Source organism: Agromyces subbeticus DSM 16689 (genome assembly GCF_000421565.1).
GTDB classification, from domain to species: domain Bacteria; phylum Actinomycetota; class Actinomycetes; order Actinomycetales; family Microbacteriaceae; genus Agromyces; species Agromyces subbeticus.
In genome coordinates, this window is the sequence record NZ_ATXG01000007.1 from 57,672 (window position 1) to 114,037 (window position 56,366).

The following is a 56,366-nucleotide window of genomic DNA, read 5'->3' on the forward strand; positions in this document are numbered from 1 at the left end:
AGCGACCACACCTCGCTGGCGACGCTGCCCGAGACCTCGTCGTGCAGCACCTCGGGCGCCGACCACGGTATCGAGAGCCCGACGGCTTCGCTGGCCTCAGCCTCACCGAGGGTGGCCGCGATGCCGAAGTCGGAGAGCACGGGGTGTCCGTATGCCGTCGTCAAGATGTTCGACGGCTTGATGTCGCGATGCAGCACGCCCTGGCGGTGCGCCGTCTCGACCGCGCTCGCGATGCGCACCCCCACGGCGAGCACTTCGGCGATCGGCAGCTGCACGGCACGGTACCGCTGCCCGAGCGAGGCCGAGCAGTACTCCATCACGAGGTACGGCCGGCCGTCGGCGGCCACGCTCGCCTGGTAGACCGTGAGGATCGAGGGATGCGAGGAGAGCTGGGCCATCAGGTTCGCCTCGGCCTGGAACATCTGACGCAGCTCGTCGTTGACGACCTCGGCGAGCAGCACCTTGATGGCCACGAGACGTCTCGGCATGTTCTGCTCGTAGAGGAACACGTCGGCGAAGCCGCCGGAGCCGAGCACCCGGATGAAGGCGAACCCGGGCAGGTTCGGCGGGTTGGACGGCAGTCGACGAGACAACGGTCCTCCTGCCTGCACGGGTCGATGGAACGCCGCCCGGTTGCCGGCGGCGCCCGGTGAGGCCATTGTATCCGCGACCCGGATGCCGCGACGGGCAGTCTCCACAGGCGACCGGCCGCCCGTGGCATCGGTCAGGCGTACTCGAGCTCTCCGTCGTCGGAGCGCGGCGCACCAGCCGGCCGAACGACCTTCAGCACGTCGACGACCACCGCAGTGACATTGTCGCGCCCGCCGTTGCCGAGGGCGGCTTCGAGCAGCTGCCTGGCCGCCTTCTCGGGCTTCTGGTTGGCGACCAGGAAGTGCCGGATGCCATAGGAGGTCAGCTCTTTGGTGAGCCCGTCGGAGCAGACCAGCAGTCGCATGCCGGGTTCGACCGCGATCGCCCGATAGTCGGGGATGGGCGCCTCGTGGAAGCCGACCGCCCTCGTGATGACGTTGGAGTGCGGGTGGGTGTCGGCTTCTTCACGGGTGATCTGCCCGGCGTCGACGAGCTCCTGCACGATCGAGTGGTCGACCGTGAGCTGTTCGAGCACCCCGCCCACGAGGCGATAGACGCGCGAGTCGCCGATGTTGAACACGATCCACGCGGGTTCGTCGGCGATCGCGCCGAGTGCCGCACCGGTCACGGTGGTGCCGCTGCCTTCGTCGGTGACGCCGGCGCCGCGCCCCATGTCTTGCACCGCGAGCCGGAGCGCCTGGTCGATCTCGGGCGTGCCGACGAGGGCCTTTCCACCGTGCTCGGCGAGTCGGGTGACCACCGCGGCGCTCGCGAAGTCGCCGGCTGCATGCCCGCCCATGCCGTCGGCGACGGCGAAGATCGGCGCCTGGGCGATGAAGCTGTCTTCGTTGACCTCGCGGCGCAGTCCGGTGTCGGTGACGGCGGCCCATGCGAGGGTGATCTCCGTGCCGTCGGGCAACGTCACCCGATGGCGGGCGTTGCCATTGCCGATCTGCGTCACCTGTGAAGCCTGCTGTCTGGTCGGGTCATGCGCTGGGGGAACCCTGGGCGGAGAGGATCTCGACGATCGTATCGTCTCCGAGCTCGAGCGTACTGCCGGGCATCACCACGATCGATTCGCCCGCCCTGAGGCGGCGCGCACCCGTCGCCGTGCGCAGCATCGTGCCGTTCGTCGATCGCAGGTCGGTGGCCACGAGTCGGGTGCCGACGACGCGAAGCTCGAGATGCGTGCCCGACACGATCTCGCCTGGCGAGGCGACCGTGATGAGCTGCGGCGACGGCCCGGCGACCGTGATGCGGGGCGGGAGCGGGCGGCGGCCGATGAGCACCGGTACCGTCACCGTCACGGGCGCTCCTCTGCCGATGCGGAACCTGGGCGCGCCCGAGGTTGCGGCACCGACGACGGGCACCGATGAGCCCGGCGCGTCAGGCGGTCGCGGTGCCCCAACCGGCTCGGGCGTCGACGGGTCGGAGTCCGCAACCGCGGGGGGCAGGGCCGTCGTCATCGGCGACGTCGGCCGTGGCGGCGGCGTCGAGACCGCGTACCTCGACGGTCGCGGGGTGACGATCGTGTCGGCGACCGCCTCATGCAGTTCCGAGTGATGCAAGCGCGGTGCCAGCACCGTGTCGGCATCGAGCCATTCCTCCGCCGCGGGCTCGGTGGCGGGCCGCTCGGCCCGTTGCGGCGGTGCTCCCGCGGCCCATTCGACCGCCGAAGCCCTGAGGCTCGCCCTGGGGTGCGCGAGCTGTTCACCGTTGAGCTCGACGCGATCGAGCGCCGCCGCGGCATCCGTGAGGCGCACCGCGACGACGTCGTCGAAGTCCGCGAGATGCCACGGCCGGATACCGCGCGCGTCGAAGCGCCGGCTGCCGCCCGGCGAGTCCAGGTCGACTACGGCGTCTCCGCGCACGACCGCGGTCACGCTCGACGTGCTCTCGGCCGACCACCAGACGACGCCGAACGAGTCGATCGGGTCGATGCGTCCGGACGGGATCAGCCCGACGAGCGCCTCGAGGGCGAGCGTCGTGTCGGTCGCCGCCTCGGCCAGCGCACTCAGCACTCGCTGCGGAGCGGGCGCCGAGAGCGCGACGATGAAGCGATCACCCACGATCACGTCCCACGCGGGCGCGCCGGCCTCTGCCGAACTCGAGACGACGCCTGCGACCATGCCGAACAGTCTGACACCGGGTGGTGTGCAGCGGGAGCGGTTTCCGACCCATTCGGCCGAGTCGGCCGGTTCAGCGGCCGATGTAGCTCATCACGTGCTTGAGGCGCGTGTAGTCCTCGAAGCCGTAGTTCGAGAGGTCCTTGCCGTATCCCGAGTGCTTGAACCCGCCGTGCGGCATCTCGGCGACGATCGGAATGTGCGTGTTGATCCAGACGCAGCCGAAGTCGAGGTGCTTCGCGAAGCGCATCGCTCGAGCGTGATCGGTCGTCCACACCGAGGAGGCGAGGCCGAACTGCACGTCGTTCGCGAAGCGCAGCGCTTCGTCTTCATCGCGGAATCGCTGCACGGTGATGACCGGCCCGAATATCTCGCGCTGGATGATCTCGTCGTCTTGCGCGAGCCCCGAGACGACGGTCGGCGTCCAGAAGTAGCCGCGCTCGCCCTGCCGGCCCCCGCCGGTCTCGACGACCGCATGATCGGGCAGCCGGTCGATGAAGCCCGACACCTGTGCGAGTTGGTTCGCGTTGTTCACCGGCCCGAAGAAGACGCCCTCGTCATGCGGCGCACCCGTGCGCAGCGTTGCCGCGTGCGCGGCGAGCGCGGCCGTGAACTCGTCGGCGATGCGCTCGTGCACGAGCACTCGGGTGGCGGCCGTGCAGTCCTGGCCGGCGTTGAAGTACCCGGCTGCGGCGATGCCCTCGACCGCGGCCTCGATGTCGGCATCGTCGAAGACGATCACGGGCGCCTTTCCGCCGAGTTCGAGGTGCACGCGCTTCAGGTCGGATGCCGCGGCCTTCGCGACCTCCATGCCGGCGCGCACCGAGCCGGTGATCGCGACCATCTGCGGTGTCGGATGCTCGATCATCGCCGCGCCCGTGCTGCGGTCGCCGGTCACGACGTTCATCACGCCGGCCGGGAGGAACTCGGCAGCGACCTCGGCGAGGAGCAGCGTGGCGAGCGGGGTCGTGTCGGAGGGCTTCAGCACGATCGAGTTGCCCGCCGCGATCGCGGGCGCGAACTTCCACACCGCCATGTTGAGGGGATAGTTCCACGGCGTCACCTGCCCGATGACCCCGATCGGCTCGCGACGGATGAACGAGGTGTGATCGGCCAGGTACTCCCCCGCCGACCGGCCCTCGAGGTTGCGGGCGGCTCCGGCGAAGAAGCGGATCTGGTCGACGGAGAGGAGGATCTCGTCGTCGACGAGGCTTGCACGCGGCTTGCCGGTGTCCTGAGATTCCGCGTCGGCGAACTCCTCGGCGCGGGCCTCCATCGCGTCGGCGATGCGGAAGAGCGCGAGTTGGCGCGCAGCGGGCGTCGTCTCGCCCCAGACCTCGAACGCAGCGGATGCCGCCTGGTAGGCCGCGTCGACGTCGGCCGCCGTCGAGACCGGCGCCTTCGCGTAGACCTCCTCGGTGGCCGGGTCGATGAGGTCGAGACTCACGCCTCCGCGACCGTCGACGTACTCGCCGTCGATGAAGTTCCGAAGTGTCGTCGTCATGCTGGCGTCCTCGCTGCTCGTGGGGCCCGCACTCGCCTGGGCGCGGCTGTTCCGGCGCCCTCGTGGGCCGTCGCGGCCATGGTACCCGCGATCCGTCGCCGAATGCGAGCAACAACGGCGAAATCAGTTGTGCAAAGGCAGAATATCGACGGAATCGCTTGCCCGCGGCATCCGTCACTGTCACAATCGACGAATGACGAACGGAGCTCGTTCCACGCCCCCTCGCTCGGTGCAGTCCGACGACGCGGCCAAGGGCCGCGGCCCGTCGCGACCGGTGCAGCTCGATGAGGTCTCCAAGGCCATCATCGAGCAGCTGCAGGCCGATGGCCGACGCTCCTACGCCGACATCGGCAAGGCAGTGGGCCTGTCGGAGGCAGCAGTGCGCCAGCGCGTGCAGCGCCTCACGGAGTCGGGCGTGATGCAGATCGTCGCGGTGACCGACCCGATGCAGCTCGGCTTCACGACGCAGGCGATGATCGGCATCCGCACCTCCGGCGACACCCGGGTGCTCGCCGCGCGCCTCGCCGAGATCGCCGAAATCGACTACGTGGTGCTCACCGCCGGCAGTTTCGATGTCATGGCCGAGGTGGTCTGCGAGAACGACGACGAGCTGCTCGACCTCTTGAACACACGCATCCGCGTGATCGAGGGTGTGCAGTCGACCGAGACCTTCGTCTACCTGAAGCTTCAGAAGCAGTTCTACAACTGGGGCACCCGCTGAGGCGGGAGCCCATCGAGAAAGGGATGGCCAATGACCGACACGGTCTACGACAACGACGCGCTGCAGCAGAAGGCGAAAGATCATCTGTGGATGCACTTCGCCCGCCAATCGACGATGGCGACGTCGGGGGTGCCGATCATCACCCGGGGCCAGGGCCACCACGTGTACGACATCGAGGGCCGGGAGTACTTCGACGGCCTCGCCGGCCTCTTCGTCGTGAACGCCGGGCACGGGCGAAAGCGCCTCGCCGAGGTGGCGGCCAAGCAGGCCGAGCAGCTGGCCTTCTTCCCGATCTGGTCGTACGCCCACCCTTCGGCGATCGAGCTCGCCGACCGGCTCGCGGGCTACGCGCCCGGCGAGCTGAACCGGGTCTTCTTCTCCACCGGTGGCGGCGAGGCCGTCGAGACCGCGTTCAAGCTCGCGAAGTACTACTGGAAGTTGCAGGGGCGCCCGACCAAGCACAAGGTGATCTCGCGCTCCGTCGCCTATCACGGCACGCCGCAGGGCGCACTCGCCATCACGGGCATCCCGGGCATGAAGGAGATGTTCGAGCCCGTGACCCCCGGCGGGTTCCGCGTGCCGAACACGAACTTCTACCGTGCCGCCGAGATGGGCGCGCCGGCCGACGACCTCGAGGCCTTCGGCCTCTGGGCTGCCAACCGCATCGAGGAGATGATCCTCTTCGAGGGCCCCGAGACGGTCGCCGCCGTCTTCCTCGAGCCGGTGCAGAACTCCGGCGGCTGCTTCCCGCCGCCCCCCGGCTACTTCAAGCGGGTGCGCGAGATCTGCGACCAGTACGACGTGCTGCTCGTCTCCGATGAGGTCATCTGCGCCTTCGGGCGACTCGGCCACATGTTCGCGTGCGACGCCTACGGCTACGAGCCCGACATGATCACGTGCGCGAAGGCCATGACCTCGGGGTACTCGCCCATCGGCGCCACGATCGTGTCGGAGAAGATCTACGCACCGTTCGCCGAGGGGAACACGTCGTTCTACCACGGCTACACCTTCGGCGGGCACCCGGTGTCGGCCGCCGTGGCGCTCGAGAACCTCGACATCTTCGAGGAGGAGGGGCTGAACGAGCGCGTGCGCGAGAACTCGCCGCTCTTCCGCGCCGAGCTCGAGAAGCTGCTCGACCTGCCGATCGTCGGTGACGTTCGCGGTGACGGGTACTTCTTCGGCATCGAGCTCGTGAAAGACAAGGAGACGCGTGAGACCTTCGACGACGAGGAGTCCGAGAAGCTGCTGCGCGGCTTCCTGTCGAAGGCGCTCTTCGACTCGGGACTCTACTGCCGTGCCGACGACCGCGGCGACCCCGTGATCCAGCTCGCACCGCCGCTGACGATCGGGCCCGCGGAGTTCGCCGAGATCGAGCAGAAGCTCCGCGGAGTGCTCACCGAAGCCTCGAACCGCCTCTGATGGCCGGCGCTCACCCGACGGTGACGGATGGCTCACCCGATACCTCCCGTCGGGTGAGCTTCTGGCTCGACGACCTGGTCGTGCGCGGGCTCGACGACCTTCGCCCGCGTGCAGCGCTCACCTCGAACGCCCGGTTCGACGTGTGCCTCATCGGTGGTGGGCTGACCGCGCTCTGGACCGCCTACTCGCTCGCGAAGCGCGACCCGACGCTGCGGATCGCCGTGCTCGAACGCGAATTCGCCGGCTTCGGCGCATCGGGGCGCAACGGAGGCTGGTGCTCGGCGCTGTTCCCGCAGTCGGCGACGTCGATCGAACGCGAGCACGGGTTCGACCAGGCGCAGGCGATGCGACGCGCCATGATCGACACGGTCGACGAAGTGGGCCGGGTGACCGCGCTCGAGCAGATCGACTGCGACTACGTGAAGGGCGGCACCGTGTTGTTCGCGCGCAATCGCCCGCAGCGCGAACTCGCCGCCGCCGAGGTCGACGAGGCGCGCCGATTCGGCGTGGACGCCCTCGAGTACTGGGAGGAGCGTGCCGTCGGCTCGAGATTCGGCGCTACGGGGCTCGACGGCACGGCCCCCGCAGCCGTGTACGACCCCGACTGCGCACGCGTGCAGCCGGCGAAGCTCGTGCGCGGTCTCGCTCGGGTGGTCGAGTCGCTCGGCGTCTCGGTGTTCGAGCGCACCGAGGTGGTCGGCTGGTCGGCGGGGCGCGTGCAGTTCCGCGCGCTCGACGGCAGCGGCGCCGAGGGCACGGTCTCGTCGAGCCACGTGATCGTGGCGACGGAGGGGTACGGAGCGAAGCTCCCACGCGTGCGTCGGCGCATCCTGCCGCTGTATTCGCTGATGATCGCGACCGAGCCGCTGCCCGACGAAGTCTGGAGCGAGATCGGCATCGAGCACGGCCAGACGTTCAGCGACTACCGCCACCTGCTCGTCTACGGCCAGCGCACCGCCGACAACCGGTTCGCCTTCGGCGGGCGCGGGGCGAGCTACCACTGGGGCAGCGCGATGAACCCGGCCTACGAACGGGTCGATTCGGTCTTCACCCACTTGCACACCGCGTTGCGCGACCTCTTTCCCGCGGTCGGCGACGCTCGGGTGACGCATCGCTGGGGCGGCCCTTTGGGCGTCGCTCGCGACTGGAACGCCACGGCCAGCTACAACCCCAAGACCGGGGTCGGATTCGCAGGCGCCTACGTCGGCGACGGCCTCTCGACGACGAACCTCGCAGGACGAACGATGGCCGACCTCGTGCAGGGCGTCGAGAGCGACCTCACCGGCCTTCCGTGGGTGAACCACCGCTCGCCGCTCTGGGAACCGGAGCCGTTGCGTTTTCTGGGGGCGAATCTCGGCGTGCTCGGCATGCAGTTCGCCGATGCCGAGGAGCGCGCGACCGGGCGACCGTCGCTGGTGGCGCGGGCGATCGGACGACTCACCGGCCACTGAACGCCCACTCGGGCAACGCGCCGCCGCCGATGTACACCGCGAGCAGGCCCGCCATCGAATGCTTGGGATCGATGGCGAGCGCCTGATCGATGAACGCACCGGCGGCGGAGCCCCGACCGAGCGACCACGCGAGCCAAGCGGCCATGCAGAGCGGCCCCACGCGGTGGGTCTCGGGCGCATCGGCGACGAGCGGGCGGAGCATCGCGAGGGCTCGCTCCACCCGACGCGGATCGGGCCGCAGACTGGAGTGCCCGAGCAGGAGCCGGGAAAGCATCTCACTGACGTCGCCGGTCGCGCCCTCGGCCATCTCGTGCACCACGAGTCCTTCGACGCTCAGCTCGGCTTCGGCGGCTCGGTCGGCTGTCGCGATTGCGTCGTCGTGCGCCGCCTCGCCCACCACGACGCCGAAGGCGCACTGCAACATCATCGCGTCGCGCATCGCCGGCAGCGACGCCAGATGCAGGAACCATGCGAGGCGAAGCGGTGGATTCACTGCGTCGCGGCCGAGCAGGGACTCGACGAGCGTGACGGGATCGCTGTTGCCGCCGAGTCTCGTCAGCGCTGCGCCTCGAGACGCGCCGGTGAGTTCGGCGAGGGCAGCGGCCAGCGCGCCGGCGGCTGCGGGGTCGGGCGGCGGAAGCTCGCCCGCCTCGGCCGGCGAGCCGAGGATCGTCAGCTCGGGCGGCGCGAGTCGCATGACGGGACTCTCGTCGATCATGGCGAGCGGATGCCCCGCTGCCGGCGTTTCCGAATCGTCGAGGGCTCCCCAGCCGTCGGCGGCGCGGCACAGTGCGTCGCGCACGAGGAAGCCGGCCTGCTCGGCTCGCTTGACGAGCATCGAGAGAAGCGCACGCTCGGGAAGCCCCCGGCCCGTATCGAACCGTGCGTCGGTGTAGGCGATCGGCACGATCGCATCGACCTGGCGCATGCGGCAGAGGGTGCCCACGATCGCCGCGACGAGCGATGCCCGGTCTCGAGCACGACGCGGCAGGTCGAAACGCAGCACACCGGCCGTACGGTTGCCCGTGAATGCAACGCACACGAGCGAGCGCTCGGGCCGGAAGCCCGCGAGGGTGGGAACCAGGGCCAGGAACTCGTGCGCCGCCTCGGCGCGAATGATGGTGGTCATGCCGAGATCGTGCCGTCACCGCTCGGTGCGGACGCGGCCCGAGGCCGTGATTCGTGGACGCAACTCGCAACCGTCGGCCTGTCGAGGGGAAGTCGACCCGTCCTCCACAACCGCGGTCGGCGGCCCGCTTCCCGCGATGTCCGAATTCCGCGAGCGAGTGTCGGACGCCGTGGTTACGCTCGAAGCATGACGAACGTGTACCTCATCCGCCTCAACAGCCCGATCGGTCGCCTCGAACTCGTCGCCGACGACGAGGCGATCACGAGCCTCTCCATCGAGCGCGACGGCATCCTGCCGCACGACGCCGAGGCAGAGCGCCCCAATGCCGTGCTCGAAGCCGCACGGGTTCAGCTCATCGAGTACTTCGCCGGCCAGCGGCTCGAGTTCGACGTTCCGGTACGACTCACCGGCACCCCGTTCCAGCTCGCCGTCTGGGCCGAACTCGAACGCCTGCACTGGGGCGAGGCCACCTCATACGGCTCACTGGCTGCAGCCGTCGGCCGTCCTGGGGCCTCGCGCGCCATCGGCGGGGCGGTCGGCGCCAACCCGGTACCGATCATCGTGGGTTGCCACCGCGTGCTCGCGACCGACGGCCGCATCACCGGGTACTCCGGTGGTGAGGGCGTGCCGACCAAGCTGTGGTTGCTCGGGCACGAACAGATCGGCTTCGCCGCGTGAGCGTCATCCCTCACGCCGAGATCATCATCGGAGACGACGGGCTCGCCCGCTGCGGGTGGGGGGCTGCAGACCCCGAATACCGGCGCTACCACGACGAGGAGTGGGGCACCGCGCAGCACGATCCGGTGCGTCTCTTCGAGAAGGTCTGCCTCGAGGGGTTTCAGGCCGGCCTCTCCTGGATCACCATCCTGCGGCGGCGACCGGCGTTCCGCGAGGTGTTCCACGGTTTCGACGTCGAGCGAGTGGCGGCGATGGGTGCTGACGACATCGAGCGCCTGCTCGGCGACGAACGCATCATCAGGCACCGGGGCAAGATCGAAGCGACCATCCAGAATGCCCGCTCGACCCTCGAGCTCCAGATTCCGATCGACGAGCTGCTCTGGAGCTTCGCACCGCCGACCCGCCGCACCGCTCCGGCATCGTTCGCCGACGTGCCTGCGACGACCGCCGAATCCACGGCGATGAGCAAAGAGCTGCGTCGCCGAGGTTTCCGCTTCGTGGGTCCCACCACCATGTACGCGCTCATGCAGGCAGCCGGCATGGTCGACGACCATCTCGCCGGGTGTCATCGATCGGCGGCCTCGTCGGCGGCATGACACGCGAGGGGATCGTCAGGCGACGAGTTCGAGTTCCCGCATGCCGGCCGCACGAGCAGGCGCGAGCATGAGCGAGAATCCGGCGTCGCGTGCCCACTCCATGAGTTCGGCGATCGACGTGAGCTGCGGGCGCTGTAGCAGCAGAGCGCGAGTGAAGAGTCCCTTCGCGCGCTTGTTGAAGTGATTCAACGCGCGGCTTCGTCCGCCCTCGTCGACGGAGACGACCCTGACGAACGCCGATTCTGGGTGCACCGGCGCAGGGCCGAGTTCCGTGTAGGCCTCCGACCGGAGGTCGATGACGATTCCCGTCTGCGCCTCGCGCGCGAGCAGCGTCGAGATCGGGTCCCGCCAGAGTTGCTTCAGCCGCACGCCCGGAATCCGTGAGTCGTGCGAGAGCCGATACGCCGGAATCTCGTCCGTCGCACCGAGCAATCCGAACAGTGCGGAGTGCACCGCCACGTGTGCCCCGGCGAATTCCCGGGCGCTCTCGTCGAGAGTCTCAGCGTCGAGCGCGTCGTAGAGCACGCCGGTGTAGCGATCGAGCGCCGGCATGGTCGCTGACTCTCGAAGGGTTCGGTTGCGATCGACTTCGTGCGCGAGTCGAGGACCGAGCTTGAGCGCGCGCATCGCGGCATTGTGATCATGCGCGAGCGAAACGACGCCGGCGGTCAGCTCGGCCCGCAGAGGCGAGAGTTCGTCGAAGGAGAGCCGGCCGAGATCGAGCGGAACGTCGACTCCGCCGTCGCGCTTCGTCTCGGACGGCGGGAGGAGCAGCCGCATCTACGACCCGATGAAGGCGAGGGCCGCTTCGACGTTCGATCCGAGTGATTCGATGCTGTCGATCGTCACCCGCGGCAATGCCGACGAGGGCCCGGTCCACGCCGCATAGCCCTCGAGGCTCTGCTCGACCGCGCGCCACGTGGTCTCTTCGAGATGCGGCAGCTTGCGCTCGCGCTTCTCAAGTCGAGCACGGTGCAGTGCTTCGTCGGAGCAGACGACCTCGATGACCCGCAGGCGAACCTCGGCTCGCTCAGCGAGGTCACGCCACTGCAGTCGTGCGGCTTCGCCCGCGTTGACCGCGTCGACGATGACCGTACGCCCGGAGTCGAGCTCCTTCTCGGCGATCTCTTCGGCCACGAGATACGCGGCGAGACCTGTCGGCTGATCGGCGTCGATGCCCGCCCGCAGGATCGCCGACTCGATCGGGTCGACCGAGACGACCGTGGCACCGAGGCGGGCGCCGATGATCTCGCCGATCGTCGACTTTCCCGCACCCGGCAACCCGGCCATGACGATCAGCTGCGTGACACTCAGATCACCGAACTGACGATCGATCGGCTGCTCCCCCTGCATCCGTGACTCCCTTAGACGAGCTCTGCCCGCGAAGCGACGACCTGCACCGCGTTCGCCTGCACCGAGAGGAAGCCGTCGTCGGCGTTGGCGGTGATCTTCTCACCGCCCGGCAGGGTGACACGCACCTCGCCGCCGGCGAGGATCGCGAGCATCGGCTCGTGACCGGGCAGGATGCCGATCTCGCCCTCGACGGTGCGGGCCACCACCATGGACGCCTCGCCCGACCAGACCTGCTGGTCGGCCGAGACGACACTCACGTTGAGGCTGGCCATGCTCAGCCGTTCTCCTTCTGGATCTGAGCCCACTTCTCTTCGACATCACCGATGCCGCCGACGTTGAAGAAGGCCTGCTCGGCCACGTGGTCGAACTCGCCCTTGGCGATCGCGTCGAACGACTCGATCGTGTCTTTGAGCGGCACGGTCGAGCCCTCGACACCGGTGAACTTCTTCGCCATGTAGGTGTTCTGCGAGAGGAACTGCTCGATGCGGCGCGCGCGCGACACGGTGATCTTGTCTTCTTCGGAGAGCTCGTCGACACCGAGGATCGCGATGATCTCCTGCAGTTCCTTGTTCTTCTGCAGGATCTGCTTGACCGTCGTGGCCACGCGGTAGTGGTCTTCACCCAGGTAACGGGGGTCGAGGATGCGCGACGTCGAGGTCAACGGGTCGACGGCCGGGTAGAGGCCCTTCGACGCGATCGCACGAGAGAGCTCGGTCGTTGCGTCGAGGTGCGCGAAGGTCGTCGCCGGAGCCGGGTCGGTGTAGTCGTCGGCCGGCACGTAGATCGCCTGCAGCGAGGTGATCGAGTGACCGCGCGTCGAGGTGATGCGCTCCTGGAGGATGCCCATCTCGTCGGCGAGGTTCGGCTGGTAACCCACCGCGGACGGCATGCGGCCGAGCAGCGTCGAGACCTCGGAACCGGCCTGCGTGAAGCGGAAGATGTTGTCGACGAAGAGCAGCACGTCTTGCTTCTGCACGTCGCGGAAGTACTCGGCCATGGTCAGGGCCGACAGGGCGACGCGAAGACGGGTTCCCGGCGGCTCGTCCATCTGGCCGAACACGAGGGCGGTCTTGTCGAAGACGCCCGCCTCCTCCATCTCGTGGATGAGGTCGTTGCCCTCACGGGTGCGCTCGCCGACACCGGCGAACACCGACACACCACCGTGGTCTTGCGCGACGCGCTGGATCATCTCCTGGATGAGCACCGTCTTGCCGACACCCGCACCACCGAAGAGGCCGATCTTGCCGCCGAGCACGTAGGGCGTGAGCAGGTCGATGACCTTGATGCCGGTCTCGAAGAGCTGGGTCTTCGACTCGAGCTGGTCGAAGGGCGGGGGCTTGCGGTGGATCGGCCACCGCTCGGTGATCTCGATCGTCTCACCGGGCTCGCCGTTGAGCACCTCGCCGATGACGTTGAAGACCTTGCCCTTGGTGACGTCACCGACGGGCACCGAGATCGGAGCACCGGTGTCGGTCACCTCCTGGCCGCGCACGAGGCCATCGGTCGGCTTCAGCGCGATCGCGCGCACGACGTCGTCACCGAGGTGCTGTGCGACCTCGAGCGTGATGGTGGTCGTGACATCGCCGATGGTGATGTCGGTCTTCAGCGCGTTGTAGATCTCGGGGATCGAGTCGTGCGGGAACTCGATGTCGACGACGGGGCCCGTGACCCGGGCGACGCGGCCGACGGCGCCGGCCACAGGCTCGGCCGCGGCCGGGGCGGTAGCGGTGTCAGTCATGTGTTCTCTCTCTTCGTAAGGGGCTACTTGGCGGACGACAGTGCGTCAGCGCCGCCCACGATCTCGGAAATCTGCTGGGTGATCTCGGACTGGCGCGCGTTGTTGGCAAGGCGCGTGTAGTCGGTGATGAGCTTGTCGGCGTTGTCGGAGGCCGATTTCATCGCCTTCTGCGTCGCAGCGTGCTTCGCCGCAGAGGACTGCAGCATCGCGTTGTAGATGCGGCTCTCGATGTAGACCGGGAGCAAGCCGTCGAGCACCGTCTCGGCGTCGGGCTCGAACTCGTACAGCGGGAAGACCTCGTGCTTGGCATCGGGCTCCTCTTCACTCTCGACGACCTCCAGAGGAAGCAGTCGCGTGACGATCGGAACCTGGCTGATGCGGCTCACGAAGCGGTTGTAGACGATGTGGATCTCGTCGACGCCGCCGTCGGAGGAGTCCCGCAGGAACGCCTCGAGCACGGCATCGCCGATCTCTCTCGCCGTGTCGAAGTCGGGGCTGTCCGTGCCCCCGACCCAGCTGCGCTCGAACGAGCGGCGGCGGAACTTGAAGTATCCGACCGACTTGCGTCCGACGAGGAAGTACTCCACCTCTTTGCCCTGGCTCTTCAGCAGCTCCGTGAGTTCTTCAGCCTCACGCAGCACCTGCGAGTTGAACGCGCCGGCGAGTCCGCGGTCGGACGTGAAGATCACGATCGCGGCGCGGTCGATGCGCTCGGGCTCGGTCGTCAGCACGTGCGCCACGTTCGAGTAGCTCGCGACCGCCGACACCGCGCGGGTGATCGCCGACGAGTACGGCTCGGACGCCGCGACGCGCGCCTGGGCCTTCTGGATCCGCGAGGCGGAGATCAGCTCCATCGCTCGCGTGATCTTCTTGGTCGTCTGGGCAGATTTGATCTTCTGCCGGTAGACCCGAAGCTGCGCTCCCATGTTTCTCCTGTGTCCTGTCGTTCTGGTGCTGAGGCTCTCGATTCGACCCCGTGAGGTCAGTTCCCTTCGAGAGCCTCAGGGAACCTGGAATGACTAGCGGCGACCCTTGACGATCTTCTCCTGCACGACCTCTTCTTGAGCGATCGCCTCGAACTGCTCGGAACCGACCGAGGCGAGCGGCTTGCCCTCACCCGTCTGGAACTCGAGCTTGAACGCGTCGACGGCCGAGTCGAGTTCGGCAGCGGTCTCGTCGGAGAGCACGTTGGTCTCGCGGAGCGAGTTCAACACCTCGGTGTTGCGGGCGAGGTAGTCGTGCAGCTCGCTCTCGAAACGGAGGATGTCTTCGACCGGAACCTCGTCGAGCTTGCCCTTGGTGCCGGCCCAGATCGAGACGACCTGCTTCTCGACCGACATCGGCGAGTACTGCGGCTGCTTCAGCAGCTCGGTCAGGCGAGCGCCACGAGCGAGCTGACGACGGCTGGTCGCATCGAGGTCGGACGCGAACATCGCGAAGGCCTCGAGCGAGCGGTACTGCGCGAGCTCGAGCTTCAGCGTGCCCGAGACCTTCTTGATCGACTTGACCTGGGCATCACCGCCGACTCGCGACACCGAGATGCCCACGTCGACCGCCGGACGCTGGTTCGAGTTGAACAGGTCGGACTGGAGGAAGATCTGGCCGTCGGTGATCGAGATCACGTTGGTCGGGATGTATGCCGAGACGTCGTTGGCCTTGGTCTCGATGATCGGCAGGCCGGTCATCGAGCCGGCGCCGAGCTCGTCGGAGAGCTTCGCGCAACGCTCGAGCAGACGCGAGTGCAGGTAGAAGACGTCGCCGGGGTACGCCTCGCGTCCCGGCGGGCGACGCAGGAGCAGCGACACGGCACGGTAGGCCTCGGCCTGCTTCGACAGGTCATCGAAGATGATCAGCACGTGCTTGGAGTCGTACATCCAGTGCTGGCCGATGGCCGAGCCGGTATACGGGGCGAGGTACTTGAATCCGGCGGGGTCGGAGGCGGGAGCGGCGACGATCGTCGTGTACTCCATGGCGCCGGCGTCTTCCAGCGCGCCCTTCACACCGGCGATCGTCGAGCCCTTCTGGCCGATCGCGACGTAGATGCAGCGCACCTGCTTCGACGGGTCGCCCGACTCCCAGTTGGCCTTCTGGTTGATGATCGTGTCGATCGCGATGGCCGTCTTGCCGGTCTGGCGGTCGCCGATGATCAGCTGACGCTGACCGCGGCCGACGGGGATCATCGCGTCGATGGCCTTGATGCCGGTCTGGAGCGGCTCGTGCACCGACTTGCGCTGCATGACGCCGGGCGCCTGCAGCTCGAGGGCGCGACGGCCCTCGATGCCGGTGATCTCGCCGAGACCGTCGATCGGGTTTCCGAGCGGGTCGACGACACGGCCGAGGTAGCCCTCACCGACGGGCACCGAGAGGACCTCGCCCGTGCGGGTCACCTCCATGCCCTCTTCGATGCCGGTGAACTCGCCGAGCACGACGACGCCGATCTCGTCTTCGTCGAGGTTCTGCGCGAGGCCGAGCGTGCCGTCCGCAAAACGGATCAGCTCGTTCGCCATGACCGAGGGAAGGCCCTCGACGTGCGCGATGCCGTCGCCGGCATCGGTGACGTATCCGACCTCGGTCTTCTCCGCCTGGCCCGGCTCGTACGACGAGACGAACTCCGAGAGAGCCGAACGGATCTCGTCGGGGCTGATGGTGAGTTCTGCCATTGTCTTTTCCCTTTTCTGTACCGGTTGTACAGCTACTGGTGTGTCGCGGCGCGGACGCCGGTCGTTTCAACCGGCGTCAGCCGGCAAGCTTCTGCCGCAGCGAACTGAGGCGCGAGGCGACGCTGCCGTCGATGACGTCGTCGCCGATCTGCACACGGATCCCACCGAGGACGGCGGGATCGACGATGGTGTCGAAGCGGACCCGACGGCCCGCCTGGGCAGCGAGCCCCTGCTCGAGCCGGCCCAGCTGGGCGGCGCTGAGGGGAACCGCGCTCGTGACCGTCGCGATATCGAAACCGCGCTGGTCGGCGACGACGGATGCCCCGTGGCGGAGCAGTTCGCCGATGCGGCGGCCTCGCGGCTGCTGCACGAGGTGGTTCACGATCACGACCGTCTGCGGAGCCGCCTTGCCCGCGAGCAGCCGGTCGACGATCTTCGTCTTCGCTGCCGGGTCGCCGAGCTTCGACCCGAGCGCGAGCTCGAGTTCGGCGTCGCCGGCCACGGCGCGCTCGAAGGCGAACAGCTCGGCGTCGATGTCGACGCCCTCTGCCGCCGACTCCGCAGCGACGCGGATGCCGATCTCTTCGATGCCGGCGAGGAAGTCGTCACCCGACGACCACCGGCGAGACGCCAGGCTCACGAGGAGCGAAGCGGCCTCGGCCGGGATACGGGCGCCGAAGACGGCCTCGACGAGCGCACGCTTCTGCGCGAGATCGGCCTCGGTGTCGATGAGTGCCGTGCGCAGGTGGCCGGACTCGCCGATCACCCGGCCGACGGCGAGGAGTGCCTCGGCGACCGGAAGCTCGGCGCGGCCGAGCTCGGCCAGCGCGGCCTTCGAGCCGGCGAGGGCCCCTCTCGTAGCGCTACCCATGGACTACTTCTTCCCTCCGGCGGTGGCCTCTGAGGCCTCCAGCTCGGCGAGGAAGCGGTCGACGACCGCGGTCGCCTTGGCGTCGTCGGAGAGCGACTCGCCGATGACCCCTGACGCGAGATCGATGGCGAGGGTGCCCACCTCGGAGCGGAGCGAGACGAGTGCCGACTGGCGCTCCGCCTCGATCTGCGCCTGCGCGCTCGCGGTGACGCGTGCGGCCTCGACGGTCGCGGCATCCTTCGCCTCTGCGACGATCTTCTTGCCGTCATCGCGAGCCGTCTCGCGGATGCGGCCGGCCTCGGTGCGAGCGTCGGCGAGCTGGGCGGTGTACTCCTCGAGAGCCGCCTCGGCCTTGCGCTGGGCCTCGTCGGCCTTCGCGATGTTGCCCTCGATCGCCTCGCCGCGCTCGTCGAGCAGCTTCTGCACGCGCGGAAGCACGTACTTCCAGAAGAAGACGAGGATGATGATGAAGCAGACCGACGACCAGATGATGTCGTACCACTCCGGAATCACCGGGCTGTGGGTCTCGCCACCCTCGGTTGCAGCGCTCAATACTGCATGAAGCACGTTGGCCTCCTCAGTTGCGGCGGTTGGATCAGACGAAGATGAAGTAGGTGGCGATGCCGATGAAGGCGAGCGCCTCGGTGAAGGCGATACCGATCCACATCAGCACCTGGAGGCGGCCGGCCAGCTCGGGCTGGCGAGCGACGCCCTCGATCGTCTTGCCGACGACGATGCCGACGCCGATGGCCGGGCCGATCGCCGCGAGGCCGTAGCCGACCGTCGCGATGTTGCCGTTGATCTCAGCGAGAACGGTGGTTGCGTCCACGTTGGGTTTCCTTTCCTAGGGAATGTTCTGGGCGGATGCCCGGGGTTCAGTGCTCTTCAGCGACCGCGAGCTGGATGTAGACCGCGGTGAGAAGAGCGAAGACGTATGCCTGCAGCACGGCGACGAGCACCTCGAACAGGGTGAAGACGAAGCCGAAGGCCAGGGTTCCGACACCGAGGAGGGTCCACCAGCCGCTCATCTGCACGACGAAGAACTGCGTCGCGGCGAAGAAGAGCACGAGCAGGAGGTGCCCGACGATCATGTTCATCATGAGTCGCAGGGTGAGGGTGACCGGGCGGATCACGAACGTCGAGATGAGCTCGATCGGCGTGACGATGATGTACACGGGCCACGGAACGCCCGAGGGGAAGAGCGAATTCTTGAAGAAGTTCTTCGGGCTCTTCTTCACACCCGCGTAGATGAAGGTGATGTAGGCGACGATCGCGAGCACGAGCGGCACGCCGATCACCGAGGTGCCGGCGATGTTCAGGAACGGGATCACACCCGTGATGTTCATGAACAGCACCATGAAGAAGATGGTGGTCAGGATCGGCAGGAACCGCTTGCCGTCTTTCTTGCCGAGCAGGTCGTCGGCGATGTTGACGCGAACCAGGTCGAGACCCATCTCGACGAGGCTCTGGAAGCGACCGGGCACGACGCGCATCTTTCGCGTGCCGAGCCAGAACACCAGGATCAGTGCGGCGACCGCGACGAAGCGGACGAGCATGATGCGGTTGATCTCGAAGGGCGTGTCTTCGAAGAACAGCGCTCCGGGGAAGAATTCGTCGATCGACGGCCCGTGGAAGCCACCATCATCGGTTGACATCGGAACCAGCAGGTTCAGAGCGTTAGCTAGCAGCGCTTTCTCCTGTTTCGGGGCGTGGAGCTCGGCTCTCGCAGCGACGAACATGGACCGCGGTCGACCCGTGCGTGAGCAGGGCAGAACCGTGGGGGGATCTCCATTACTCTAGCAATACTTCGGGCCGCCGACGAATCGCCGAGAGCGGCTCAGTCTTCGCTCGGCGCCTTCGGAAGCTCGACATCGCTCACGTAGGGCAGCCGCGACTTCGCGACTACGAGCACGTCCACCACGAGAGATGCGAGCACGCCCGCGACGAGGCTCAGGAAGAGCACGGTCGGGTTCAGCCACTCGGCATCGCGCAGCACCACGACGAGCACGATGAAGACGATGAACTTCAGGATCCAGCCGCCGAGCACGATGCCGAAGAAGGCGCCCACGAAGAGATCGCTCGATGCGAAGCGATTGGCGGCGAGGATGCTCGCCGCGGTGATGCCCATGAAGACCACGGCCATGAGCGTGCCGATGAGCCCGCCGAGCAGGCCCGGCACCCCGGCGAACACGAAGCCGAGCACGGCGCTGACCACGAGGATCACCCCGGCGAGCACTGCGCCCCATGCGAGCGCCCTGCGCAGCACGGGATTCGAGGTGGGCGTGCGGTCGGCTTCAGCTCGTGCGTCGTTCATCGTGCTCCAGTTCGGGGTCGCCCGATTCTATCGGGGCGTCCTGAACGGGCTCCGAGTCGCCGCTCGGCGCGACGCCGTCGAGTTCGTCGAGGCCCGCGGCATCCGTGCCTGCGATGCTCGAGTCGACCTCGGCGTCCGCCTCGGCCGCGACCGTCAGGCGCTTGCGCCGCCCGAGCGGCGCGAGCGTCAGCACGGTGCACGCGATGAACCCGACGCCGAGCAGCACGAACGCGACCCACGACGGAACCCCGAAGTACACGGGCAGCACGTAGGCCAGCAGACAGCCGATCGAGGCGACCGCCGTCCATGCGTAGAAGATCAGCACGGCGTGCAGGTGGGAGTGCCCCATGTCGAGCAGACGGTGGTGCAGGTGCTTGCGGTCGGCCGCGAACGGCGACTTGCCTGCGCGGAGCCGGCGGAGGACCGCGAGGCCGAAGTCGAGCAGCGGGATCACGAGCACCGCGAACGGCAGGATGATCGGGATGAAGGCGGGGAACAGCTGCGCCCGCCCGAGCGAGCCGGGGTCGATCTGCCCCGTGACGGCGATCGCCGACGTCGCCATGAGCAGTCCGATCAGGAGCGCGCCGGCGTCGCCCATGAACAGCTTCGCCGGATGCCAGTTCAACGGGAGGAACCCGATGCACGCGCCGACGACGACGACCGCGAGCAGCGAAGCCAGGTTGAAGTAGTTGAGCGGCGAGGTCTGCTGCACGAGCAGGTAGCTGTAGAGGAAGAAGGTGCCGTTGGCGATGAGCGCGACGCCGGCGACGAGGCCGTCGAGCCCGTCGATGAAGTTGATCGCGTTCATCACGAGCACGATCGCGAACACGGTGATCGTCGCACTCATCCACGACGATCCGACGGTGATGCCGCCGATCGGCAGCGAGGCGATCGAGACGCCCTGCCAGGCGATGAGTCCTGCGGCGATGAACTGGCCGGCCAGCTTCGTCGTCCAGTCGAGGTCCCAGATGTCGTCGGCGACGCCGATCAGCACGATGAGGAGGGCTGCACCGAGGATCGCGAGCATCTGACCGGGGCTCTGGAAGATGATGGCGACGTTCGCGAAGCGCGAGGAGCCGAGCGTGGAGACGAACGCGGCCGCCCCGATCGCCACCAGGATGCCGACGAACATCGCGACCCCGCCGAGCCGCGGCGTCGGCCGCGTGTGCACGTCGCGCTCTCGGATCTTCGGGTAGAGCCGGTACTTGAGGCTCAGCTTCCAGACGAGGATCGACCCTCCGAAGGTGACGAGCGCCGTCAGCAGTGCCAGTGCGAGGAAGAGGGTCATGAGGCGGCGGCGTCCGCGTCGCCGGCAGAGGTCGCGGGCTCGACGTCGGCGGTGCCGTCGGTGCCGGCCGCGGCCGCGGCTTCGCTCTCGGCCACGATGGGTTCGAGCAGTTCCTCCCCCACGACCGCGGCGATGCGTTCGCGGGTGATCACGCCGGCGCGGACGATGCGCAGGCGCCCGCCCTCGTGCGTGAGCGCCGTCGCGTCGATGATGGTCGATGAGGTGTCGCCGGCACGTTCGCCGACGGCCTCGTACGACTCCCCGGCTGCTCCGCCGTCGAGGTAGACCGTGACGGCGTCGCCGAGCATCTCTGCGGCATCGGCGGCCGTGGTAGCCGATGGGTGCCCCGAGAGGTTCGCCGAGGAGACCGCGAGCGGGCCCGTCTCGGCGAGCAGTTCGAGCGCGACGGGATTCGCGGGCATGCGCAGCGCCACGGTGCCGCGGGTCTCGCCGAGATCCCACTGCAGCGACGGCTGCGCGTGCAGGATGACCGTGAGCCCGCCGGGCCAGAACTCGCCGACCAGCAGGCGAACCGCCGAAGGCACCTCGCTCGCGAGCGCATCGAGCGTGGGGATGCCTGGGATCAGCACGGGCGGGGGCGAGGTGCGCTCGCGGCCCTTCGCCTCGAGCAGCCGCGCGACGGCCTTCGCGTCGAACGCGTCGGCGGCGAGGCCGTAGACCGTGTCGGTGGGGATGACGACGAGCTCCCCCCGCCCGATGGCGGCTCGGGCGAGGCGCATGCCGGTGAGGAGCTCTGAGTCGACCGAACAGTCGTAGATGGCAGTCATGACCTGCCGATTCTAGACCAGCGGCCGCCGTGGATCGTCGGGGAACGACGGATGCCGCGATGCACGGTGGCATCGCGGCATCCGCTGTGCTCGTCGCGGTCTAGCGACGACCCGCCTTGCGGCGGAACAACCAGCTGCCCCAGAGGATCGAGATGAGCAGGATGCCGAGGCACCAGCCGAGCGCCCACCACACGGTGTCGCCGACCGGCGTGTCCATCAGGAACCCGCGGATCGTCTCGATGATCGGCGTGATCGGCTGGTACTCGGCGATCCACTGCAGCCACTCGGGCATCGTCTCGACCGGCACGAACGCGCTCGAGAGATACGGCAGGAACAGCAGGATGAAGCCGAACCCGCTCGCCGCCTCGGGGCTCGACGCCGCGAGCCCGATCGCCGCGAACAGGTAGGTGATCGCGAGGATGTAGAGCGCCACCAGCCCGAATGCGGCGAGCCATTCGAGCGGCGTGGCAACGGGGCGGAAGCCGACGAGCAGCGCGACGACGATCACGACGCCCGTCGCGACGAGGTTGCGCACGAGGCTCGCGACCACGTGACCGGTGAGCACGGCGCCACTGCGCAGCGGCATCGTGCGGAACCGGTCGATGATGCCCGTCGTCATGTCTCTCGAGACCGAGATCGCGGTCGACGACGCACCGAAGCCGGCGCACAACAGGATGATGCCCGGCACCACGTAGTCGACGTAGCCGCCCGACGGGTCGATGGCGTTGCCGAAGATGAAGGTGAACATCAGCATCAGCATCGTCGGCAGCATGATGGCCATGAGCATGGCCTCGACGTCGCGCACCGAATGCCGGAAGCTGCGGCCGATGAACGTCGATTCAGCGGTGAACGCACCGAGTCGTCCGCGAGCCGGAGCTGCGGCCGGGGCTGGGACTGCAGGGCGGTGCGGGGCGGTGATGGTGGTCATGGCGCTCACTTCGATTCGATGAGTTCGGGGGCGGATGCCGCGGTGCCTGCAGTGATCGCGAGGAACACGTCGTCGAGGCTGGGGCGGCGGATGGAGACCTGGGCGCCGGTGATCGCGGCGGCCGGTGAGCGGTCGACTTCGTCCATGGCGGAGCGGAGTCCGTGGATGCTGCCGTCGGTCGGCAGTTCGAGGAGCAGGGCGCCATCGGCGTCGCGGAGCTCGACGACATCGCCGCCGATGCGCGCCTTCAGCTCGTCGGACGTGCCTTCGGCGGCGATGCGGCCCCGATCGAGCACGGCGATGCGGTCGGCGAGCTGGTCGGCCTCTTCGAGGTACTGGGTCGTGAGGAACACCGTGGTGCCGGCGTCGCGGAGGGAGCGGATGACGTTCCAGAGCTCCTGACGGCTGCGGGTGTCGAGTCCTGTCGTCGGCTCGTCGAGGAACAGGATCGGCACGTCGACGACGAGGCTGAGGGCCAGATCGAGGCGGCGGCGCATGCCGCCCGAGTAGGTGGCGACCCGTCGGCGCGCGGCATCCGTCAGTTCGAACCGTTCGAGCAGTTCGGCGGCGCGATCTCGAGCGGCCGATCGACCGAGCCCCGAGAGCCGCCCCATCATCACGAGGTTCTCGGTTCCGGTGAGCACCTGGTCGACGGCGGCGGACTGGCCGGTGAGGGCGATGCGCTGCTTCACTTCAGTCGGCGCCGTCGCGACGTCGAAGCCGGCGACCCTGACGGTGCCCGACTCGGGACGCACGAGGGTCGTGAGGATGTTGATGGTGGTCGTCTTGCCCGCCCCGTTGGGGCCGAGCAGGGCGAACACGGTGCCGGTGGGCACCGCGAGGTCGAGCCCTGCAAGCACGTCGGTCGAACCGAAGCGCTTGCGGAGCCCGTGCGTCTCGATGGCGAGTGGCATGATCTCTTCCGTTCTCTCTCGCTTGCCTCGATGCTTCTGAGTACGACGCAAACTGTTTATATGGTGCACTGTTGTTTAAGTAATACACAGTTCTAGACTGATCGTCAACACCTCTCGAGAACGGAAGCCCTGTGACCCCTGAGCGACACGATCCCGAGCTCCCCCGCGCGGTCGCGCTGGCGTGGGGCGTCGCCGTCAATCCGCAGCGCGGCCCGAAGCGAGAACTCTCGATCGAGCGCATCGTCGACGCCGCCATCGAGATCGCCGACGCCGAGGGTCTGACCGCGGTCTCGATGAGCCGGGTCGCGGCGTCCCTCGGCTTCACGACGATGTCGCTCTATCGCTATGTCACGAGCAAAGACGACCTGATCCTGCTCATGCAGGAGGGCGCCGTCGTTCCGCCGGTGCCCGACGAGACGCTCGAACGCGGGTGGCGCGACGGCATCACCGCCTGGGTCTTCGCGATGCGCGCCGCCTTCCAGGAACACCCATGGCTCGTCGACATCCCGATCTCCGGCGCGCCGATCACCCCGAACAGCCTGCTCATCGTCGACTGGTTCCTGCGTGAAGTGCGTTCACTCCCCCTCAGCGACGCCGAGAAGATGTCGACACTGCTGCTGCTGACGAGCTACGCACGGGCCACCGGCGCACAGGAGCGCGACCTCGGCGCCGCCGCCGCGGCTGCGGCCGACCCTGCGGATGTCACGGGCGCGAACTACTTCGAGGCGCTCGCCGAGCTCGTGACTCCCGAACGGTTCCCCTACCTGAGCCCGCTCCTCGCTGCCGGCGGCTACGTGGCCGAGCCCGGCACCGAACCAGACGACAGCGACGACGACTTCTCGTTCGGCCTCGAGCGCATCCTCGACGGCATCGAGTACCACGTGGGCAGGGTGGAGTCGGGCGCCGGAGTCGCCGTCGAGGAACCGCTGCCGCCGACGCTCGAACTGCCTCGCGACAAGCAGGTTCGGGAGGCCGCGAAGGCCCGCCGCGAAGCCGAGAAGGCACTGCGCGAGGCACAGAAGCTCGAACGCGACGTGATCAAGCACGCGCTCGAACGGGAGAAGGACGCACGCGAGCGGGAGAAGATCGCTCGCGAGAAGGCGGAGCGGGCGAGGAGGTAGCGGGACGGCGCCGCGCTCAGTGCGCGGCCCTCAGCGAACGGCCGAGGTCGCCCGGTCGCGAGTCGTGAGATCGCGGTGCCGAGCGATGGCCCGCCAGCCGTCGGCCGAGAGGATCTCCGCGATCGCGGCGGCTTGCCGTTCTCCGTGCTCGATCACGAGCACTCCCCCGGGCCGCAGCAGCACGCGGGCCCGCTGCGAGAGCACGCGCACCACGTCGAGGCCGTCGGCGCCGCCGTAGAGCGCCTGTTCGGGGTCGTAGAGGCGAACCTCCGGGTCGCGCGGCACCTCGCCGAGCGGCACGTACGGCGGGTTCGAGACCACCACGGCGACCCGGCCGGCGAGCTCGGGCAACGCATCGGCGAGGTCGGCGAACACGAGTTCGAGGTTCGCTGCCGCAACCTCCTCGACGTTGCGCGTGGTCCACACGAAGGCCTCGGGCGAGTTCTCGACCGCCCAGACGCGGGCGTGCGGCACCTCCGTCGCGAGTGCGAGCGCGATGGCGCCGCTGCCGCTGCCGAGGTCGACCCCGATCGGCTCGGGCTCGGCCGCCGCCATGAGCGCGTCGATCGCGAGCTGCGCGACCTCCTCGGTCTCGGGTCTCGGCACGAAGACGCCGGGACCGACCCGGAGGTCGAGTCCGCGGAACGCCGCTCGCCCCGTGATGTGCTGCAGGGGCTCGCGGGCGGCCCGACGCGCCGTGAAACCGGCCAGCGCCGCGGCATCCGCTTCGCTCAGTTCGGCGCCGACGACCATGCGCGCCTGCACGCCGCCGCGTGAAAGGCCCAGCACGTGGCCGATCAGCAGCTCGGCGTCGACCTCGGCATCGGGCACTCCGGCATTGGCCAGCCGCGTCACCGTCTCGTCTCGGAGCTCGCGGAGTGATCGCGCTCTGGCGCCGGGGGTCGTCGTATCCACGCAATGGAATGTAACGCACTCGCCTGCGCCGCGGCCGAACCCTAGGCTTGGCCCCGTCGTCCACCACCAGAACCCGAGAGGCAAGCCAATGGCGCAGATCTACGAGAACATCACCGAGGTCGTCGGCCGCACTCCGCTCGTGCGCCTGAACCGGCTCACCGAGGGCGCAGGCGCCACGGTGCTCGCCAAGCTCGAGTTCTACAACCCCGCGGCCAGCGTGAAGGACCGCATCGGTGTGGCCATCATCGACGCCGCCGAGAAGTCCGGCGCACTCGTCGCCGGCGGCACCATCGTCGAGGGCACGAGCGGCAACACCGGCATCGCGCTCGCCCTCGTCGGCGCGGCCCGCGGCTACCGCGTGATCCTCACGATGCCCGAGACGATGAGCATCGAGCGCCGTGTGCTGCTGCGCGCCTACGGTGCCGAGATCGTGCTCACCCCCGGCTCAGAGGGCATGAAGGGCGCCGTCGCGAAGGCGAACGAGATCGTCGAGGCGACCCCGGGCGCCGTGCTCGCCCGCCAATTCGAGAACGAGGCGAACCCCGCGATCCACCACTCGACGACCGGCCCCGAGATCTGGGCCGACACCGACGGCGCCGTCGACATCTTCGTCGCCGGCATCGGCACGGGCGGCACCATCACCGGCGCCGGGCGCTACCTCAAGGAGCAGAACAGCGGCGTGCAGGTCATCGCCGTCGAGCCGGCCGACTCCCCCATCCTGACGCAGGGCACGCCCGGTCCGCACAAGATCCAGGGCCTCGGCGCCAACTTCGTGCCCGACATCCTCGACCGCGAGGTCTACGACGAGGTCATCGACGTCGCCACGAGCGACGCCATCGCGACGGCCCGCGCGCTCGCGACCGACGAGGCCATCCTCGGCGGCATCTCCTCCGGCGCGGCCGTCTGGGCCGCGCTCGAGGTCGCGAAGCGCCCCGAGAACGACGGCAAGACGATCGTCGTCATCGTGCCCGACTTCGGTGAGCGCTACGTCTCGACCGTGCTCTACGAAGACCTCCGCGACTGAACGCCGGGCGAAGGCGTCGCTCCGCGTGCCGGAGCGACGCCGGTGTCATGGTGCGTCCGAGCGACGCCCGGACTGATTGACTATGCGAGTGAGCTTCTTCCGAGCGCTCCGCGAGGACATCGCGACGGCGCGCGCCCATGACCCCGCATCGCGAAGCGATGTCGAGGTGTTCCTCGCATACTCGGGACTGCACGCGATCTGGGGCTATCGGCTCACGCACTCGCTCTGGCAGGCCGGACTTCGGCTGCCAGCGCGCATCATCTCGCAGCTGTGCCGCTTCCTCACCGGTGTCGAGATCCACCCCGGTGCCACGATCGGGCGCCGCTTCTTCATCGACCACGGCATGGGCGTCGTGATCGGCGAGACGGCGATCGTCGGCGACGACGTCATGCTGTACCACGGCGTGACCCTCGGCGGAAAGGCGGCACGTGGCGCCGATCGCGGGGCCAAGCGGCATCCGACGCTCGGCGACGGCGTGACCGTCGGCGCCGGTGCCAAGGTGCTCGGCGATATCACGATCGGCGCGTGGAGCGCCATCGGCGCGAACGCCGTCGTCACGAAGGATGCACCTGAGCACTCGCTCGTCGTGGGCATCCCGGCGACGTTCAAGCCGCTCTCGCACGAGACGGCCGACGCGGCACGCGGCATCCACGACTGGCACATCTGAGTCCTGCCCTGAACGGCGGATGCCCCGGACACTCGAGGTGTCCGGGGCATCCGTTCGTTGCGGTCGGCCGCTGCTACTGATCGCCGAGGTGCGCCAGGCGTGCCTCTTCATCGGCCTGGATGGCCGACTCGACGATCGGGTCGAGGGCACCGTTCATGACGCCGTCGAGGTTGTAGGCCTTGTAGCCGGTGCGGTGGTCGGCGATGCGGTTCTCTGGGAAGTTGTACGTGCGGATGCGCTCCGAGCGGTCCATCGAGCGGATCTGCGACTTGCGGGCGTCGGACGCCGCCGCCGCGATCTCCTCCTGCTGACGGGCGAGGATGCGAGCGCGCAGCACGCGCATCGCCGCCTCACGGTTCTGCAGTTGCGACTTCTCGTTCTGCATCGACACGACGATGCCCGTCGGAAGGTGCGTGATGCGCACCGCCGAGTCGGTCGTGTTGACCGACTGGCCGCCGGGGCCCGACGAGCGGTAGACGTCGATCTTCAGGTCGTTCTGGCTGATGTCGACCTCTTCGGGCTCGTCGACCTCTGGGAAGACGAGCACGCCCGTCGTGGAGGTGTGGATGCGCCCCTGCGTCTCGGTGACCGGCACGCGCTGCACGCGGTGCACGCCGCCCTCGTACTTCAGGTGCGCCCAGACGCCCTGCGAAGGGTCGGTGGCGTTGGACTTGATCGCCACCTGTACATCTTTGTAACCGCCGAGATCCGACTCGTTTTGATCGAGCAGCTCGACCTTCCAGCCCTTCGACTGCGCGTACTGGATGTACATGCGCAACAGGTCGGCCGCGAAGAGGGCGCTCTCGGCGCCGCCCTCGCCGCCCTTGATCTCCATGATCACGTCGCGACCGTCGTCGGGATCGCGCGGGATCAGCAGTCGCCGAAGCCGCTCCTGCGCCGTGGCGAGCCCCTCTTCGAGACCGGGCACCTCTTCGGCGAACGCCTCATCTTCTTTCGCGAGCTCCCGTGCTGCGGCGAGGTCGTCTTGTGCTTCGAGCCACGCCGAGTGCGCGGCGGCGATGCGGCTCAACTCGGCGTACCGCCGGTTGACCCGCTTCGCGCGCGCGGCGTCGGCATGCAGCGCCGGGTCGGCGAGCTCCTCTTGGAGCTGCGCGTGCTCGGCGAGCAGACTCTGGACGGACTCGAACACGCGAGCCTCAGCGGTGGTCGGTCTCGTGCCCGTGCGAGTTGCCGTGACCGGCGGCGACCGGCATCGACTTCTGCATGAGCATGAGGAACTCGACGTTCGACTGCGTCTCCTTCAACCGGCCGAGCACCGCTTCGAGCGCGCCCTGCGGCTCGAGGCCGGCGAGGGCGCGACGCAGCTTCCAGGTGATCTTGACCTCGTCGGGCGAGAGCAGCATCTCTTCGCGGCGGGTCGACGACGCGTTGACGTCGACGGCCGGGAAGATGCGCTTGTCGGCGAGCTGACGCGAGAGGCGCAGCTCGGAGTTGCCCGTGCCCTTGAACTCCTCGAAGATCACCTCGTCCATCTTCGAGCCCGTCTCGACGAGCGCCGTGGCGAGGATGGTGAGCGAGCCGCCGTTCTCGATGTTGCGCGCAGCGCCGAAGAACCGCTTCGGCGGGTACAGCGCCGAGGCGTCGACACCGCCCGAGAGGATGCGACCGGATGCCGGTGCGGCCAGGTTGTAGGCACGGCCGAGTCGCGTGATCGAATCGAGCAGCACGACGACGTCGTGACCGAGCTCGACGAGGCGCTTCGCACGTTCGATGGCGAGCTCGGCGACCGTCGTGTGGTCTTCGGCCGGACGGTCGAAGGTCGAGGCGATGACCTCGCCCTTCACCGTGCGCTGCATGTCGGTGACCTCTTCGGGGCGCTCGTCGACGAGCACGACCATGAGGTGGACCTCGGGGTTGTTGATCGAGATGGCGTTCGCGATCTGCTGCAGCACGATCGTCTTGCCCGCCTTCGGGGGCGCCACGATGAGACCGCGCTGGCCCTTGCCGATGGGGGCCACGAGGTCGATGATGCGCTGCGTGAGCTTGGTGGGCTCGGTCTCGAGGCGCAGACGCTCCTGCGGGTACAGCGGCGTCAGGTCTTGGAAGTCGACGCGCGCCGCCGCCTCGTCGCCGGTCTGGCCGTTGACGGAGTCGACCTTGACGAGTGCGTTGTACTTCTGGCGGCTCGAGGAGTCACTGTCGCGCGGCTGCTTGATGGCACCGACGACGGCGTCGCCCTTGCGCAGGTGGTACTTCTTCACCTGGCCGAGGGAGACGTAGACGTCGCTCGGGCCGGGAAGGTAGCCGGTGGTGCGCACGAACGCGTAGTTGTCGAGCACGTCGAGGATGCCCGCGATGGGGATCAGCACGTCGTCGTCGAGGATCTCGGGCTCGAGCTCGTCGCCGACGCCGCCACCCTGGCCACGACGCTTGCGGTCGCGGTAGCGATTGCGCCGTCCGCCTTCGCCATCGAGCTGCTGCTGGTTGTCGCGAGCCTGCGGGTCGCGAGCGCGACCGTCGTTCTGCTGCGTGGCCTTGTCGGTGTCGCCGCCCTGACGGGGCTCGCCGGACTTGCCGGCCTGCTCCTCGCCGCGGCGACCCTGCTGCTCGCCATTACGGCCACTCTGCTGCTCGCCGTTGCGGCCCTGCTGCTCGCCGTTCTGGCGGCCGGTGGGGCGCTCGTCGGACTTCGGCTCTGCCTTCTGGGCATCGGCGCCGCGCTCACCGCGTTCGGCTCGTTCGCCGCCACGACGGCCGCGATTGCGACCGCGCCCCTGACGGGGCTCCTCGGCGGGGGCGGCGTCGCCCTCGGCCTCGGCGGGCTGCGCTGCACGCGCGCCTTCGCCGGTCGCCGCGGCGAGCTCTTCGCGCACGGCGGCGCGAGCCGCCTCACGGGCGTCATCGGTCTCGGGCACGAGCGCGGCCCCGGCGTCGCCGCCGTTGACGTGCTGCACGGCGGCAGTGGTCGCGCTCGTCGCACGACGGGGCTGGCGGCGCTGCCGGGTCGGAGCGGCCTCGACCGCGGGAGCGGCGTCGGTCGACACCGCGTCGGCGGCGACGTCCGCTGCCGGAGCCTTCGCGGCACGGGGCTCGCGCCGCGTCACCGGCTCGGCGGCCGCGGGCACATCGAGCTCGACGGGCGCGCTGACGGGAGCGTCGGGCGTCGCAGTCGCGACCGGCTCCTCGACGGCGGCGGGTGCGCCGCCGGCTGCTTCCTGATAGGCGGAGATCAACTCCACGAGTTCTCCTTTTCGGCGCTTGCCGCCCGCGAGGCCGAGGGACGCAGCAAGCTCTTGGAGCTCGGCGACCTTGAGGGCGGACAGACGGGCGGTGTTGGCCACGCGATCGGCGTGGTCGATTCCGTTGGTCACTGGGTGGGTTCCTTTCCCCTGACGCAAGAGTTGCGGATCCAGGAGAGCTGATCGCTTGCACGAACGATGTCGGTGCGCACGATGGCGCAGACATGCGCGAGAGCGAAAGCAATAGATTGCCGGGAATTGCACGAGCGAGCGGGGAACGCGAACAGTGCGTCGCCTGCCGGGTGCGCTGTCAGTCTACCATCACCGAACCACTCGTCCCGACACGCGACGCGCCCGTGGAGAGCGGATGCCGCGGGCTGCCGCCTTGCGCTCTCCGGTATTCCGCGAGAGGCGGCGTCACCTTTCCGGATCTTCCGGGGACGCCTCGCGGCGCTGGAGCGCCGCGGAGGCTACGGCTGCCGCCTTTCGCGACGGTACAGAACGCTACGCGTTCTGTACCGTCGCGCCCTTGAAGTCGACGGCGAGGGGCAGTGCCTGCCAGGCGGTGTCGGCAGAGGCTTCGACCAGGGCGATGGCCGCGGCACGCTCGCTCGGATCGCTCGCGAGCACGAGGATCGAAGGGCCGGCGCCCGACACGACGGCGGGATGCCCCGCCTCGCGCAGCATGCGGATGAGACGGTCGGTCTCGGGCATCGCCTTCGCACGGTAGTGCTGGTGCAGCTTGTCCTCCGTGGCCTGGAAGAGCAGTTCGGGGCTCTGGATGAGCGCGGCGATGAGCAGCGCCGAACGCGAGACGTTGAACACGGCGTCTTCGTGCGGCACCGACTCGGGCTGCAGCGAGCGGGCGAGCGCCGTCGACATCTCGTGCTCGGGCACGAGCACGAGGGGCGAGACGCCGCGGTGCACGATGAGCTTCTTGTGGCGCGGCCCGTCGGGGGTGACCCAGGCGATGGTCAGGCCGCCGAAGAGCGCCGGCGCGACATTGTCGGGGTGCCCCTCGAGCTCGGTCGCGAGGTCGAGCAGTTCATCGGCGCTGAACTCGACGATGCCCTCGAGCAGCCCCTTGGCCGCCACCACGCCGGCGACGATCGCCGCGCCAGAGGAACCGAGGCCACGACCGTGCGGGATGCGGTTGTGCGCCACGAGCTTCAGCGGCGGCAGGGCGACTCCGGCCCGCGCGAAGGTGTGCGCGATCGCCCGCACCACGAGGTGCGACTCGTCGAGCGGCACCTCGCCCTCGCCCACGCCGTGCACCTCGATGTCGAGGCCGGGAGCATCCCGAACCGAGACCTCGAGGTCGTCGTACCTGGCGAGCGCGAGACCGAGGGTGTCGAAACCGGGGCCGAGATTGGCCGAGGTCGCCGGCACCTTCACGAGCACGTGACGCCCGGCGAGCGACGTGGCACCCGCCTCGGGGCCTGCGCCGGCTTCGACCGCGGCGGTCATGAGCGCAGCCCGAGCACCGAGGCGATCTGCGCGGTGTCGACCGGGACGATGACCGGCTGAACATCGGAGCCGTCTGCGGTGCGCAGTGCCCACTGCGGGTCCTTCAGGCCGTGGCCGGTGACCGTCAGCACGACCCGGGCACCCGCGGGGATCGCGCCGGCAGCCGAACGCTCGAGGAGGCCCGCAACCGAGATGGCCGACGCCGGCTCGACGAAGATTCCGACCTCGGCGGAGAGGATGCGCTGCGCCTCGAGGATCTTGTCGTCCTCGATGGCGCCGAAGTAGCCGTCGGACGCGTCGCGCGCCTCGAGGGCGAGCTCCCACGAGGCCGGGTTCCCGATGCGGATGGCGCTCGCGATCGTGTCGGGGTCGCGCACGACCTCGCCGCGCACGATCGGCGCGGAGCCCGCGGCCTGGAAGCCGAACATGCGGGGCAGTCGAGTGGCGTTTCCGGCCGCGATGTCTTCGCGGTACCCGCGCGTGTACGCCGTGTAGTTGCCCGCGTTGCCGACCGGGATGAAGTGGAAGTCGGGCGCATCGCCGAGCACCTCGACGACCTCGAAGGCCGCGGTCTTCTGGCCCTCGATGCGGTCGTTGTTCACCGAGTTCACGAGGTGAACCGGGTAGTTCTCGGCGAGATCGCGGGCGATGTCGAGGCAATCGTCGAAGTTGCCCTGCACCTGCAGCAGCTCGGCGTTGTGGGCGATGGCCTGGCTGAGCTTGCCCATCGCGATCTTGCCCTCGGGCACGAGCACGGCGGCCTTGATGCCCGCGTGCGTGGCATACGCCGCGGCCGACGCCGAGGTGTTGCCGGTCGAGGCGCAGATGACGACCTTCGCGCCGTGCTCGACGGCCTTGGTGACGGCCATGGTCATGCCGCGGTCCTTGAAGGAACCCGTGGGGTTCATGCCCTCGAACTTGACCCAGACGTCGGCACCGGTGCGGGCCGAGAGCGCCGGCGCCGGCAGGAGCGGCGTGCCGCCCTCGCCGAGCGTCACGACCGGCGTGGCATCGGTGACGTCGAGGCGGTGGGCGTATTCGCGGATGACGCCGCGCCACTGACGCGAGTCGGCCTTGGGGCTGATGGGGGTGTTCACACTGTTCCTTCGACTCGGAGGACGGACGCGACGGATGCGACGACGGGGCTCTGGGCGAGGGCGGCGACGGTCTCGGCGAGCGCGGACTCCTTCGCCTCGTGCGTCCCGATGACCAGCGTAGCCCGGTCGGACCCCTCGCTGACGGTCTGCTGCAGTTGCTCGACCGAGACGCCGTGCTCGGCGAAGGTGTGCGCGATCTGCTCGAGCACTCCAGGTTCGTCGGCGACCTCGAGCGTGATGGCGTAGCGCGTGCTGATGCGGCCGATCTCGAGCACCGGCAGCTCGGCGTGCGTCGACTCGGCCATGCCAGGGCCGCCGATGACGTGCCGGCGCGCGATCGCGACGAGGTCGCCGAGCACGGCGGAGGCCGTGGGCACTCCCCCGGCGCCGGCGCCGTAGAACATGAGCGGTCCGGCGGCGGATGCCTCGACGAACACGGCATTGTTCGCCCCGTGCACCGCGGCGAGCGGGTGGCTGCGCGGCACGAGCGCGGGATACACGCGCGCAGAGACGCCCTCTTCGCCCGTCTCGGCGTCGGTGAGCCGCTCGCAGATGGCGAGGAGCTTGACGACGTAGCCCGCGCGTCGGGCGGACTCCACCTGATCGGCCGAGATGCCGGTGATGCCCTCGCGATGCACCGACTCGACGGACACGCTCGTGTGGAAGGCGAGGCTCGCGAGAATGGCGGCCTTCTGCGCGGCGTCGTAGCCGCCGATGTCGGCGGTGGGGTCGGCCTCGGCGTAGCCGAGCTCCGTCGCGGTCGCGAGAGCGTCTTCGAGCGAGGCGCCCGTCTGGTCCATGCGGTCGAGGATGAAGTTCGTGGTGCCGTTGACGATGCCGAGGATGCGCTCGACGCGGTCGCCGGCGAGGCTGTCGCGCAGCGGCCGGATGATCGGGATGGCGCCGGCGACGGCGGCCTCGTACGAGAGTTGGGCGCCCACCTGTTCGGCGGCCGCGAAGAGCTCGGGGCCGTGGCTCGCCACGAGTGCCTTGTTGCCGGTGACGACATCGGCCCCAGAGGCGATCGCCTGCAGCACGAGCGTGCGCGCCGGCTCGATGCCGCCCATGAGCTCGATGACGATGTCGGAGCCGAGGATGAGCGCGTCGGCGTCGGTCGTCAGCAGCTCGCGCGGCAGCTCGGTGTCCCGCTTGGCGTCGACGTCGCGCACGGCGATGCCGACGAGCTCGATGCGGGCGCCGATGCGCTGCGCCAGCTCATCGGAGTGCTCGAGCAGCAACCGGGCCACCTGGGAGCCGACCGAGCCAGCGCCGAGCAGGCCCACTCGAATGGAGCGGTACTCGATCATGCGGGGTTCCCTTCGATGGTGCGGTGGCCCAAGGGGCCGTCGGATGCCTCGAGCCCGGCATCGCGCGCGAGCAACTGCTGCTCGGTCTCGCCGTGCACGATCACTCGTGCGACGCCGTCGCGCACGGCGACGACTGGTGGCCGCGGCACGTGGTTGTAGTTCGAGGCGAGCGACCAGCAGTAGGCGCCGGTCGCCGGCACGGCGAGCAGGTCTCCGGGGGTGACGTCTCCGGGCAGGTACTCGGCGTCGACGACGATGTCGCCCGACTCGCAGTGCTTGCCCGCGACGCGCACGAGCACGGGAGCGGCGTCGGAGACCCGCGAGGCGATGCGGGCCGAGTAGTCGGCGCCGTAGAGCGCGGTGCGGGCGTTGTCGCTCATGCCGCCGTCGATCGAGACGTAGTGCCGCACGCCGCCCTCGATCGGCACGGGCTTGACGGTGCCGACCGTGTACAGGGTGACGCCTGCCGGGCCGATGATCGAGCGGCCGGGCTCGAAGGCGAGCTTCGGAACGGGCACGCCGTGCTCGCGGCATCCGTTCACGACGGCCGTCACGATGCCCCGCGCGATCTCTTCGATGGGCGATGGCTCGTCGTCGGCGGTGTACGCGATGCCGAACCCGCCACCGAGGTTCAGCTCGGGCACCGGTGCCGTTCGCGAGAGTTCGGCGTGGGCGGCGAGCAGGCGCTCGGCCGATTCGGCGAAGCCCGCCGAGTCGAAGATCTGGGAGCCGATGTGGCAGTGCAGCCCGAGGAAGTCGAGCGAGCCGTGCGATCGGATGCGGCTGCCGAGCTCGACGGCGCGCTCGAGCGAGACCCCGAACTTCTGGTCTTCGTGGGCCGTCGCGAGGAACTCGTGCGTCGAGGCGTGCACGCCGCTGTTGACCCGCAGCCGCACGGGCTGCACGCGACCGGCGCGCGCCGCAGCCTGCGCCACCCGCTCTATCTCGATCTCGCTGTCGATGACGATCGCGCCGACACCGACCGCGACCGCGCGCTCGATCTCGGCGATGGACTTGTTGTTGCCGTGGAAGCCGAGCCGAGCGGGCTCAGCGCCGGCCGCGAGGGCGACTGCCAGTTCTCCGCCGGTGCAGACGTCGACGGCGAGACCCTCGTCGATCATCCAGCGCACGACCGCTGCCGAGAGGAACGCCTTGCCGGCGTAATAGACCGTCACACTCGTGCCGGCGGCCGCCGCGGCGACGTCGAACGCGCGAGTGATGCGAGCGGCACGGGTGCGCGCCTCGGACTCGTCGACGACGTAGAGCGGCGTGCCGAACTCGGCTGCGAGCGAGCTGGCATCGCGCCCGGCGATGACGAGATCGCCGGCCTCGTTGCGCGAGGCGGTGGTCGGCCAGACGAGCGGCGCGAGGGCGTTGGCGTCATCGGGCGCGCTGAGCCGACGGGGCTGCGGTGCGGTGGATGCCACGGAGAACCTCACGGGACGAAACAGACGAGGGCACGGATCGCTCGCGGCGAGCGAACCCGGATCGGTTCCTGAAGCCTGCAGTGCGCGCCGACCTTGTGGGTCGGCGTGTTGCGAGTCTACCGAGGGTCGTATGCCGCGCCGAATCGACGAGCGCGAGCGCGCAGGAGGGACGCTGCCGGAGGCATCCGCTGTTAGCCGCAGCTGCCCGTCTGCTCGAGGCTCGAGGCGTCGAGCGTGAGCCCGCGGGCGGTGAGCCTGACGGTCGCGGCTCCGGGCGTCACCGCGATCGAGTCGAGCTGCACGCCCTGCGGCAGCCGGTCGGCGATGCACACCGCAAGCGGGTCGCCGCCCATCAGCCGATCGATGACCCCCGAGACGTCGACGGTGGCGCCCCCGGCACCGACCTCGACCCCTGCTGGCTGCAGCAGCACCGAATCGCCGGCCGCGGTCGGGATCGCCGTGACCTGGTAGCTCACCGGCACTCCGAAGAACTCGAGCTCGCCCTCGTATCCGACGGTGCCGTCGCCGAGGGTGAAGCCGGCTTCGACGCCCGCGACCGAGACCAGCCGGTTGACCGACGCCTCGTCGGCGTCGATCGTCGCCGTGAGCCGGCGCACCGGCGACTCGAAGTCGACCGGCAGCCCTTCGGCCACGACGGCGACGTCGACGGGCGCGCCCTCGACGCTCAGCTGAGGGGCGTCGAGCTCGACCCGCTCCATGGTGCCCGCGAGGTACTGCCCGATCACCGAGAATCCGCCGATCGTCACGTCGACCTCGCCCTCGATGCCGTCGGGCAGGTTCGCCTCGATCGCCTCGGCGACCTGCCGCTCGGCGATGCCACGGGCGACGATGTCGGCCACGACGATCAGGGCTACGAGCACCGCGAGCACCACCGCGGCGATGATCCGGCCGCGGGACGCGCGGCCGGGCCGACGGCGCGGGTTCGGCTCTGCGGGCTCGACGGGCTCGGTGAAGAGCACCTCGGTCGCGCCGTCGCGGTCGTCGTCGTCGCCGTGCGCCATTGGAGCCTCCGGATCGGGGTGATGGGTCACATGCGCTCGGGCGCCGAGACGCCGAGCAGCTCGAGCCCGTTGCGCAGCACCTGGCCCGTGGCGTCGTTCAGCCAGAGACGGGTGTGGTGCAGCGCGCCGATCGGCTCTTCACCGAGCGGCAGCACCCGGCAGTTGTCGTACCAGCGGTGGTAGAGCCCCGCGAGCTCCTCGATGTAGCGCGCGACCCGGTGCGGTTCGCGGAGCTCGGCCGACTGGGCGACGATGCGCGGAAACTCCTGCAGGGCGCCGAGCAGCGCCGACTCAGTCTCGTGGGTCAGCAGCTCGGGCGCGAAGACCGAGCGGTCGAGGCCCACGGATGCCGCGTTGCGGTCGACGGCGCACGTGCGGGCATGCGCGTACTGCACGTAGAAGACGGGATTGTCGTTCGTGCGGCGCTGCAGGATCTCGGGGTCGATCGTGAGCGGCGAATCCGCCGGATACCGGCCGAGGGTGTACCGCAGGGCGTCGGTGCCGAGCCAGGCCTGCAGGTCGTCGAGCTCGATGATGTTGCCGGCGCGCTTCGACAGCTTCGCCCCGTTGATCGAGACGAGCTGGCCGATGAGCACCTCGATGTCGCGTGCGGGGTCGTCTCCCGCGGCACCGGCGAGCGCCTTCAACCGGTGCACGTAGCCGTGGTGGTCTGCACCGAGCAGGTAGATCTTGTGCGCGAAGCCCCGGTCGCCCTTGTCGAGGTAGTAGGCGGCGTCGGATGCGAAGTAGGTGTACACCCCGTTCGCACGACGGATGACGCGGTCCTTGTCATCGCCGAAGTCGGTGGTGCGCACCCACACCGCGCCGTCGTCTTCGAAGACGTGGCCCTGGGCTCGCAGGCGCTCGACGGCGGTGTCGACGTCGGACAGGCCGTCCTCACTCGTCGCGTGCAGGCTCCGCTCGCTCGTCCAGACGTCGAAGTGCACGTTGAAGCGTGCGAGCGACGCACGGATCTCGGCGAGCTGCAGCTCGTAGGCGATCTCGGTCGCGGTGTGCAGTGCGACGGCGTCGTCGAGTTCGAGCAGCTTGGGCTCGCGCTCGAGCACCTGGCGGGCGAGCTCGCCGATGTAGGAGCCCGGGTAGCCGCCCTCTGGGGTCGGCTCGCCCTTCGCCGCGGCGAGCACCGACGCGCCGAAGTTCTCCATCTGGTTGCCGGCGTCGTTGATGTAGTACTCGTTGGCGACCTCGGCGCCGGCTGCGCGCAGCACCCGGCTGATCGAGTCGCCGAGCGCCGCCCACCTGGTGTGCCCGATGTGCAGGGGGCCGGTGGGGTTGGCCGAGACGAACTCGACGTTGATGACGCTGCCCGCGAGCGAGTCGCTGTGTCCGAAGTTCTGGCCCGCGAGCACGATCGTCTCGGCGAGCGCGCCGGCGGCGGCCGCGTCGAGTCGCACGTTGATGAACCCGGGGCCGGCGACCTCGGCGCTCGCGACACCGTCGACCTCGGCGAGGCCCGCAGCGAGTTCGGTGGCGATCTGGCGCGGGTTCGCGCCGAGCGGCTTCGCCACCCGCATCGCGATGCTCGAGGCCCAGTCGCCGTGCTCACGCAGCTTCGGCCGCTCGAGCGTGACTTCATCGGGGGTGAGCTCGAGCACGACCTCGTCGCCCGCGGCACGACGTCGCTCGGCGAGGGCGAGGACGAGGTCGTACAGGGCACGCGAAAGATCAGCTGGAGTCACCCGCAAATCCTACCCGGCGCCATTGATAAGGTTCGTCTCATGCCGCGCTCGCTCCGTCTGCCCCGCCCCCTGCCAGCCGCCATCGCACTCGCGGCGGCGGCATCCGTGCTCCTGCTGAGCGGATGCACCGGCGAGACGCCCGAGCCGAGCGGCACCGCCGCCCCGCCGACGTCGAGCGCAACCGCGGCGCCGACGGCCGAACCGACCGAGACCGCTCCGCCGGCCGAGCCGTTCGAGATCGCCTGCGACGCCCTCCTCACGCTCGAGCAGGTGTACGAGTTCAATCCGAACTTCGGCGGCGCCCCCGACTTCGAGCCCTCGAACGACGACGTCGTCACCGTCGTCGAAGAAGAGGGCACTGCATGCGGCTGGGTCAACCAGACGAGCGGCGAGGTCATCGAGATCGGCGTCTCGACCCCCACCGCCGATGCGCTCCTGGCGCACAAGAACGAGGCGGCGCTCGGCTCGAACCCGGTGCCCACCTACGGCACTCCGCCCGAGGTCGAGGGCTACTTCAGCCAGGCCGCAGGCAGCGGCGAGGCCCAGGTCTTCACCGGTCCGTATCGCATCGTGATCGCATCCTCGGCGCTCTTCGAACCCGGCGACGCCGGACAGCTCGTCACCGCGGTGCTCGGCAATCTGCCCGCCGCATGACCGCGATGCAGCGACGATGAGAACGACGCAGGGCACGCCGTCGTGGCTCGGCGCGGTCAACGACCGGGTCGGCCTCTCGGCGCTGCTCGAGCACGGCCCGCTCACCCGCAACCGCATCTGCGAGCTCGTCGGCGTCTCCAAGCCCACCGCATCGATGATGATGACGCGCCTGATCGCTGCGGGCGTCGTCGAGGAGCGCGGGCAAGTGGCCGGAAACCCGGGTCGCAACGCCGCACTGTACGCCGCGCGCACCGATCGGCCGCTCGGCGTCGCGATCGCCATCGAGGCCGGTGAGCTTCGCGCATCCGTCGTCGACGCGGCCGGCGGCGAGCGGCCCGCCGTGCGCATCGCGCTCTCGGCAGACGCCGCCGAGCGCGACGCCGTGCGCGAGGTCGGCGCGGCGATCCGCGAGGCGAGCAGGGCAGCGGGCACCGATGCCGCCGCGGTGCACTCGGTGTGCATCGGCACCGCCGGCTACGTCGACCCCGGCGAGCAGGGCACGCTCTTCAGCGAGACGCTTCCCGGCTGGCCCGTCACCCGGCTGCGCGGCATGCTCGAGGCCGAGCTCGGCGTCGCGGTCTTCGTCGAGAACGACGTGAATCTCGCCGCGATCGCCGAACGCGAGTCCGGCGCCGGCGAGGGGCGCGACGTGTTCGCCCTGCTGTGGCTCGGCAACGGGGTCGGGGCTTCGTTCGACGTGGCCGGCGACCTGCACCGCGGCAGCTTCGGCGGCGCCGGCGAGATCGGCTTCCTCCCGCTCTCGGCTGCGGCTCAGGCGCTCGACGCTCACGCCGTGACGAGTCAGGACCTGGCCGGGGCCGCGGCCGTGCGACGCATCGCGGCGGCCCACGGACTCGATTCCGCCGACCACCGTTCGGCGCTCGAGTCCATCGCCGCGAGCGCCGACCGCGACGCGATCATCGAGGAGCTCGGCGAGCGCATCGCGCACATCTCGCTGCCGCTGCTCGCGACCCTCGATCCGGGGCGACTCGTGCTCGCAGGCCCGACCGCGATCGTCGGCGGGGCGCCGCTGGCAGAAGCGGTCGAGCGCGGCATCCGACGGCTGAGCCGCTGGTACCCCGAGGTGGTCGCGACGCGCATCGACCACGACCCCGTGCTGCACGGCGCGCGAGCGTTCCTGACGGCGAAGGTGCGCGAGGAACTCCTCGGCACGGTTGCGAGGCTCAGCCTCTCCTGAGCGCAGCGCCCGGCACGCCGCAGAGCCCGCGGAAGGTCTGAACGGCATGCTCGAAGTGGTAGTCTCTCTAGCTGTGCGCCTCCGTAGCTCAGGGGATAGAGCGCCGGTTTCCGGTACCGTAGGTCGGGGGTTCGAATCCCTCCGGGGGCACGTTGTGGGAGGTTCGCCGACGCCGCGAGGCGCGGGTCTCCTCCACTCGAAATCGAGAAGCCTCGGCCATCCGCCGGGGCATTTCTCGTTCCTTCCCAACGAAACGGCCTCCCCGATCGTCTGAGTGAGTGAGGGAGCAATCGCTCCCATCGGGAGGAGCTCGAGTGGGTGGGTCGTGGAGCGCAGTGGCCGAGACGCTCGTCGTCGAGCGCGGCGCGGCGCTCAGCCGCTACGCCTACCTGCTCACCGGAAACGTCGACGACGCAGCCGATCTCGTGCAGGACGCGCTCGTGCGCACGTTCGGGCAGCCGCGCATGGGGCTCACGCTGCCGCGCGCAGAGGCCTACGTGCGCCGCGCCATCCTGAACGCGGTCATCGATCGCTCCCGCCGCAACGGCACCTGGCGCCGGGTGCGCCACCTCGCCCTCGCCCCGGAATCGGTGGAGTCGTCGGCCGCGGCGAGCGACGAGCGCCTCGATCTCGCCGCCCGAGTGCGGCGGCTGGCGCCCCGCCAGGCGGCGTGCATCGTGCTGCGCTACTACGACGACCTCACGGTCGACGCCATCGCCGCGGTGCTCGGCATCAGTTCGGGCGCGGTCAAGCGGTACCTCAGCGACGGCCTGAAGGCGCTCTCCTCCGCCATCGATCCAGCGGGCGATCGCGCCGCGCGAACGGGAGGCAGCCATGTCGGCACCTGAACGAAACGGTGCGGGCGATCGCATCGGCGAGCAACTGAGCGCATCGGCGGATGCCGCGACGCAGCGCCCGATCGATGTCGACGCGGTGCTCGCGGCGAGCCGGGCGCGGCGACGTTCCCGTCGCGGGGCGATCCTCGGCGGCACTGCTGCGGCAGCCGTCGTGCTGGGACTCGGCGGCGCGGTGCTCGGGCTCAGTCTCGGAGTCGGCGGCATCGGGGTGTCGACGACCGCCGGTGACGGCGCGCTGAGCGAGGCGCCCGCGGCCGACACCATGCCCGAAGCCGGCAGTGAATCGGCCGAGGGCGACGCGCTGGGCTTCGCACTCGTCCCGCCCGAGCTCGCCAATCGGTGCGGCGAGCCGGTGACGGCCCCACCTGATGCCGGAGCCGTGCCGCTGACGGTCGCGGTGACCGCGCCCCAAGCCGTCGAGGCCGGGGCATCCGCTACTGCGATCGTCACGGTCACGAACACCAGCGACGCCGCCGTGAGCGGGCAGATCCGGCTCGCTCCCGCACTCACCGTCGCCGAGGCAGGCGTCACGGTCTGGCACTCGAGTGGGGAGGCCGACCCGCTCAGCCGCTCCATCGAGCTCGCCCCCGGCGCATCGATCGAACTCACCGGCGACTTCGAGGCACGACGTTGCGGAGAGGGCGACGACCGGCGGACCTCACTGCCGGCCGATCTGCCAGCCCTCTCACCCGGCGCGTACGGGATGGCTGCCATCGTGGTGTTCACCGATGTCGCGCACGGCGGAGCCGTCGACCACCTGGTCTCGCCGCTCGCGGCTGTCGACGTCGTCGCGCACTGACCACTCGGGCGCCGTGACCCCGGTCTCGACGGTATGCCGCACCGTACGACACCGGACTCGGCATGGACGCGCCCTCGGCCCGCCCCATAGACTCGAAAAGGTCCGCTCGGACGGGGGAAAGGCACTGGTGCATGCACGCAGTACGCAAGTTATCGTCGGCGCTCACGATCGTCGCCGGAGCGCTCCTCGGAGCCGGCACCGTCGGCGTCGCCTGGGCTGAAGACCCCGTCGAATTCACTTCCTCCCCCGTCGTCGACACCGTCGGGGCGCTCGGCAGCCGTACCGACGAAGTCGTCGCCGCGATCGACGCCGGCGCAGATCGCAGCGGACGCCAGCTCTTCGTCGCCTACGTCGATGAGTTCACGAATCCCTCGGCGGCCGACGAGTGGGCGTTCGAGACCGCGACCGCGAACGGACTCGGAAACGACGACTACCTGCTCGTCGTCGCGGTCGACGGCCGGGGCTACAACCTCAATCCGCCCGCCGACGGCAGCATCAGTCTCGACGAGGTCGACCGCATCGCTCAGAACGTGATCGAGCCCGAGCTCCGCGACGAAGACTGGGCGGGAGCGGCCGTCGCGGGCGCGAATGCGATCGCCGACGGGTCGGCGGGCGGCGGCGGAGGCGGATGGGGCTTCGTCTGGTTCATCGTCATCGCCGCCGTCGTGGTCGCGATCATCGCCATCGTGCTCGCGCGGCGCAAGAAGAAGCGCGCAGCCGGCACCGGCGAGGGTCAGGCGCCCCTCCCATCGATCGACGAACTGCGTCGTCAGGCCGGTAGCGCCCTCGTGCAGGCCGATGACGCTGTGAAGACCAGCGAAGAGGAGCTCGGCTTCGCCGTGGCGTCCTACGGCGAAGCCGCCACCGAGTCCTTCCGCGCGGCGCTCGAGGCGGCGAAGGCGAAACTCGCCGAAGCCTTCGCGATGCAGCAGCAGCTCGACGACGCCACGCCCGACACCGACGAGCAGCGCCGCGAGTGGTACGGCGGCATCATCGGCCTCACCGGCGAGGCCGATGCCATGCTCGACGAGCAGGCGCAGCAGTTCGATGAGCTGCGGGCGCTCGAGCGCGATGCACCGGCCGCGCTCGCGCGAGTGCAGGAGGCGGCAACCACCGCCGAGTCGGCGATCGCCCCCGCCGCACAGCGGCTGGAGTCGCTCACGGCCCAGTACGCGGCATCCGCCACCGCGCCCATCATCGACAACCCGGCCCAGGCGCAATCGCGCATCGGCTTCGCACGCGAGGCGCTCGCCGGCGCCCAGGCCGACGTCTCGGCCGGCGATGCCGCCCAGGCCGCGGTGGGCATCCGTGCCGCCGAAGAGGCCGTCGACCAGACCACCCTGCTGACGGCCGCCGTCGAGCGACTCGCGGCCGACCTGGCCACCGCCGACCAAGCGGTGGCCGCGGTCGTCGCCGAGCTCGACAGCGATGTCGCGACCGCGCGCGCACTCTCGAATGACGCGGCAACGGCGCTCGCCGATCGAGTCGCAGCAGAGATCGCCGCCATCCGCGGCTCGATCGTCGCACCCGGGCGCGATCCGATCGCGTTGCACTCGAGGCTCGAGCAGCTCGACGTCGAGATCGATGCGACGATCCAGGGCGTCCGGGATGCCGCGGAGCAAGCCGCGCGAGCGCAGGCGCAACTCGGCCGGGCGCTGACCACGGCGAGATCGCAGGTGCAGGCGACCGAAGATTACCTCGTCGCCAGGCGCGGGGCCATCGGCGCCGAGGCGCGCACGCGGCTCGCCGAAGCGGGGCGCCTGCTCGTGGAGGCCGAAGGCATCGCGCCGACCGATCCCGCGGCAGCACTCACCTCGGCGCAGCGCTCCGAACGTCTCGCGGCCGAAGCCATGTCGTTCGCGCAACGCGACGTCGGCGGGTTCGACGGCGGCATGGGCGGGTTCGGCAGCAACGCCGGCCGCTCCTCCGGAGGCTCGGGCGGGGACGTCTTCGGCGCCGTGCTCGGCGGCATCCTCATCAATTCGGTGCTCGGCGGCGGGGGCGGAGGCGGAGGCTTCGGCGGAGGCGGCTTCGGCGGAGGCGGCTTCGGCGGCGGGCGCTCGGCCGGCAGCTTCGGCGGCTCCGCGACGCGCTCGCGGCGCGGAAGCGGAGGCCGGTTCTGAACCGCCGACGACGACGACGAGGGCGCGGCCGACCGCCGGCCGTCAGCTGACCGATCCCACCGACCACGAACCGATACGACCGAACTCGGATCACCACGAAAGGAACGACCATGGCAAAGCAGTCCATCTTCGGACGGATCTCGCAGCTCGTGCGAGCCAACGTCAACAATCTCATCGACCAGGCCGAAGACCCTCAGCTGATGCTGGATCAGATGGTGCGCGACTTCACCAACGCGATCGCCGACGCCGAGGCCGCGATCGCCGAGACGATCGGCAACCTGCGACTCCTCGAGGACGACCACCGCGAAGACGTCGAAGCGGCCCGCGAATGGGGCGAGAAGGCCGTCGCCGCGAGCCGGAAGGCCGACGAGCTGCGCACGGCCGGCGACGCGTCGGGGGCCGACAAGTTCGACAACCTCGCGAAGGTCGCCCTCAGTCGCCAGATCTCGTCCGAGAACGAGGCCAAGGCCGCCGATCCGCAGATCGCGGCGCAGACCGAGGTCGTCGACAAGCTGAAGTCGGGCCTGAACGGCATGAAGGAAAAGCTCGTCCAGCTGCAGAACAAGCGCAGCGAGCTCGTCGCCCGTTCGAAGACGGCCCAGGCGCAGAAGCAGGTGCACGACGCCGTCAAGTCGATCGACATCCTCGACCCGACGAGCGACCTCGGCCGCTTCGAAGACAAGATTCGCCGTGAAGAGGCCGTCGTGCGTGGCCAGGCGGAGCTCGCCGCGTCGAGCCTCGACTCCCAGTTCAACGAACTCGACGACCTGGGCGAGCTCACCGAGGTCGACGCGCGACTCGCCGCACTGAAGGCCGGCGGCAACTCGCAGGGCGCGATCGGCGGCTGAGCCCGCTCTGCCCGTCGAGCCCGTCGGAACCCACTCGGGTCCCGTCGGGCTCGACCAACCGGGCTCCGGGCGCGCAATACTTGAGGACATGCCCGCAACGTTCGTCGTCGTTCCCCTCTGGCAGGGGTCCGTCTCCTCCCGAGCCATGAGTCACGCCGACGGCGCAGCCGCCATTCTCGGCGACCTCCCGTCTGCCTCGACGCTCGTCGTCGAGGTGCCGGTCGAAGCCGGCGAAGCGCTCGGCACCGGGGTGCTGCGATACAGCACGCTCACTCGCGTGCGCGATCTCACCACCGCCGCGCTCGGCACGGTGCCCGATTGGGCGCTCACGATCGGCGGCGACTGCGGTGCCTCGCTCGCCGCCGTCGGCCATGCCTCGAGCCTGGCCGCCGGCGACCTCGCGGTGCTCTGGCTCGACGCGCATCCCGACCTGAACACCCCCGAGTCCTCGCCGTCTGGCGGATTCGGCGGCATGACGCTGCGCGCCATCGTGGGCGAGGGCGCCGAAGGGCTCGCGCTCGAACCCGACACCCGCGTCGCGCCCGAGCGCATCGTGCTCGGCGGCATCCGTGCCATCGACGACGAAGAGCGCCGCTTCATCGACGCGCACGACATGGTGACCCTCACCGTCGAAGACCTCTCCGACCCCACCGCCGTGATCGCCGCGCTCGAAGCGACGGGCGCCTCCCGGGTGTTCGTGCACATCGACCTCGACGTGCTCGACCCCGCGGCGCTCGCCGGGCTCTCGTATCCCATGCCGTTCGGCATCGGGGCGACCGAACTCGTCGCACTCGTGCGGGCCGTCGTCGCCCGGTTCCCGATCGCAGGGGCCGCGATCGCCGGCTTCGCGCCGGCCACACCGCAAGCGGCCGATGACGACCTGCCCACGATCCTCCGTCTCGTCGGCGCGCTGACCTCGGGCACCGCCGACGCGCGCTAGCCGGATGCCCCGGGGCGTCGCTACTCCCTAGGCTGGGGACAGGCTGTCGGCGCACGCCGGCGCACCGGAGGGGAACGCGATGGAACACGAGGTCGACGTCATCGTCATCGGCGGTGGACCGGTCGGTGAGAACGCCGCAGATCGGGCTCGAGCCGCGGGGCTCGAGGTCGTGCTGATCGAACGCGAACTCGTCGGCGGCGAGTGCTCGTACTGGGCCTGCGTCCCCTCGAAGACGCTGCTGAGGAGCGCCGCGGCCCTGCGCGCGGCGCAGCGGGTCGGCGGAGCGCGCGAGGCCGTCACTGCCGCGCTCGACGTGCCGGCGGTGCTCGCCCGCCGCGACTACTGGGTCTCCGACTGGAGCGACCAGGGCGGCGCCGACTGGCTGGCGAGCGTCGGCATCGGTCTCGAACGAGGCCACGGCCGTCTCGACGGCGAACGGCGTGTCGTCGTCGAACGCCCCGACGGCGAGGAGCTCGTCGTGCTGGCTCGGCACGCGGTCGTCGTGGCGACGGGGACCGATCCCGTGATTCCGCCCATCGCGGGCCTCGCCGAGGCACGGCCGTGGACGAGTCGCGAGGCCACGAGCGTCACCGCGCCTCCGGCGCGACTCGCGATCATCGGCGGCGGGGTCGTGGCGGTCGAGATGGCGACCGCGTTCGCGGGCTTCGGCACCGAAGTGACCGTGCTCGCCCGCAGTGGGCTGCTCGGCGGCATGGAGCCGTTCGCGGGCGAAGCCGTCGCCGCCGGGCTGCGCTCGCTCGGGGCATCCGTTCGCCTCGGCGTGCAGCCCACGCTGGTGGAGCGAACCGCGGCCGGCGAGATCGTCGTCACTCTCGACGACGGCGAGACCGTCACGGCCGACGAGGTGCTCGTCGCCACCGGTCGGCAACCCCGCAGCGACCGTCTCGGCCTCGAATCGGTCGGCCTCGAGGCCGGCGACTGGGTCGCCGTCGACGACACGATGCTCGCGACCGGCGCCGCCGGCAACGCCGAGCGGCCGTGGCTCTACGCCGTCGGCGACCTCAACCATCGAGCGCTGCTGACGCATCAGGGCAAGTACCAGGCGCGCGCGGTCGGCGATCTCATCGCGGCACGCGCGCTCGGCCGGCCGCAGCAGACCGAGCCGTGGGGCGCGCACGTCGCGACGGCCGATCACTCGGCCGTGCCGCAGGTCGTCTTCGCCGAGCCCGAGGCGGTGTCGGTCGGACTCACGGCGGCGGCGGCGAAGCGCGAGGGCCGCCGCGTGCGCCTCGCCGATGTCTCGTTCTCCTCCGTCAGCGGCGCCGGCATCGTCGCCGACGACTACGAGGGCAGGGCGCGACTCGTCGTCGACGAGGAACGCGGCACGGTCGTCGGTGCGACGTTCGTGGGGCAGGATGTCGCGGAGCTGCTGCAGTCGGCGACGATCGCGATCGTCGGCGAGGTGCCGATCGATCGCCTCTGGCACGCCGTGCCAGCCTTCCCGACCATGAGCGAGGTGTGGTTGCGGCTGCTCGAGGCGCTTGGCCGGCCGGGCGCAGCGGATGCTGCGGTCTCGGCTGCGGCGACGCACGACCATGACGATGACCATGCCGACGCGAACGCCGACGCCGACAGCGAGGAGGCCGCGTGAGCGAGCGATCGAATGGCGGGACGGCAGACGGCACACTCCGCATCAGCCTGACGAACTCCCCCATCAGCCGACTCGGCTATTGGTGGGCGACCGCCGTGGGCTTCGCCTGGGGCTTCATCTGGAGCACCGGCCCGATCGAGCGCCGACACGGGCTCTTCATCTTCACCGGCATGCCGAAGTGGACCTTCGGACGCGGCGGCTCGTGCGTGGGGGGCTGCTACCTCACGAACCGCAACGCGGGCGACCGGGTGCTCGGCCACGAGGCCGTGCACAAGCAGCAGTGGCTGACCTACGGCATGCTCTTTCCGCTGCTGTACTTCATCGCCGGACGCGATCCGCTGAAGAACCGCTTCGAGATCGAGGCCGGGCTCGAGGCGGGCGGCTACCTGCCGAGCCGCCCGATCAGGCCTCGCTCACGACCTGGCGCTACCCCTCAGCGCGCCCGAGCTTCCAGTACCCCATGAAAGCGACCCGTCGCCGGTCGACGCCGAGGCCCTTGACGAGGTGGCGGCGAAGCGTCGTGATCGCGGTCGCCTCCCCCGCGAGCCACGCGTAGAGACCGCCGTCATCGGCAGCCTCCGGCACCTCCCAGACGAGGTCTTCGTCATCGAGGGCCGGCAGGTCCCGCACGGCTGCAGGAGCCGCGGCGGGTACTGCCGCTGCAGCGGGATCGGCGGCGACCCAGGCATCCGCCCACTCGGTGACCGCGCCGACGAGTTCGGCGCCGTAGCCGCCGGTGGGGTCATGTCGTGGCAACCAGCGCACCTCGACTCCAGCGGGGGCACGCAGGTCGAGGGCGTCGCCGGCGTCGGGCACCTCGAGGAAGACGGCACCCCGTGCATCGGCAGGAAGCTGTTCGAGGATCGCGCTCACGGCGGGCACCGCGGTCTCGTCACCCGCGATGAGCAGCGTGCGCGCGGCTCCGGGATGCCACTCCCAACCGCCCGAGTCCTCATCGCTCGTCGCGTCGGGCCCGATGACGAGCATGCGCTCACCGGAGCGGGCCGCGGCGATCCACCGGGAAGCAGGGCCACTGTCGCCATGGGCGACGAAGTCGACGTCGAGTTCACCGAGCTCGGGGCGCAGGCCCCTGATCGTGTAGGTGCGAATCGGGTTGCGCCGATCATCGGGCAACGCCCGCCATGCCGAGTACCAGTCGTCGCCGGCCATCGGCACCTCGTCGAAGCCGCTCGCCTCGAGCGGCAGCATGACCTTGATGCGCTGGTCTGGGCCGTCCCATCCGAACTGCTTGAGATCGTCGGAGCGGAACGTGACACGCACGAAGTGCGGTGACAATCGGCTGATCTCACCGACCTGGGTGTCGAACACGCGATATCCGGGCTTGGCCATGCGAACTCTCTCTGTTGGAAGCGATCAGCTGTTGCGGCGCGAGCGCCACAGCAACCAGACGAAGTACGGGGCGCCGACGACCGCGGTGAGGAGGCCGGCGGGCAACTGCGCCGGAGCGATCACCGTGCGGCCGAGCGTGTCGGCGACGCAGACGAGCAGCGCGCCGAGCAGCGCCGCGAGCGGAAGCACGAGGGCGTGACGCGAGCCGACGAGGGCACGCGCCGCGTGCGGGGCGACGAGGCCGACGAACCCGATCACGCCGACGGCCGAGACGGCGGTGGCGGTGAGGGCCACGCTGACTGCGAGCAGTCCGAGCCTGGTCGAGCCGAGGCGCACCCCGAGCACGCGCGGCGTGTCGTCGTCGAAGGCGAGCAGGTCGAGCTCTCGTCGGGCCGAGGCCAGCAGCGGCACCGCGATGAGGATGACGATCGCGAGCGGGATCAGCTGCGGGAAGGTGCGCCCGTAGGTCGAGCCCGACATCCACGTGAGGGCCTTCGCGGCGTTGTACGGGTCGGTCGCGATGATCAGCATCGAGGTGACCGCCCCGGCCGCCGCTGAGACGCCGAGCCCGATCAGGATGAGCCGGGTCGAGGCGAGACCGCCCCGCATCGCGAGCCCGAAGACGATGAGGGCCGCGAGCGCGGCCCCGGCCAGGCCACCGACCGTCACGCCGAAGAACGTGGCGAGCGGCCAGAAGGTGATCACGAGCACGGCACCGACGCCGGCGCCGCCGGTGACCCCGAGGATCGCGGGCTCGGCGAGCGGGTTGCGCGAGACGGCCTGCACGACCGTGCCGGCGAGGGCGAGCGCGGCGCCGGCGAGAATGGCCGCGGCAACACGCGGCGCACGGGTGTTCATCACGAACTCGACGAGCGGCCCGGCCTGGCCGGTCACCCAGTTGAGCACGTCGCCGCCGAGCAGCTTCGCGTCGCCGAGCAGCAGCGAGACGAAGGCGAGCGCGACGAGCAGCACGGCGGATGCCGCGATGACGAGCACCCGGCCGCGGCGTGAGAGCCCGGCGCCGATCACGAAGCCGGTGCCGCTGTCGGAGGCCGCCCGTGCGCGGAGCGCGAGCGCGACGAGGAACACCGCACCGAAGATGGTCGTGACGACGCCGGTCGGCACCTCGACGGCCGCCTGGCCGCCGAAGGCGAGTCGGAGCAGCACGTCGGCGCCGAGCACGACGATGACGCCCATGACCGCAGCGGCCGGAATGAGCAGCACGTGCTTCTGCATGCCGGGCACGCGCACGGCGATGAGTCGAACGATGGCCGGTGCCGCGAGGCCGACGAAGCCGATCGGACCGGCCACGGTCACCGCCGCAGCAGAGAGCAGCACGGCGATCAGGATGCCGATGAGCCGGGTGCGGCGCACTCGCACCCCGAGCACCGTCGCGGTGTCGCCGCCGAGTGCGATCAGATCGAACTGGCGCGCGAAGAGGAAGAGCACGGCGACGGCGAGCAGCACGACCGGCCCGAGTTGCAGCATGGGTTCCATGCTCGTCTGGGCGAGCGTGCCGTTGCCCCAGGCGTAGAGTCCCTCGGTGCGCTCGGGGTAGAGCAGGAGCAGCATCGTCGTGATCGCCACGAGCGCCAGCGCGATGGCCGAGCCGGCGAGCACGAGGCGCACGGTGCCGCCACCGCTGCCGGCTGAGAGAGCGAGCACGAGACCCGCAGCGGCGAGGCCGCCGATGAACGCGACCGCACCACCGCCGGCGATCGGCAGCGCGATGCCGAACGCCGCGACGGCGACGACGGCCAGGTAGGAGCCGGCGTTGACGGCGAGCGTGTCGGGCGAGGCGAGCACATTGCGCGAGACGCTCTGCATCACGAGCCCGGCGACGCCGAGCGCGACGCCCACGAGCACGCCCGCGGCCAGTCGCGGCATCCGCGACGCGACGAGCACCGCAGCCGACTGGTCATCTGAGCCGCCCGCGAGCAGGCCGAGCAGTTCGGGGAGGCCGACGCTCGCCGAGCCCTGCGTCACGTGCACCGCGGCGAGCAGTGTCGCGACGACGAGCCCGAGTGCGACGAGCAGCACCGCGCCGAGGCGAGGCCGCGCGGCCCCGCCCGGTGCGGGAGTCAGCGTTGCGGCCTGATCAGCCCGCAAGGGTGGCGACGACGGCATCGATGTAGTCGTTCATCGACGAGGGCCCGCCGAACATCCAGATGCCGTCGGGCAGGCGGTGCACCTTGCCGCTCTGCACGAACGGCAGCGACTGCCAGACGGCGTTGCCGGCGAGCTCGTTCTGGTAGGCGTCGGTGTCGCCGTTCGCGATGTAGATGAACTCCACGTCGCCGACGGCGGTGAGCCCCTCGACATCGGTCGAACCGAGGCCGTAGTCGGCGTCGCCCTCGCCTGTCCAGGCGTTCTCGAGTCCGAGCTCTTCAGCGACCGCGGTCAGCAGTGCACCCTCGGCGAAGGGGCGAATGGCGACCTGGCCGCCGCTGGCCCAGGAGTCGCTCATCATGAACGGAGCGCCGGTGAGACCGGCGGCGTCGAGCGCAGCCGCACCCTCGGCGAGCTTGTCGTGGAAGTCGGCGAGCACCTCGTCGCCCTCTGCCTCGTGACCGGTGGCCACGGCGATGCGCTCGAGGTTCTTCTCCATCTGGCCGATGGGGTCCGACGCATCGGCGCCGCGCACCACGAGCACGGGAGCGAACTCCTCGATCTGGGTGATGACCGCTTCGGGCAGGTCGCTCGTGGTCAGCACGAGCTCGGGAGCGAGACCCGCGATCGCATCCACCGAGGGCTCGCCGCGCATGCCGACATCGGTCACGCTGTCGTCGAGCGCCTCGGACTTGACCCAGTCGCCGTAGCCCTCGATGTCAGCGACGCCCACGGGCATGACGCCGAGGGCGACGAGGTTCTCGGCCGTGTTCCACTCGAGTGCGACGATCTTCTCGGCGGGCGCCGCGAGCTCGATGCTCTCGCCGCGGTCGTCGGTGATGACGATCGCAGCGGCGTCACCGCTCGGCTCGCCCGCGTTCTCAGTCGTGCCGCAGCCGGTGAGCAGCAGCACGGATGCCGCGATGGTGGCGGTGATGGCGATGGTCGGCCGATTCACGGCAGCTCTTCTCATGGTGTCCTTCGATCGGCGCGCAGGCAGGGAAATGCCGCGCGAGGGGGGTTGGAGACGACCGGCGCTAGGCGACGGCGAGTGTGCGGTCGGCGCGTTGCCGGGTGTTGTACCGGCCGATGGGGCAGGTGGTGATGCAGCCGCGGTCGTCGACCTCGACGTCGACGCGAATGCCGTAGGCCGAGCTCAGCATGTCGGAGACCAGCACCTCCGCCGGCGTGCCGACGGCGCGGACGCGCCCGGACTCGAGCAGCACCACGCGGTCGGCGACGGCGGCCGCCTGGTCGAGGTCGTGGAGTACGACGCCGATGGTCACGCCGTGGTCGTCGGCGAGTTCGCGGATGAGGTCGAGCAGCTCGACCTGGTAGCGGAGGTCGAGATAGGTCGTGGGCTCGTCGAGGAGGAGCACTCCGGTGTCTTGCGCGAGACACGAGGCGAGCCAGACGCGTTGCAACTGCCCGCCGGACAGGCGATCGACGGGCTGCTCGGCGAATGCCGTGACACCGGTGAGTTCCATCGCGCGGTCGACGATCGCGGCTCCGCCGGCGTCGCCGGCGATCCAGCGGCCGCGGTGCGGGTGGCGCCCGAACTCCACGAGCTCGCGCACGGTGATGCCACCGGGGGTCGGGCGGCTCTGGGCGAGCAGGGTGACCCGGCGGGCGAAGTCGCGCCCGCTCAGGGTGGCGGCGTCGACGCCGCGCTCGAGCAGGTCTGCCGGCTCGACACCCGTCTCGCCTCGGCTGATGGTGTGGCCGTCGTCGGCCGCGAGGAGCACGCGGCCCGAGTCGGGCTGGTGCAGGCGCGCGAGCGCGCGCAGGAGCGTGGACTTGCCGCTGCCGTTCGGGCCGACGAGTGCGGTGACCTTGCCCGGTTCGAGGTGGATCTCCGCGCCGTGCACCACTGGGGCGCCGTTGTAGGAGAGTGTGAGGTCGAGACCGAGCATGCCTCCACTATAGGTGAGGCTTACCTAAGTGCGTCAAATCCCTCGTCATCTTCGGCAATGACCCATCACCAGAGTTCGGGATGCCGCCGGCTGCGCCGCGCCCTCCGCTCGAGCTGGGCGGCGAGCGCGAAGAGCGTCGCCTCGCCGCCCGGCCGGCCGATGAGCTGCACCCCCATGGGCAACCCGTCGCCGGTCTCCGAGATCGGCACCGTGATCGCCGGCAGGCCCGCGACGTTCACGAACGACGTGAACGGCGTGAACTCCACCTGCTGGGCGAAGTTGCGCTCGCCGTCGTCGGGGTCGTACCAGCCGATCGGGCGCGGGGTCAGGGCGAGCGCGGGCGTGAGCACCGCATCGAACGACGCGAACCTGCGGATCGTGCGCTCCTCGAAGCCGGCCAGCCAGGCCAGCGCCTCGGCGAGCCGGCGGGCCGGCACGGCGCGGCCGCGCAGCAGCAGCCAACGCGTCAGCGGTTCGAGCAGTGCCTCTGGCTCGCCGTCGACGGGAATCGTCGCGGCACCGGCCTGCCAGATGGTGCGGAACGCCTCGGGGTAGCCGGGCTCGGGTGCCGGCGCCACCGCCTCGACACCGTGGCCCAGGCCGTCGAGCAGTTCGATGCCGTGCTCGAGTGCCGCGTGCGCCTCGGGCGCGATCACGATGTCGTAGGCGTCGTCCCACGGGGAGTCCGTCATCACCCCGACCTGGAACCGGCCCTCGCCGCGAATGGCCGCGCCGAGGAACGGTCCGTCGTCGCCCGGCGCGCGCATGGCGAAGCGGTGCGCAGCAGGGTAGCCGGTCGGCGCGATGAGCCCATCGAGCAGCAGTGCCGCGTCGGCGACGGTTCGGGCGAGCGGTCCGGCGACGCTGAGACCGGCGAGGCCCGCGAGCCCCGAGCCGGCCGGCACCCGACCGCGCGACGGCTTCACCCCGACGAGCCCGCATGAGGCGGCCGGGATGCGGATCGACCCGCCGCCGTCTGACCCCGGGGCGAAGGGCAGCATGCCGGATGCCACGGCGGCCGCCGCTCCCCCGCTCGACCCTCCGGCGCCGAGCGCGAGGTTCCACGGGTTCCTCGTCGGCGCGACGCCGACACCCTCGGTGTACGAGGGCAGGCCGAACTCGGGTGTCTGCGACTTGCCGAGGCTCACCGCGCCGGCGGCGTCGACCGCTTGAACGAGTTCGTCGGAGGCATCCGGAACGAAGTCGGTGAAGGCGCGCGACCCGAACCGGGCGGGCACCCCCGCCCGCTGGTGCAGGTCTTTGTCGGCGAGCGGCAGACCCCAGAGCGGCGCCGTCTTCGGCACGTTCGCAGCAACGTGCCGCGCCCGTTCGATGGCGGCCTCCGGCGTCACCGTCGCGAAGGCGCCGACCTCGGCGTCGAGCCGCTCGACACGGGCCAGGTAGTGCTCGGCCAGCTCGACCGGCGAGACGTCGCCGCGTTGCAGCATCTGATGAAGTTCGAGAGCCGTGTGCTCGTGCAGCGCCGTCATGCTTCGAGCCTACGGCTGCGCGCGTCGCGCCGGCGCTATCGTTGGGCCATGGTCAGCGCCGCGATCGCGAGGCATCCGCTGGCGTGGGGCGCTGCCTGGGCCGCCGCGCTCGGCGTCGTGATCGTGTTCGCCGCGCTCTTCGACTGGCCGGCCGGGGTCTGGTCGCTCCTCATCGTGCTGCTGGTCGGCCCGAGCCTGGTCGCGACCGTCATCGTGCTGCAGGCGACGCCGCGTGACCACCTCGCCCACCGCACCTCGGTGTTCGGCCACTTCTTCTCGCGGTACCTGACGCTCGTGTTCGCCTTCGCCGCCTGGTCGGGCTCCGTGGTCCTGGGTGCCGCGATCTCGACGTCGATCCAGCTCGCCGCCGACGGCAAAGAGGATGAGCTCGTCGGCATCGGCTTCCAGGTGCTCGCGCTCCTCACGCCGGTCGTGGCCGGTGTGCTGTGGGCGGCGCTCATCGTGCGCTGCTCGTGGTTCCTCGCCCGATTGCGCGGTTGGGCCGAGGCGCCGGCTGCGAGCGAGGTGCCGCAGTCGATGCTCGCGACCCGCCCGACGCTGCGCCGGGTCGTGATCGGGCTCGCCCACCCCGGGCTGCTGCTCGCGACGGGACTGGCATCGGCGCTGCTCGCGATGCTCGCCGCCGAGAACGAGTTCAGCATCGTCCTCTGAGGCGCCCGGCGCCGCGGCATCCGCTCGGCTACTTGAGCGACTTCTGCAGCAGCACCGTGCCGAGCCAGCGCTCGAACTTGAAGCCCACGCGGCCCATGCGCCCGATCTCCTCGAAGCCGAACTTCTCGTGCAGGGCGATCGACGCCTCGGCGCCCTGATCGGCGATGACGGCGATCATCTCCTTCAAGCCCGCAGCCTTCGCCCGTTCGATGAGCTCGGCGAGCAGCACCCGGCCGAGCCCCTTGCCGGATGCCGCGGGGCCGAGGTAGATCGAGTTCTCGACCGTGTAGCGGTAGGCGCGCTTCTGCTTCCACGGTGAGACGAGCGCGAAGCCGAGCAGCTGCCCGCTCGGCGACACGGCGACGATGAACGGCATGCCGAGCTTCTCGAGGTACGCGAACTTGTCCTTCCACTCCGCGAGGGTCATGGCGTCTTCGTCGAAGGTGACCGTGGAGTTGGCGACGTAGTAGTTGTAGATCTCGCGAACGGCCGGGAGATCGGCGGCGCGCGCGTCGCGCAGCGAGTACTCGAAGGGCGCCTCTGCAGGGGGCGCCGGGCGAAGGTGGGGCGGCAGCACGCGTCGCGCCTGGTATTCCTCTTCGAGCATGCCGCCAGAATACCCGCGACGTGTTGCCGTGGGATTACACGAGCCGGAGGGGCTGGTCCGGCAGGCTCCAGTCGACGGGCGCTGCACCCTGCGCCTCGAGCAGCGCGTTCGCCCGGCTGAAGGGCCGGGATCCGAAGAACCCGCGCGACGCCGAGAGCGGACTCGGATGCGCCGACTCGATCGTCGGCGTATCGCCGAGCAGCGGCGTGAGCTGCTGGGCGTCGCGCCCCCACAGCACCGCCACGAGCGGGCCGCCCCGCGAGACGAGCGAGCGGATCGCATGGTCGGTCACGGTCTCCCAGCCCTTGCCGCGGTGCGACGCGGGAGCCCCTGGCTGCACGGTCAGCACCCGGTTCAGCAGCATCACGCCGTTCGCGCTCCAGTGGGTGAGGTCGCCGTGCTGCGGCGGCACCACCCCGAGGTCGTCGGCGAGTTCGCGGTAGATGTTGGCGAGGCTGCGCGGCACTGGCCGAACCTGCGGATCGACGGCGAACGAGAGGCCGATCGGATGCCCCGGAGTGGGGTACGGGTCCTGACCGACGATGAGCACCCGCACGTCGGCCAACGGAGCGTTGAACGCCCGGAGCACGTGCCGCTCGCCCGGCAGGTAGCCGCGCCCGGCCGCCTGCTCGGCGCGGAGGAACTCCTCGAGGCCGGCGAGGTGCGGGCCGACCGGTGCGAGCGCGCGCGCCCAGCCCGCGTCGATGCGGCCTTCGGCGGCAAGCTCGTCGAGGGACGTCGAAGTGACCATCAACTGCCGGTGGTGGAGACCAGCACGCCGCCCCCGATGAGGTGCACGCTCACGCGGCACCCTCGTCGAGCGCCGGGCGTTCCACGGGCGGCAGGGCCGACCACGGGAAGACGATCCAGTCGTCGGTGCGGCGGTAGTCGAAGTCGGGAGCGAGCACCGTGTGCGACTTCGTGTAGAGCGTCGCGGTGCGCACGTCGGCACCCTCGTCGGTGAGCAGCCCGAGCACCTTGGCGAGGGTGCGGCCGGAATCCGAGACGTCGTCGACGAGCAGCACGCGTTTGCCCATGAGTGCCGGCGCGTCGAGCATCGGCGGGTGCAGCACCGGCTCGGGCAGTCGCTCGTCGATGCCGGAGTAGAACTCGACGTTGATCGAGCCGCACGCCTTGGTGCCGAGCGCATAGGAGATCGCGCCGGCGAGCAGCAGCCC

Annotated in this window: 55 protein-coding genes and 1 tRNA gene (2 of these 56 cut by a window edge); 19 read left to right on the forward strand and 37 right to left on the reverse strand. The window is 70.0% G+C overall.

Annotated features, from left to right (window positions below):
* The 4 genes from H521_RS0111250 to H521_RS0111265 all read right to left on the reverse strand — a co-directional run.
* Nucleotides 1-593, reverse strand: partial view of a serine/threonine-protein kinase gene (locus H521_RS0111250; protein ID WP_026482195.1) — the 5' portion only. The gene continues 826 nt to the left of window position 1, outside the view; only the first 593 of its 1,419 coding nucleotides appear in the window; it begins with the start codon at nt 591-593; its stop codon lies beyond the left edge, outside the window.
* Nucleotides 594-724: 131 nt separating this feature from the next.
* Nucleotides 725-1,552: a PP2C family protein-serine/threonine phosphatase gene (locus H521_RS0111255; RefSeq protein ID WP_022893124.1), complete on the reverse strand. Its 828-nt coding sequence runs from the start codon at nt 1,550-1,552 to the stop codon at nt 725-727.
* A gap of 25 nt (nt 1,553-1,577) precedes the next feature.
* A complete protein-coding gene (locus H521_RS25065; RefSeq protein ID WP_022893125.1) occupies nt 1,578-2,720 on the reverse strand; it encodes an FHA domain-containing protein in 1,143 nt (380 codons plus the stop codon).
* 70 nt (nt 2,721-2,790) lie between these two features.
* Nucleotides 2,791-4,221 (reverse strand): gamma-aminobutyraldehyde dehydrogenase, encoded by a 1,431-nt coding sequence (locus tag H521_RS0111265; RefSeq protein ID WP_022893126.1) that lies wholly within the window; start codon nt 4,219-4,221, stop codon nt 2,791-2,793.
* A gap of 229 nt (nt 4,222-4,450) precedes the next feature.
* On the opposite strand from H521_RS0111265, the gene H521_RS0111270 reads away from it, so the two are divergent.
* Genes H521_RS0111270 through H521_RS0111280 form a run of 3 tightly spaced genes read left to right on the forward strand, consistent with a single transcriptional unit; the run spans nt 4,451 to nt 7,812 of the window.
* On the forward strand, nt 4,451-4,942 hold the full coding sequence (locus H521_RS0111270) for an Lrp/AsnC family transcriptional regulator (RefSeq protein WP_026482196.1): 492 nt from the start codon (nt 4,451-4,453) through the stop codon (nt 4,940-4,942).
* A gap of 30 nt (nt 4,943-4,972) precedes the next feature.
* Nucleotides 4,973-6,361, forward strand: coding sequence for an aspartate aminotransferase family protein (locus H521_RS0111275; RefSeq protein ID WP_022893128.1), 1,389 nt, complete (start codon nt 4,973-4,975; stop codon nt 6,359-6,361).
* The gene (locus H521_RS0111280) at nt 6,361-7,812 is read left to right on the forward strand and encodes an NAD(P)/FAD-dependent oxidoreductase (protein WP_022893129.1); all 1,452 of its coding nucleotides are present in this window, start codon (nt 6,361-6,363) and stop codon (nt 7,810-7,812) included. The genes H521_RS0111275 and H521_RS0111280 overlap by 1 nt, the downstream gene beginning before the upstream one ends.
* Here H521_RS0111280 and H521_RS0111285 read toward each other — a convergent pair.
* A complete protein-coding gene (locus H521_RS0111285) occupies nt 7,799-8,941 on the reverse strand; it encodes a DUF4192 family protein (protein WP_022893130.1) in 1,143 nt (380 codons plus the stop codon). The genes H521_RS0111280 and H521_RS0111285 overlap by 14 nt on opposite strands.
* A 186-nt stretch (nt 8,942-9,127) precedes the next feature.
* Here H521_RS0111285 and H521_RS0111290 point away from each other — a divergent pair, with 186 nt between their 5' ends.
* Nucleotides 9,128-9,619 (forward strand): methylated-DNA--[protein]-cysteine S-methyltransferase, encoded by a 492-nt coding sequence (locus H521_RS0111290; RefSeq protein ID WP_022893131.1) that lies wholly within the window; start codon nt 9,128-9,130, stop codon nt 9,617-9,619.
* Complete coding sequence (locus tag H521_RS0111295; protein WP_022893132.1) at nt 9,616-10,215, forward strand: DNA-3-methyladenine glycosylase I; 600 nt, start codon at nt 9,616-9,618, stop codon at nt 10,213-10,215. Before H521_RS0111290 ends, H521_RS0111295 begins: the two co-directional genes overlap by 4 nt.
* Before the next feature lie 15 nt (nt 10,216-10,230).
* Here H521_RS0111295 and H521_RS22965 read toward each other — a convergent pair whose 3' ends face one another.
* From H521_RS22965 to H521_RS22980, 15 genes are all read right to left on the reverse strand, one after another.
* A complete protein-coding gene (locus H521_RS22965) occupies nt 10,231-10,995 on the reverse strand; it encodes a YaaA family protein (protein ID WP_022893133.1) in 765 nt (254 codons plus the stop codon).
* Entirely contained in the window at nt 10,996-11,568 is a 573-nt protein-coding gene (locus tag H521_RS0111305) for a P-loop nucleotide/nucleoside kinase family protein (protein ID WP_022893134.1), read from the reverse strand.
* An 11-nt stretch (nt 11,569-11,579) separates the two neighbouring features.
* Nucleotides 11,580-11,840, reverse strand: a complete 261-nt coding sequence (locus H521_RS0111310; RefSeq protein ID WP_022893135.1) for a F0F1 ATP synthase subunit epsilon — start codon at nt 11,838-11,840, stop codon at nt 11,580-11,582.
* 2 nt (nt 11,841-11,842) lie between these two features.
* Complete coding sequence (gene atpD, locus H521_RS0111315; RefSeq protein ID WP_022893136.1) at nt 11,843-13,306, reverse strand: F0F1 ATP synthase subunit beta; 1,464 nt, start codon at nt 13,304-13,306, stop codon at nt 11,843-11,845.
* 23 nt (nt 13,307-13,329) lie between these two features.
* Nucleotides 13,330-14,232: a F0F1 ATP synthase subunit gamma gene (locus tag H521_RS0111320; protein ID WP_022893137.1), complete on the reverse strand. Its 903-nt coding sequence runs from the start codon at nt 14,230-14,232 to the stop codon at nt 13,330-13,332.
* 93 nt (nt 14,233-14,325) lie between these two features.
* Complete coding sequence (gene atpA, locus H521_RS0111325; RefSeq protein ID WP_022893138.1) at nt 14,326-15,966, reverse strand: F0F1 ATP synthase subunit alpha; 1,641 nt, start codon at nt 15,964-15,966, stop codon at nt 14,326-14,328.
* Between the two features lie 76 nt (nt 15,967-16,042).
* Nucleotides 16,043-16,837, reverse strand: a complete 795-nt coding sequence (locus H521_RS0111330; RefSeq protein ID WP_022893139.1) for a F0F1 ATP synthase subunit delta — start codon at nt 16,835-16,837, stop codon at nt 16,043-16,045.
* Between the two features lie 3 nt (nt 16,838-16,840).
* Entirely contained in the window at nt 16,841-17,404 is a 564-nt protein-coding gene (locus tag H521_RS0111335; protein WP_026482199.1) for a F0F1 ATP synthase subunit B, read from the reverse strand.
* Nucleotides 17,405-17,432: 28 nt separating this feature from the next.
* On the reverse strand, nt 17,433-17,666 hold the full coding sequence (gene atpE / locus H521_RS0111340) for an ATP synthase F0 subunit C (protein ID WP_022888426.1): 234 nt from the start codon (nt 17,664-17,666) through the stop codon (nt 17,433-17,435).
* 46 nt (nt 17,667-17,712) lie between these two features.
* Nucleotides 17,713-18,492: a F0F1 ATP synthase subunit A gene (gene atpB, locus H521_RS0111345; RefSeq protein ID WP_245560980.1), complete on the reverse strand. Its 780-nt coding sequence runs from the start codon at nt 18,490-18,492 to the stop codon at nt 17,713-17,715.
* A gap of 182 nt (nt 18,493-18,674) precedes the next feature.
* Nucleotides 18,675-19,151, reverse strand: a complete 477-nt coding sequence (locus H521_RS0111350) for a Cg1360 family ATP-synthase-associated protein (RefSeq protein ID WP_022893142.1) — start codon at nt 19,149-19,151, stop codon at nt 18,675-18,677.
* Nucleotides 19,132-20,439, reverse strand: a complete 1,308-nt coding sequence (locus tag H521_RS22970) for an MraY family glycosyltransferase (RefSeq protein ID WP_022893143.1) — start codon at nt 20,437-20,439, stop codon at nt 19,132-19,134. Before H521_RS22970 ends, H521_RS0111350 begins: the two co-directional genes overlap by 20 nt.
* Nucleotides 20,436-21,227: an L-threonylcarbamoyladenylate synthase gene (locus H521_RS22975; RefSeq protein ID WP_084512286.1), complete on the reverse strand. Its 792-nt coding sequence runs from the start codon at nt 21,225-21,227 to the stop codon at nt 20,436-20,438. Before H521_RS22975 ends, H521_RS22970 begins: the two co-directional genes overlap by 4 nt.
* A gap of 100 nt (nt 21,228-21,327) precedes the next feature.
* Complete coding sequence (locus H521_RS0111365) at nt 21,328-22,155, reverse strand: ABC transporter permease (protein WP_022893144.1); 828 nt, start codon at nt 22,153-22,155, stop codon at nt 21,328-21,330.
* Nucleotides 22,156-22,160: 5 nt separating this feature from the next.
* Complete coding sequence (locus tag H521_RS22980) at nt 22,161-23,069, reverse strand: daunorubicin resistance protein DrrA family ABC transporter ATP-binding protein (protein ID WP_022893145.1); 909 nt, start codon at nt 23,067-23,069, stop codon at nt 22,161-22,163.
* A 131-nt stretch (nt 23,070-23,200) separates the two neighbouring features.
* Here H521_RS22980 and H521_RS0111375 point away from each other — a divergent pair, with 131 nt between their 5' ends.
* Nucleotides 23,201-24,190, forward strand: coding sequence for a TetR/AcrR family transcriptional regulator (locus H521_RS0111375; protein WP_022893146.1), 990 nt, complete (start codon nt 23,201-23,203; stop codon nt 24,188-24,190).
* A 30-nt stretch (nt 24,191-24,220) separates the two neighbouring features.
* Here the strand turns inward: H521_RS0111375 and prmC are convergent, their stop codons facing one another.
* Nucleotides 24,221-25,105, reverse strand: coding sequence for a peptide chain release factor N(5)-glutamine methyltransferase (prmC, locus tag H521_RS0111380; RefSeq protein ID WP_026482202.1), 885 nt, complete (start codon nt 25,103-25,105; stop codon nt 24,221-24,223).
* 88 nt (nt 25,106-25,193) lie between these two features.
* Here prmC and cysK point away from each other — a divergent pair, with 88 nt between their 5' ends.
* Both cysK and epsC read left to right on the forward strand, forming a co-directional pair.
* The gene (cysK, locus tag H521_RS0111385; protein ID WP_022893148.1) at nt 25,194-26,129 is read left to right on the forward strand and encodes a cysteine synthase A; all 936 of its coding nucleotides are present in this window, start codon (nt 25,194-25,196) and stop codon (nt 26,127-26,129) included.
* An 88-nt stretch (nt 26,130-26,217) separates the two neighbouring features.
* Nucleotides 26,218-26,796 (forward strand): serine O-acetyltransferase EpsC, encoded by a 579-nt coding sequence (gene epsC, locus H521_RS0111390; protein ID WP_026482203.1) that lies wholly within the window; start codon nt 26,218-26,220, stop codon nt 26,794-26,796.
* Between the two features lie 73 nt (nt 26,797-26,869).
* On the opposite strand, the gene prfA is transcribed toward epsC, so the two are convergent.
* The 8 genes from prfA to H521_RS0111430 all read right to left on the reverse strand — a co-directional run bounded on the left by prfA (nt 26,870) and on the right by H521_RS0111430 (nt 38,016).
* The gene (gene prfA / locus H521_RS0111395) at nt 26,870-27,946 is read right to left on the reverse strand and encodes a peptide chain release factor 1 (RefSeq protein WP_022893150.1); all 1,077 of its coding nucleotides are present in this window, start codon (nt 27,944-27,946) and stop codon (nt 26,870-26,872) included.
* A gap of 7 nt (nt 27,947-27,953) precedes the next feature.
* Nucleotides 27,954-30,128: a transcription termination factor Rho gene (gene rho / locus H521_RS0111400; protein WP_022893151.1), complete on the reverse strand. Its 2,175-nt coding sequence runs from the start codon at nt 30,126-30,128 to the stop codon at nt 27,954-27,956.
* A gap of 372 nt (nt 30,129-30,500) precedes the next feature.
* Nucleotides 30,501-31,463: a homoserine kinase gene (thrB, locus tag H521_RS0111405; protein ID WP_022893152.1), complete on the reverse strand. Its 963-nt coding sequence runs from the start codon at nt 31,461-31,463 to the stop codon at nt 30,501-30,503.
* Entirely contained in the window at nt 31,460-32,560 is a 1,101-nt protein-coding gene (gene thrC / locus H521_RS0111410; protein ID WP_022893153.1) for a threonine synthase, read from the reverse strand. The genes thrB and thrC overlap by 4 nt, the downstream gene beginning before the upstream one ends.
* The gene (locus H521_RS0111415) at nt 32,557-33,867 is read right to left on the reverse strand and encodes a homoserine dehydrogenase (protein WP_022893154.1); all 1,311 of its coding nucleotides are present in this window, start codon (nt 33,865-33,867) and stop codon (nt 32,557-32,559) included. The genes thrC and H521_RS0111415 overlap by 4 nt, the downstream gene beginning before the upstream one ends.
* Complete coding sequence (gene lysA, locus H521_RS0111420) at nt 33,864-35,294, reverse strand: diaminopimelate decarboxylase (protein WP_026482206.1); 1,431 nt, start codon at nt 35,292-35,294, stop codon at nt 33,864-33,866. The genes H521_RS0111415 and lysA overlap by 4 nt, the downstream gene beginning before the upstream one ends.
* Nucleotides 35,295-35,485: 191 nt before the next feature.
* Complete coding sequence (locus tag H521_RS22985) at nt 35,486-36,316, reverse strand: LmeA family phospholipid-binding protein (RefSeq protein ID WP_022893156.1); 831 nt, start codon at nt 36,314-36,316, stop codon at nt 35,486-35,488.
* Between the two features lie 26 nt (nt 36,317-36,342).
* A complete protein-coding gene (locus tag H521_RS0111430; RefSeq protein WP_022893157.1) occupies nt 36,343-38,016 on the reverse strand; it encodes an arginine--tRNA ligase in 1,674 nt (557 codons plus the stop codon).
* A gap of 39 nt (nt 38,017-38,055) precedes the next feature.
* Here H521_RS0111430 and H521_RS0111435 point away from each other — a divergent pair, with 39 nt between their 5' ends.
* The 10 genes from H521_RS0111435 (at nt 38,056) to H521_RS23005 (ending at nt 47,511) form a co-directional block, all read left to right on the forward strand.
* Nucleotides 38,056-38,670 carry a hypothetical protein gene (locus H521_RS0111435; protein ID WP_022893158.1) on the forward strand — a complete coding sequence of 205 codons (615 nt, stop codon included), beginning with the start codon at nt 38,056-38,058 and terminating at the stop codon, nt 38,668-38,670.
* A gap of 16 nt (nt 38,671-38,686) precedes the next feature.
* Complete coding sequence (locus H521_RS22990; protein ID WP_022893159.1) at nt 38,687-39,868, forward strand: ROK family transcriptional regulator; 1,182 nt, start codon at nt 38,687-38,689, stop codon at nt 39,866-39,868.
* Between the two features lie 77 nt (nt 39,869-39,945).
* Nucleotides 39,946-40,018, forward strand: a tRNA-Arg gene (locus H521_RS0111445).
* 164 nt (nt 40,019-40,182) lie between these two features.
* Nucleotides 40,183-40,716, forward strand: coding sequence for a sigma-70 family RNA polymerase sigma factor (locus H521_RS22995; protein ID WP_040424548.1), 534 nt, complete (start codon nt 40,183-40,185; stop codon nt 40,714-40,716).
* The gene (locus H521_RS0111455; RefSeq protein WP_022893161.1) at nt 40,703-41,524 is read left to right on the forward strand and encodes a hypothetical protein; all 822 of its coding nucleotides are present in this window, start codon (nt 40,703-40,705) and stop codon (nt 41,522-41,524) included. The genes H521_RS22995 and H521_RS0111455 overlap by 14 nt, the downstream gene beginning before the upstream one ends.
* A 131-nt stretch (nt 41,525-41,655) precedes the next feature.
* Complete coding sequence (locus tag H521_RS0111460) at nt 41,656-43,647, forward strand: TPM domain-containing protein (RefSeq protein WP_022893162.1); 1,992 nt, start codon at nt 41,656-41,658, stop codon at nt 43,645-43,647.
* Nucleotides 43,648-43,757: 110 nt separating this feature from the next.
* Nucleotides 43,758-44,495 carry a PspA/IM30 family protein gene (locus tag H521_RS0111465; RefSeq protein WP_022893163.1) on the forward strand — a complete coding sequence of 246 codons (738 nt, stop codon included), beginning with the start codon at nt 43,758-43,760 and terminating at the stop codon, nt 44,493-44,495.
* Between the two features lie 88 nt (nt 44,496-44,583).
* Nucleotides 44,584-45,435 (forward strand): arginase family protein, encoded by an 852-nt coding sequence (locus H521_RS0111470; RefSeq protein ID WP_022893164.1) that lies wholly within the window; start codon nt 44,584-44,586, stop codon nt 45,433-45,435.
* A gap of 79 nt (nt 45,436-45,514) precedes the next feature.
* A complete protein-coding gene (locus H521_RS23000; protein ID WP_022893165.1) occupies nt 45,515-47,047 on the forward strand; it encodes a dihydrolipoyl dehydrogenase family protein in 1,533 nt (510 codons plus the stop codon).
* A gap of 41 nt (nt 47,048-47,088) precedes the next feature.
* Nucleotides 47,089-47,511 carry a hypothetical protein gene (locus tag H521_RS23005; protein WP_051159285.1) on the forward strand — a complete coding sequence of 141 codons (423 nt, stop codon included), beginning with the start codon at nt 47,089-47,091 and terminating at the stop codon, nt 47,509-47,511.
* Here H521_RS23005 and H521_RS0111485 read toward each other — a convergent pair.
* The 5 genes from H521_RS0111485 to H521_RS0111505 all read right to left on the reverse strand — a co-directional run bounded on the left by H521_RS0111485 (nt 47,474) and on the right by H521_RS0111505 (nt 53,909).
* Nucleotides 47,474-48,397, reverse strand: coding sequence for a siderophore-interacting protein (locus H521_RS0111485; protein WP_022893167.1), 924 nt, complete (start codon nt 48,395-48,397; stop codon nt 47,474-47,476). The two genes, H521_RS23005 and H521_RS0111485, sit on opposite strands and share 38 nt — an antisense overlap.
* Nucleotides 48,398-48,421: 24 nt before the next feature.
* Nucleotides 48,422-50,524 carry an iron ABC transporter permease gene (locus H521_RS0111490; RefSeq protein ID WP_022893168.1) on the reverse strand — a complete coding sequence of 701 codons (2,103 nt, stop codon included), beginning with the start codon at nt 50,522-50,524 and terminating at the stop codon, nt 48,422-48,424.
* Nucleotides 50,496-51,464: an ABC transporter substrate-binding protein gene (locus H521_RS0111495; protein ID WP_022893169.1), complete on the reverse strand. Its 969-nt coding sequence runs from the start codon at nt 51,462-51,464 to the stop codon at nt 50,496-50,498. Before H521_RS0111495 ends, H521_RS0111490 begins: the two co-directional genes overlap by 29 nt.
* A 79-nt stretch (nt 51,465-51,543) precedes the next feature.
* On the reverse strand, nt 51,544-52,419 hold the full coding sequence (locus tag H521_RS0111500; protein ID WP_022893170.1) for an ABC transporter ATP-binding protein: 876 nt from the start codon (nt 52,417-52,419) through the stop codon (nt 51,544-51,546).
* 65 nt (nt 52,420-52,484) lie between these two features.
* Complete coding sequence (locus H521_RS0111505) at nt 52,485-53,909, reverse strand: amidase (protein ID WP_022893171.1); 1,425 nt, start codon at nt 53,907-53,909, stop codon at nt 52,485-52,487.
* Between the two features lie 48 nt (nt 53,910-53,957).
* On the opposite strand from H521_RS0111505, the gene H521_RS23010 reads away from it, so the two are divergent.
* The gene (locus tag H521_RS23010; protein WP_156891389.1) at nt 53,958-54,581 is read left to right on the forward strand and encodes a hypothetical protein; all 624 of its coding nucleotides are present in this window, start codon (nt 53,958-53,960) and stop codon (nt 54,579-54,581) included.
* Nucleotides 54,582-54,609: 28 nt separating this feature from the next.
* Here the strand turns inward: H521_RS23010 and H521_RS0111515 are convergent, their stop codons facing one another.
* The 3 genes in view from H521_RS0111515 to H521_RS0111525 are tightly spaced (at most 49 nt apart) and all read right to left on the reverse strand, a layout consistent with a single transcriptional unit that may run on beyond the window.
* The gene (locus H521_RS0111515) at nt 54,610-55,188 is read right to left on the reverse strand and encodes a GNAT family N-acetyltransferase (protein ID WP_022893173.1); all 579 of its coding nucleotides are present in this window, start codon (nt 55,186-55,188) and stop codon (nt 54,610-54,612) included.
* A 34-nt stretch (nt 55,189-55,222) separates the two neighbouring features.
* Complete coding sequence (locus H521_RS0111520) at nt 55,223-55,939, reverse strand: uracil-DNA glycosylase (RefSeq protein ID WP_022893174.1); 717 nt, start codon at nt 55,937-55,939, stop codon at nt 55,223-55,225.
* A gap of 49 nt (nt 55,940-55,988) precedes the next feature.
* Nucleotides 55,989-56,366, reverse strand: partial view of a phosphoribosyltransferase gene (locus H521_RS0111525; protein WP_022893175.1) — the 3' portion only. 156 nt of this gene lie beyond the right edge of the window; the window shows 378 of its 534 coding nt (coding positions 157-534); the start codon falls outside the window, past its right edge; the stop codon is at nt 55,989-55,991.

What these genes read in the sequence shown, in the direction of transcription:
- H521_RS0111485 (WP_022893167.1), bottom strand. Translation starts at nt 48,397, where the DNA reads ATGGCCAAGCCCGGATATCGCGTGTTCGACACCCAGGTCGGTGAGATC.
- H521_RS0111305 (WP_022893134.1), bottom strand. Translation starts at nt 11,568, where the DNA reads ATGCAGGGGGAGCAGCCGATCGATCGTCAGTTCGGTGATCTGAGTGTC.
- H521_RS22970 (WP_022893143.1), bottom strand. Translation starts at nt 20,439, where the DNA reads ATGACCCTCTTCCTCGCACTGGCACTGCTGACGGCGCTCGTCACCTTC.
- H521_RS0111470 (WP_022893164.1), top strand. Translation starts at nt 44,584, where the DNA reads ATGCCCGCAACGTTCGTCGTCGTTCCCCTCTGGCAGGGGTCCGTCTCC.
- H521_RS0111280 (WP_022893129.1), top strand. Translation starts at nt 6,361, where the DNA reads ATGGCCGGCGCTCACCCGACGGTGACGGATGGCTCACCCGATACCTCC.
- H521_RS0111330 (WP_022893139.1), bottom strand. Translation starts at nt 16,837, where the DNA reads ATGGGTAGCGCTACGAGAGGGGCCCTCGCCGGCTCGAAGGCCGCGCTG.
- H521_RS0111455 (WP_022893161.1), top strand. Translation starts at nt 40,703, where the DNA reads ATGTCGGCACCTGAACGAAACGGTGCGGGCGATCGCATCGGCGAGCAA.
- H521_RS0111515 (WP_022893173.1), bottom strand. Translation starts at nt 55,188, where the DNA reads ATGCTCGAAGAGGAATACCAGGCGCGACGCGTGCTGCCGCCCCACCTT.
- H521_RS0111265 (WP_022893126.1), bottom strand. Translation starts at nt 4,221, where the DNA reads ATGACGACGACACTTCGGAACTTCATCGACGGCGAGTACGTCGACGGT.
- H521_RS0111320 (WP_022893137.1), bottom strand. Translation starts at nt 14,232, where the DNA reads ATGGGAGCGCAGCTTCGGGTCTACCGGCAGAAGATCAAATCTGCCCAG.
- H521_RS23000 (WP_022893165.1), top strand. Translation starts at nt 45,515, where the DNA reads ATGGAACACGAGGTCGACGTCATCGTCATCGGCGGTGGACCGGTCGGT.
- H521_RS22980 (WP_022893145.1), bottom strand. Translation starts at nt 23,069, where the DNA reads ATGCCACTCGCCATCGAGACGCACGGGCTCCGCAAGCGCTTCGGTTCG.
- H521_RS22965 (WP_022893133.1), bottom strand. Translation starts at nt 10,995, where the DNA reads ATGCGGCTGCTCCTCCCGCCGTCCGAGACGAAGCGCGACGGCGGAGTC.
- H521_RS22975 (WP_084512286.1), bottom strand. Translation starts at nt 21,227, where the DNA reads ATGACTGCCATCTACGACTGTTCGGTCGACTCAGAGCTCCTCACCGGC.
- H521_RS0111310 (WP_022893135.1), bottom strand. Translation starts at nt 11,840, where the DNA reads ATGGCCAGCCTCAACGTGAGTGTCGTCTCGGCCGACCAGCAGGTCTGG.
- thrB (WP_022893152.1), bottom strand. Translation starts at nt 31,463, where the DNA reads ATGACCGCCGCGGTCGAAGCCGGCGCAGGCCCCGAGGCGGGTGCCACG.
- atpB (WP_245560980.1), bottom strand. Translation starts at nt 18,492, where the DNA reads ATGTCAACCGATGATGGTGGCTTCCACGGGCCGTCGATCGACGAATTC.
- H521_RS0111290 (WP_022893131.1), top strand. Translation starts at nt 9,128, where the DNA reads ATGACGAACGTGTACCTCATCCGCCTCAACAGCCCGATCGGTCGCCTC.
- cysK (WP_022893148.1), top strand. Translation starts at nt 25,194, where the DNA reads ATGGCGCAGATCTACGAGAACATCACCGAGGTCGTCGGCCGCACTCCG.
- H521_RS0111350 (WP_022893142.1), bottom strand. Translation starts at nt 19,151, where the DNA reads ATGAACGACGCACGAGCTGAAGCCGACCGCACGCCCACCTCGAATCCC.
- H521_RS0111365 (WP_022893144.1), bottom strand. Translation starts at nt 22,155, where the DNA reads ATGACCACCATCACCGCCCCGCACCGCCCTGCAGTCCCAGCCCCGGCC.
- H521_RS23010 (WP_156891389.1), top strand. Translation starts at nt 53,958, where the DNA reads ATGGTCAGCGCCGCGATCGCGAGGCATCCGCTGGCGTGGGGCGCTGCC.
- H521_RS0111465 (WP_022893163.1), top strand. Translation starts at nt 43,758, where the DNA reads ATGGCAAAGCAGTCCATCTTCGGACGGATCTCGCAGCTCGTGCGAGCC.
- H521_RS22985 (WP_022893156.1), bottom strand. Translation starts at nt 36,316, where the DNA reads ATGGCGCACGGCGACGACGACGACCGCGACGGCGCGACCGAGGTGCTC.
- H521_RS25065 (WP_022893125.1), bottom strand. Translation starts at nt 2,720, where the DNA reads ATGGTCGCAGGCGTCGTCTCGAGTTCGGCAGAGGCCGGCGCGCCCGCG.
- H521_RS0111505 (WP_022893171.1), bottom strand. Translation starts at nt 53,909, where the DNA reads ATGACGGCGCTGCACGAGCACACGGCTCTCGAACTTCATCAGATGCTG.
- H521_RS0111415 (WP_022893154.1), bottom strand. Translation starts at nt 33,867, where the DNA reads ATGATCGAGTACCGCTCCATTCGAGTGGGCCTGCTCGGCGCTGGCTCG.
- atpD (WP_022893136.1), bottom strand. Translation starts at nt 13,306, where the DNA reads ATGACTGACACCGCTACCGCCCCGGCCGCGGCCGAGCCTGTGGCCGGC.
- H521_RS0111490 (WP_022893168.1), bottom strand. Translation starts at nt 50,524, where the DNA reads ATGCCGTCGTCGCCACCCTTGCGGGCTGATCAGGCCGCAACGCTGACT.
- atpA (WP_022893138.1), bottom strand. Translation starts at nt 15,966, where the DNA reads ATGGCAGAACTCACCATCAGCCCCGACGAGATCCGTTCGGCTCTCTCG.
- H521_RS0111460 (WP_022893162.1), top strand. Translation starts at nt 41,656, where the DNA reads ATGCACGCAGTACGCAAGTTATCGTCGGCGCTCACGATCGTCGCCGGA.
- H521_RS0111275 (WP_022893128.1), top strand. Translation starts at nt 4,973, where the DNA reads ATGACCGACACGGTCTACGACAACGACGCGCTGCAGCAGAAGGCGAAA.
- H521_RS0111520 (WP_022893174.1), bottom strand. Translation starts at nt 55,939, where the DNA reads ATGGTCACTTCGACGTCCCTCGACGAGCTTGCCGCCGAAGGCCGCATC.
- H521_RS22990 (WP_022893159.1), top strand. Translation starts at nt 38,687, where the DNA reads ATGAGAACGACGCAGGGCACGCCGTCGTGGCTCGGCGCGGTCAACGAC.
- H521_RS0111500 (WP_022893170.1), bottom strand. Translation starts at nt 52,419, where the DNA reads ATGCTCGGTCTCGACCTCACACTCTCCTACAACGGCGCCCCAGTGGTG.
- H521_RS0111285 (WP_022893130.1), bottom strand. Translation starts at nt 8,941, where the DNA reads ATGACCACCATCATTCGCGCCGAGGCGGCGCACGAGTTCCTGGCCCTG.
- H521_RS0111435 (WP_022893158.1), top strand. Translation starts at nt 38,056, where the DNA reads ATGCCGCGCTCGCTCCGTCTGCCCCGCCCCCTGCCAGCCGCCATCGCA.